The organism is Marinobacterium sp. YM272 (genome assembly GCF_050908845.1).
Taxonomy (GTDB): Bacteria; Pseudomonadota; Gammaproteobacteria; order Pseudomonadales; family Balneatricaceae; genus Marinobacterium_D.
The window spans coordinates 783,681-837,500 of the sequence record NZ_CP194171.1 but is presented as its reverse complement, the minus strand read 5'-3'; the positions used below and the strand labels follow the sequence as shown (position 1 = coordinate 837,500).

The 53,820-nt window shown below is 59.3% G+C and carries 47 protein-coding genes and 2 tRNA genes (1 of these 49 cut by a window edge); 23 read left to right on the top strand and 26 right to left on the bottom strand.

Features of this window, described 5'->3' with window-relative positions:
* Positions 1-224 precede the first annotated feature (224 nt).
* Positions 225-1,517, bottom strand: coding sequence for a tyrosine--tRNA ligase (gene tyrS, locus ACQUQP_RS03935; RefSeq protein ID WP_432697512.1), 1,293 nt, complete (start codon positions 1,515-1,517; stop codon positions 225-227).
* A gap of 204 nt (positions 1,518-1,721) precedes the next feature.
* Between tyrS and ACQUQP_RS03930 the strand changes: the two genes are divergently transcribed.
* Both ACQUQP_RS03930 and ACQUQP_RS03925 read left to right on the top strand, forming a co-directional pair.
* Complete coding sequence (locus ACQUQP_RS03930) at positions 1,722-3,131, top strand: OapA family protein (RefSeq protein ID WP_432697511.1); 1,410 nt, start codon at positions 1,722-1,724, stop codon at positions 3,129-3,131.
* Position 3,132: 1 nt separating this feature from the next.
* Complete coding sequence (locus ACQUQP_RS03925; RefSeq protein WP_432697510.1) at positions 3,133-4,233, top strand: anhydro-N-acetylmuramic acid kinase; 1,101 nt, start codon at positions 3,133-3,135, stop codon at positions 4,231-4,233.
* A 91-nt stretch (positions 4,234-4,324) separates the two neighbouring features.
* Here the strand turns inward: ACQUQP_RS03925 and erpA are convergent, their stop codons facing one another.
* Positions 4,325-4,672 (bottom strand): iron-sulfur cluster insertion protein ErpA, encoded by a 348-nt coding sequence (gene erpA / locus ACQUQP_RS03920; RefSeq protein ID WP_432697509.1) that lies wholly within the window; start codon positions 4,670-4,672, stop codon positions 4,325-4,327.
* Between the two features lie 62 nt (positions 4,673-4,734).
* The gene (gene argC / locus ACQUQP_RS03915; protein WP_432697508.1) at positions 4,735-5,769 is read right to left on the bottom strand and encodes an N-acetyl-gamma-glutamyl-phosphate reductase; all 1,035 of its coding nucleotides are present in this window, start codon (positions 5,767-5,769) and stop codon (positions 4,735-4,737) included.
* A 136-nt stretch (positions 5,770-5,905) separates the two neighbouring features.
* Between argC and ACQUQP_RS03910 the strand changes: the two genes are divergently transcribed.
* From ACQUQP_RS03910 to ACQUQP_RS03895, 4 genes are read left to right on the top strand one after another with little or no spacing between them, the layout of a single operon-like run.
* A complete protein-coding gene (locus ACQUQP_RS03910) occupies positions 5,906-7,621 on the top strand; it encodes a chloride channel protein (protein WP_432697507.1) in 1,716 nt (571 codons plus the stop codon).
* On the top strand, positions 7,618-8,247 hold the full coding sequence (gene thiE, locus ACQUQP_RS03905) for a thiamine phosphate synthase (protein WP_432697506.1): 630 nt from the start codon (positions 7,618-7,620) through the stop codon (positions 8,245-8,247). The genes ACQUQP_RS03910 and thiE overlap by 4 nt, the downstream gene beginning before the upstream one ends.
* Before the next feature lie 40 nt (positions 8,248-8,287).
* Positions 8,288-9,568: a glutamate-1-semialdehyde 2,1-aminomutase gene (gene hemL / locus ACQUQP_RS03900; protein ID WP_432697505.1), complete on the top strand. Its 1,281-nt coding sequence runs from the start codon at positions 8,288-8,290 to the stop codon at positions 9,566-9,568.
* Positions 9,565-10,185 carry a hypothetical protein gene (locus ACQUQP_RS03895; RefSeq protein ID WP_432697504.1) on the top strand — a complete coding sequence of 207 codons (621 nt, stop codon included), beginning with the start codon at positions 9,565-9,567 and terminating at the stop codon, positions 10,183-10,185. Before hemL ends, ACQUQP_RS03895 begins: the two co-directional genes overlap by 4 nt.
* Here ACQUQP_RS03895 and ACQUQP_RS03890 read toward each other — a convergent pair.
* Together ACQUQP_RS03890 and mrcB are read right to left on the bottom strand one after the other, a co-directional pair.
* Positions 10,179-10,760, bottom strand: a complete 582-nt coding sequence (locus tag ACQUQP_RS03890) for a tetratricopeptide repeat protein (protein ID WP_432697503.1) — start codon at positions 10,758-10,760, stop codon at positions 10,179-10,181. The genes ACQUQP_RS03895 and ACQUQP_RS03890 overlap by 7 nt on opposite strands.
* 25 nt (positions 10,761-10,785) lie before the next feature.
* Positions 10,786-13,113: a penicillin-binding protein 1B gene (mrcB, locus tag ACQUQP_RS03885; RefSeq protein ID WP_432697502.1), complete on the bottom strand. Its 2,328-nt coding sequence runs from the start codon at positions 13,111-13,113 to the stop codon at positions 10,786-10,788.
* Positions 13,114-13,155: 42 nt separating this feature from the next.
* Between mrcB and ACQUQP_RS03880 the strand changes: the two genes are divergently transcribed.
* Complete coding sequence (locus tag ACQUQP_RS03880; RefSeq protein WP_432697501.1) at positions 13,156-14,682, top strand: AAA family ATPase; 1,527 nt, start codon at positions 13,156-13,158, stop codon at positions 14,680-14,682.
* Between the two features lie 13 nt (positions 14,683-14,695).
* Here the strand turns inward: ACQUQP_RS03880 and ACQUQP_RS03875 are convergent, their stop codons facing one another.
* A complete protein-coding gene (locus ACQUQP_RS03875) occupies positions 14,696-15,463 on the bottom strand; it encodes a heme ABC transporter ATP-binding protein (RefSeq protein WP_432697500.1) in 768 nt (255 codons plus the stop codon).
* The gene (locus ACQUQP_RS03870) at positions 15,456-16,472 is read right to left on the bottom strand and encodes a FecCD family ABC transporter permease (RefSeq protein ID WP_432697499.1); all 1,017 of its coding nucleotides are present in this window, start codon (positions 16,470-16,472) and stop codon (positions 15,456-15,458) included. The genes ACQUQP_RS03875 and ACQUQP_RS03870 overlap by 8 nt, the downstream gene beginning before the upstream one ends.
* Positions 16,473-16,545: 73 nt before the next feature.
* Here ACQUQP_RS03870 and ACQUQP_RS03865 point away from each other — a divergent pair, with 73 nt between their 5' ends.
* Entirely contained in the window at positions 16,546-16,863 is a 318-nt protein-coding gene (locus ACQUQP_RS03865; RefSeq protein WP_432697498.1) for a Rieske (2Fe-2S) protein, read from the top strand.
* A 195-nt stretch (positions 16,864-17,058) separates the two neighbouring features.
* Here the strand turns inward: ACQUQP_RS03865 and ACQUQP_RS03860 are convergent, their stop codons facing one another.
* Positions 17,059-18,225, bottom strand: coding sequence for a pyridoxal phosphate-dependent aminotransferase (locus tag ACQUQP_RS03860; protein ID WP_432697497.1), 1,167 nt, complete (start codon positions 18,223-18,225; stop codon positions 17,059-17,061).
* 267 nt (positions 18,226-18,492) lie between these two features.
* On the opposite strand from ACQUQP_RS03860, the gene dksA reads away from it, so the two are divergent.
* The 11 genes from dksA to ACQUQP_RS03805 all read left to right on the top strand — a co-directional run bounded on the left by dksA (position 18,493) and on the right by ACQUQP_RS03805 (position 32,298).
* Positions 18,493-18,924, top strand: coding sequence for an RNA polymerase-binding protein DksA (gene dksA / locus ACQUQP_RS03855; protein WP_432697496.1), 432 nt, complete (start codon positions 18,493-18,495; stop codon positions 18,922-18,924).
* 60 nt (positions 18,925-18,984) lie between these two features.
* Entirely contained in the window at positions 18,985-19,875 is an 891-nt protein-coding gene (gene gluQRS / locus ACQUQP_RS03850; RefSeq protein WP_432697495.1) for a tRNA glutamyl-Q(34) synthetase GluQRS, read from the top strand.
* Positions 19,876-20,049, top strand: coding sequence for a hypothetical protein (locus ACQUQP_RS03845; protein WP_432697494.1), 174 nt, complete (start codon positions 19,876-19,878; stop codon positions 20,047-20,049).
* Entirely contained in the window at positions 20,039-22,951 is a 2,913-nt protein-coding gene (locus tag ACQUQP_RS03840) for an ATP-binding protein (RefSeq protein ID WP_432697493.1), read from the top strand. Before ACQUQP_RS03845 ends, ACQUQP_RS03840 begins: the two co-directional genes overlap by 11 nt.
* A 36-nt stretch (positions 22,952-22,987) precedes the next feature.
* Positions 22,988-24,382: a sigma-54-dependent transcriptional regulator gene (locus tag ACQUQP_RS03835; protein WP_432697492.1), complete on the top strand. Its 1,395-nt coding sequence runs from the start codon at positions 22,988-22,990 to the stop codon at positions 24,380-24,382.
* A 568-nt stretch (positions 24,383-24,950) separates the two neighbouring features.
* Positions 24,951-26,429 (top strand): polynucleotide adenylyltransferase PcnB, encoded by a 1,479-nt coding sequence (gene pcnB, locus ACQUQP_RS03830; protein ID WP_432697491.1) that lies wholly within the window; start codon positions 24,951-24,953, stop codon positions 26,427-26,429.
* Complete coding sequence (gene folK, locus ACQUQP_RS03825; RefSeq protein ID WP_432697490.1) at positions 26,422-26,913, top strand: 2-amino-4-hydroxy-6-hydroxymethyldihydropteridine diphosphokinase; 492 nt, start codon at positions 26,422-26,424, stop codon at positions 26,911-26,913. Before pcnB ends, folK begins: the two co-directional genes overlap by 8 nt.
* A 46-nt stretch (positions 26,914-26,959) precedes the next feature.
* The gene (gene panB / locus ACQUQP_RS03820; RefSeq protein ID WP_432697489.1) at positions 26,960-27,754 is read left to right on the top strand and encodes a 3-methyl-2-oxobutanoate hydroxymethyltransferase; all 795 of its coding nucleotides are present in this window, start codon (positions 26,960-26,962) and stop codon (positions 27,752-27,754) included.
* A gap of 1 nt (position 27,755) precedes the next feature.
* The gene (gene panC / locus ACQUQP_RS03815; RefSeq protein WP_432697488.1) at positions 27,756-28,604 is read left to right on the top strand and encodes a pantoate--beta-alanine ligase; all 849 of its coding nucleotides are present in this window, start codon (positions 27,756-27,758) and stop codon (positions 28,602-28,604) included.
* 240 nt (positions 28,605-28,844) lie between these two features.
* Positions 28,845-30,026: an acetyl-CoA C-acetyltransferase gene (locus ACQUQP_RS03810; RefSeq protein ID WP_432697487.1), complete on the top strand. Its 1,182-nt coding sequence runs from the start codon at positions 28,845-28,847 to the stop codon at positions 30,024-30,026.
* Positions 30,027-30,144: 118 nt separating this feature from the next.
* Positions 30,145-32,298: a DUF6351 family protein gene (locus tag ACQUQP_RS03805; protein ID WP_432697486.1), complete on the top strand. Its 2,154-nt coding sequence runs from the start codon at positions 30,145-30,147 to the stop codon at positions 32,296-32,298.
* An 11-nt stretch (positions 32,299-32,309) separates the two neighbouring features.
* On the opposite strand, the gene ACQUQP_RS03800 is transcribed toward ACQUQP_RS03805, so the two are convergent.
* The gene (locus ACQUQP_RS03800; RefSeq protein ID WP_432697485.1) at positions 32,310-33,143 is read right to left on the bottom strand and encodes a 6-carboxytetrahydropterin synthase; all 834 of its coding nucleotides are present in this window, start codon (positions 33,141-33,143) and stop codon (positions 32,310-32,312) included.
* 112 nt (positions 33,144-33,255) lie between these two features.
* Here ACQUQP_RS03800 and rsuA point away from each other — a divergent pair, with 112 nt between their 5' ends.
* The 3 genes from rsuA to ACQUQP_RS03785 all read left to right on the top strand — a co-directional run bounded on the left by rsuA (position 33,256) and on the right by ACQUQP_RS03785 (position 35,743).
* The gene (rsuA, locus tag ACQUQP_RS03795; RefSeq protein WP_432697484.1) at positions 33,256-33,945 is read left to right on the top strand and encodes a 16S rRNA pseudouridine(516) synthase RsuA; all 690 of its coding nucleotides are present in this window, start codon (positions 33,256-33,258) and stop codon (positions 33,943-33,945) included.
* Positions 33,946-33,947: 2 nt separating this feature from the next.
* Entirely contained in the window at positions 33,948-35,000 is a 1,053-nt protein-coding gene (locus tag ACQUQP_RS03790) for a methyltransferase (protein ID WP_432697483.1), read from the top strand.
* A gap of 65 nt (positions 35,001-35,065) precedes the next feature.
* Positions 35,066-35,743, top strand: coding sequence for a YciC family protein (locus ACQUQP_RS03785; protein WP_432697482.1), 678 nt, complete (start codon positions 35,066-35,068; stop codon positions 35,741-35,743).
* A 106-nt stretch (positions 35,744-35,849) separates the two neighbouring features.
* On the opposite strand, the gene pnp is transcribed toward ACQUQP_RS03785, so the two are convergent.
* The 15 genes from pnp to rlmE form a co-directional block, all read right to left on the bottom strand.
* Entirely contained in the window at positions 35,850-37,949 is a 2,100-nt protein-coding gene (gene pnp, locus ACQUQP_RS03780) for a polyribonucleotide nucleotidyltransferase (protein ID WP_432697481.1), read from the bottom strand.
* Between the two features lie 237 nt (positions 37,950-38,186).
* A complete protein-coding gene (gene rpsO / locus ACQUQP_RS03775) occupies positions 38,187-38,456 on the bottom strand; it encodes a 30S ribosomal protein S15 (protein ID WP_432697480.1) in 270 nt (89 codons plus the stop codon).
* A gap of 114 nt (positions 38,457-38,570) precedes the next feature.
* Entirely contained in the window at positions 38,571-39,527 is a 957-nt protein-coding gene (gene truB, locus ACQUQP_RS03770) for a tRNA pseudouridine(55) synthase TruB (protein ID WP_432697479.1), read from the bottom strand.
* A gap of 3 nt (positions 39,528-39,530) precedes the next feature.
* Positions 39,531-39,932: a 30S ribosome-binding factor RbfA gene (rbfA, locus tag ACQUQP_RS03765; protein WP_432697478.1), complete on the bottom strand. Its 402-nt coding sequence runs from the start codon at positions 39,930-39,932 to the stop codon at positions 39,531-39,533.
* Between the two features lie 33 nt (positions 39,933-39,965).
* Positions 39,966-42,515, bottom strand: coding sequence for a translation initiation factor IF-2 (infB, locus tag ACQUQP_RS03760; RefSeq protein ID WP_432697477.1), 2,550 nt, complete (start codon positions 42,513-42,515; stop codon positions 39,966-39,968).
* A 24-nt stretch (positions 42,516-42,539) separates the two neighbouring features.
* A complete protein-coding gene (gene nusA, locus ACQUQP_RS03755; RefSeq protein ID WP_432697476.1) occupies positions 42,540-44,030 on the bottom strand; it encodes a transcription termination factor NusA in 1,491 nt (496 codons plus the stop codon).
* Between the two features lie 33 nt (positions 44,031-44,063).
* A complete protein-coding gene (rimP, locus tag ACQUQP_RS03750; protein WP_432697475.1) occupies positions 44,064-44,519 on the bottom strand; it encodes a ribosome maturation factor RimP in 456 nt (151 codons plus the stop codon).
* A gap of 212 nt (positions 44,520-44,731) precedes the next feature.
* Positions 44,732-44,808 (bottom strand) — tRNA-Met (locus ACQUQP_RS03745).
* A 48-nt stretch (positions 44,809-44,856) separates the two neighbouring features.
* Positions 44,857-44,942, bottom strand: a tRNA-Leu gene (locus ACQUQP_RS03740).
* A gap of 18 nt (positions 44,943-44,960) precedes the next feature.
* Positions 44,961-45,335 carry a preprotein translocase subunit SecG gene (gene secG / locus ACQUQP_RS03735; RefSeq protein ID WP_432697474.1) on the bottom strand — a complete coding sequence of 125 codons (375 nt, stop codon included), beginning with the start codon at positions 45,333-45,335 and terminating at the stop codon, positions 44,961-44,963.
* 13 nt (positions 45,336-45,348) lie between these two features.
* Positions 45,349-46,113, bottom strand: a complete 765-nt coding sequence (gene tpiA / locus ACQUQP_RS03730; RefSeq protein ID WP_432697473.1) for a triose-phosphate isomerase — start codon at positions 46,111-46,113, stop codon at positions 45,349-45,351.
* A gap of 45 nt (positions 46,114-46,158) precedes the next feature.
* A complete protein-coding gene (gene glmM, locus ACQUQP_RS03725) occupies positions 46,159-47,508 on the bottom strand; it encodes a phosphoglucosamine mutase (protein ID WP_432697472.1) in 1,350 nt (449 codons plus the stop codon).
* On the bottom strand, positions 47,505-48,371 hold the full coding sequence (folP, locus tag ACQUQP_RS03720; protein WP_432698671.1) for a dihydropteroate synthase: 867 nt from the start codon (positions 48,369-48,371) through the stop codon (positions 47,505-47,507). The genes glmM and folP overlap by 4 nt, the downstream gene beginning before the upstream one ends.
* A 114-nt stretch (positions 48,372-48,485) precedes the next feature.
* On the bottom strand, positions 48,486-50,495 hold the full coding sequence (gene ftsH, locus ACQUQP_RS03715) for an ATP-dependent zinc metalloprotease FtsH (RefSeq protein WP_432698670.1): 2,010 nt from the start codon (positions 50,493-50,495) through the stop codon (positions 48,486-48,488).
* A 122-nt stretch (positions 50,496-50,617) separates the two neighbouring features.
* Positions 50,618-51,244 carry a 23S rRNA (uridine(2552)-2'-O)-methyltransferase RlmE gene (gene rlmE / locus ACQUQP_RS03710; protein WP_432697471.1) on the bottom strand — a complete coding sequence of 209 codons (627 nt, stop codon included), beginning with the start codon at positions 51,242-51,244 and terminating at the stop codon, positions 50,618-50,620.
* Between the two features lie 111 nt (positions 51,245-51,355).
* Between rlmE and ACQUQP_RS03705 the strand changes: the two genes are divergently transcribed.
* Entirely contained in the window at positions 51,356-51,664 is a 309-nt protein-coding gene (locus ACQUQP_RS03705) for a YhbY family RNA-binding protein (RefSeq protein WP_432697470.1), read from the top strand.
* Positions 51,665-51,735: 71 nt separating this feature from the next.
* Here ACQUQP_RS03705 and greA read toward each other — a convergent pair whose 3' ends face one another.
* Together greA and carB are read right to left on the bottom strand one after the other, a co-directional pair.
* Positions 51,736-52,212 carry a transcription elongation factor GreA gene (gene greA / locus ACQUQP_RS03700; protein ID WP_432697469.1) on the bottom strand — a complete coding sequence of 159 codons (477 nt, stop codon included), beginning with the start codon at positions 52,210-52,212 and terminating at the stop codon, positions 51,736-51,738.
* Positions 52,212-53,820 carry the final stretch of a carbamoyl-phosphate synthase large subunit gene (carB, locus tag ACQUQP_RS03695; RefSeq protein WP_432697468.1) on the bottom strand. The gene runs 1,613 nt beyond the window's last position, so the window shows 1,609 of its 3,222 coding nt (coding positions 1,614-3,222); its start codon lies beyond the right edge, outside the window; it ends in the stop codon at positions 52,212-52,214. The genes greA and carB overlap by 1 nt, the downstream gene beginning before the upstream one ends.

The following is a 53,820-nucleotide window of genomic DNA, read 5'->3' as shown; positions in this document are numbered from 1 at the left end:
TCAAGCGTTTATTTTCGCTTTTCACTGCGATTTTCGAACCGGCGAATTTCTGAAAACAGATAAGAAATTCAAGTGGTTGGAAAACCGCCTCGCTTGGTCGTCCTCAACCCCGAAGGGCGTGTCGTCTCAAGCGAGGTGGCGTATTCTACTGAGATCTGAGGCGCCGTCAACAGCCTTTTTGAAAAATATTTCAAAAAGGCCTGGGCGCCATTTCACACCGCCTTTCAGATATAGAAAAGGTGATGTTTCTTCTTACCCAGTTTCACCAGGAAGTAACGACCAAAGCGGGCATTGCCCTCACTGAACAGTGACGCGGTGTCCATGTTCTGTTCCTTGGAGCAGCTCTGTTCGTTGATCAGAACCGCGCTACGCTGCAGCGCATCCTTCACCTGCTTGCCGTTGGTCGCAACACCCGCTTCTACCAGCAGGGAGGTCAGCGGCAGTTCAGCCAGAGACTCCGGCAGCTGCGAAGCAGGCAGACCGTCCAGCTGCAACTGGGCGTAATCGTTTGCATCCAGCGCCGAATGATCCCCGGAGAACAGTGCTTCAGTGATACGGCGCGCAGCTTCCAGTGCATCCTCACCGTGTACCAGACGTGTTGCCTCTTCCGCCAGGATACGCTGAGCCTCGGGACGGCCTTCACGCGCTTTATCTGCCGCTTCGATCTCATCAACGCGTTCCACATCCAGGAAGGTGAAGAACTTGAGGAAACGGTACACATCCGCATCCGGCGTCTGCAGCCAGAACTGATAGAAGGCGTACGGCGAGGTTTTCTTCGGATCCAGCCATACCGCACCACCTTCGGTCTTACCGAACTTGGTGCCGTCAGACTTGGTGATCAGCGGCAACGTCAGCGCGTGCACCGATTTACCGTTCATGCGACGGACCAGCTCGATACCGCCGGTGATATTACCCCACTGGTCGGAGCCACCGATCTGGAGTGAGCAGCCGTACTGCTCGTTGAGCTTCTGGTAGTCGTAGGATTGCAGGATCTGGTAGGTGAACTCGGTGAACGAGATCCCCTCGCCGTCACGATCAACACGCTGCTTGACCGATTCTTTGGCGATCATCTTGTTGACGGTGAAGTGCTTGCCGATATCACGCAGGAAGCTGAGCACATCCACATTGGAGGTCCAGTCAAAGTTGTTCGCCAGAATCGCGCCGCCGTCTTCATCGAACTCGATAAACTGACTGATCTGACGTTTCAGACAGTCACTCCACTGCTGAACCACTTCAGCGGAGTTCAGTTGACGCTCCTGCGCCTTGAAACTCGGATCCCCAATCAGCCCCGTGGCGCCACCGACGAGTGCGATCGGGCGGTGGCCGTAGTCCTGGAAACGCTTGAGCATCAACAGCGGCACAAGATGGCCGAGGTGCAGGCTGTCAGCAGTCGGATCGAAACCACAATAAAGCGTCACGGGTCCTGATTCGAGATGCTCCACCAGCTCCTCTTCGCTGGTAGTCTGCGCGATCAAACCACGCGCCTTGAGGTCTTCAATCAGATTCCGCTTACTCATATCTGCCTTCTATCGCAAGTTTCGGTTTCGAAAAACAAGTCGCGCATTTTAGCGCTGCCCCTTGACCCAGACAAATAAACTGCACTGAAAATGTTCAAGAAATCACCAGAGAGGCAGATAAAACTAAAAGGAACTTATATATAATCGCCAGACTCTCTGTTTCAGTTTTAAGTATCTGTACCTATTTTTACCTCAGGTGACATCGTGATCCGTAAAGCCTCAAGATTTGTTCTAACCCTGCCCAAAGTTCACCTCGCCGCTGCCAGCATCTGTACCGCCATTATCACCACCACGTTCTCGCTGCTTCCTTCTGAAGATGTGGAGGCGACTCGCAGCACGCTGACACTGGTCTCGCCGGAACAGAAAGCCGACACCGGCACCCCAGCCGATGAGCCACTGCAGCTTGCCAACATCAGCACGACCGGCAGCACAAGCCAGGATCAGATCGATACAAGCCAGGCCGTGGAAGCAGCCATCGCTCAACCCGCTCCCAAGATCGAAAACTGGATCGATTACGAGGTACGCAGCGGTGACAGCCTAACCTCCCTGTTCAAACGCGCAGGCCTCTCCGCCCGCGATGTTTACCAGATCAGCGAAGCAACCAAGGAGTCCGGCGTACTTTCCCGCCTGTTTCCCGGCCAGACCCTCTCTTTCCTGATCGAGGGCGGCGAACTGCAGAAGCTGCGCCTGGTGCAGGACCGTCTGAACAGCGTCGAGTTGCACAGGACCGCCGAGGGCTACGAAACCGTACAGATCAGCCTGGAGCCCGAGATCGAAAGCCGGATTGTCAGCGGCACGATCAACAACTCCCTGTTTGTCGACGCCGAGCGCGCTGGGCTTTCCAGCAGCACGATCATGCAGATGGCACAGATTCTCGGCTGGGATGTGGATTTCGCCCTCGACATTCGTAAAGGCGATCACTTCCGGGTGCTGTTTGAAGAGAAGTTTCTCGATAACGAGAAGATTGGCGAAGGTGACATCCTCGCCGTTGAATTCATCAACGACGGTCGTACCGTCCAGGCGGTCCGCTACACCGACAGCAACGGCGACAGCAATTACTACACCCCTGACGGCATGAGCATGCGTAAAGCCTTTCTCCGCTCACCGGTGGATTTCCGTCGCATCAGCTCCAATTTCAACCCGGAGCGCTTCCACCCGGTGCTGGGTAAGAAGCGTCCTCATCGCGGTACCGACTATGCGGCAAAGACAGGTACACCGATCAAGGCGGCCGGCGACGGCAAAATCATCTGGCGCGGCACCAAGGGTGGCTACGGAAGAACCATCATCGTCCAGCATGGCGGCAACATTACTACCCTCTATGCTCACATGAATGGTTATAAATCAGGGCTGTCCAACGGCTCCCGTGTCAAACAGGGCCAGGTCATCGGCTACGTCGGCATGTCCGGCACCGCAACCGGCCCGCACCTGCACTACGAATTCCGTCTCAACGGTGTGCACAAAAACCCGGTTACCGTGGACCTTCCCCACGCCAACCCGGTTGCCAATTCCGAGCTGGCCAGATTCACCCAAGAGGCCGGTCAGCTGATGGCGATGCTGAACAACGGTGAAACCGAACTGGCTTTAGCCGAACCTTCACAGACAGCAGCCAACTAAGATGGCTTTTTATCTCGGCCTGATGTCCGGCACCAGCGTCGACGCTGTCGATGCGGTGCTGGCCCGCTTCGATCCGGGGTTCGAACTCATCGCCACCCAAAGCACGCCGATTCCCGACGCGCTCAAACAGCTGATTCTTGAATTGGCAGGCGGTGCTGAGGACTCAATAGATCGGCTGGGCAGGCTCGATATCGCACTGGCTGACCTGTTTGCCGACGCCGCCAACCAACTGATCGACAGACAGGGCATCGCGCGCAGTGAAATCGCCGCCATTGGCAGTCACGGCCAGACCATCCGTCATCGCCCGGAACTGGGATTCACCCTGCAGATCGGCGATCCGAGCCGTATCGCCGAGCGCACCGGAATAAAGACGATCGCCGACTTCCGGCGCCGGGATATGGCGGCCGGTGGCCAGGGGGCTCCCCTGGTACCCGCTTTTCACCGCTCGCTGTTCCACTCGCCCGATAAAGATCGCGTCATCATCAATATCGGCGGCATGGCCAACCTGACAAGCCTCCCTCGCGACTCACAAAAAGCGACTCTGGGCTTCGACACGGGCCCCGGCAATGTACTGATGGATGAGTGGATCAATCTGCACCACTCCCTGCCTTACGATGCGGATGGTCAATGGAGCGCCAGCGGCCAGGCTATCGAGCCACTATTGGAAAAGCTGCTCGACGAACCCTTTTTCCGGCAGCCTGCGCCAAAAAGCACCGGCCGTGAGCTATTCAGCCTGCAGTGGCTCAGGCAGCATCTGCAGACCCGCACGGAAAAAACCCGCCCCGAAGACGTGCAGACAACGCTGGCTGAGCTGACGGCCCGTTCGATCTGCGACGCGGTGAACTCGCTGAAACTCGACAGCCCCGAGCTCTACATCTGCGGCGGCGGAGCACACAACCGGGATCTGATGCAACGCATCTGCACTCATGCAAATAGCCCAATGGTCAGTTCAACCAGTGTTCTGGGTCTGGATCCGGACTGGGTCGAGGCGGTCGCCTTCGCCTGGCTGGCCTGGCGCACGGACAGCGGACTCAACGGCAACCTGCCATCCGTCACCGGCGCCAGCGGAGAGAGAATCCTGGGTGCGATCTATCCTGCCTGAGCAGCATCTATCGGAACATTAAGGGAAGATATTCGGTGCCGGAAGAGACAGCCGGCACCGACAGGGCAAAGACGCCTGGATCGACGCAGAGTCAGATCGAGAAGGAAGATCCGCAACCGCAGGTTGTGGTCGCGTTGGGGTTGTTGACCACAAACTGAGAGCCCTGCAGCCCTTCCTTGTAGTCAACGACGGAGCCCGCCAGATACTGGAAGCTCATCGGATCAACCAGCAGCGTCACGCCATTCTTGACGATCTCGGTATCGTCATCCGCCTTTTCTTCATCAAAGGTGAAGCCGTAGGAAAAGCCCGCACAGCCCCCGCCGGTGATATAAACACGCAGCTTGAGGTTATCGTTCTGTTCCTCGTCGATAAGCCCTTTGACTTTGGCCGCTGCGGCTTCAGTAAAATCCAACAGCGTATCCTGTACGTTTTCGCTCATATGACTCAAAGCCCTCCGGTTGAGGCTGAATTCTCCCTTATACCGACTGTTTTAGTCAAGTATTAAGGCATCAGCCCAACCAGCTTGAGTCCTTTGTCCTCCTCCAGCCCGAACATGATGTTCATGACCTGGATCGCCTGACCGGAAGCGCCCTTGACCAGGTTGTCGATCACCGACAGCACGACCACGGTATCGTCGTCCTGCGGACGATGAACACTGATACGACAGAAGTTGGAGCCTTTGACACTGCGTGTTTCCGGATGGCTGCCGGCCGGCATCACATCGACAAACGGCTCGTTGGCGTAGCGCTCCTCAAACAGCTCCTGCAGACCCGGGTCGACCGGATCTTTCAGCACCGAGTAGAGCGTGGAGTGAATACCCCGGATCATCGGCGTCAGGTGCGGCACAAATGTAAGCCCAACCGGACGGCCTGCGGCATTGCTGAGCCCCTGACGGATCTCCGGCAGATGGCGGTGACCTGAGGCACCATAGGCCTTCATACTCTCGCTGGTTTCGCACAGCAGCGTACCTACGTTGGCACCGCGGCCAGCACCGCTGACACCGGATTTGCAGTCGGCAATCAGGCGGCGGTGATCCACCAGCCCCTGCTCCAGCAGCGGCAGGTAACCCAGCTGTGTAGCTGTCGGGTAACAGCCGGCACAGGCCACCAACTGCGCGTCTGCGATGGCGCTGCGGTTTACTTCCGGCAGGCCGTAGACGGCTTTTTCAACCAGGTCCGGGCAGGTATGCTCCAGCTTGTACCATTTTTCCCAGAGTGGCACATCCTTGATGCGGAAGTCGGCGCCGAGATCGATAATGCGAACGCCGCGATCGATCAGCTCCGGAGCCATCGACATGGCGACCCCGTGCGGGGTGGCGAAAAACACCACATCACAGGCAGCCAAACGCTCCACGTCCGGTACGGTAAATGCCAGGTCATAGTGACCTCGCAGGTTAGGGAACATGTCAGCGACGCGCACGCCCTCTTCAGAACGCGATGTAATAACCTCGACCCGGACTTCCGGGTGGTTCGCCAGAAGACGCAGCAGTTCAACACCTGTGTATCCTGTGCCGCCAACAATGCCTACCTTGACCACACTAACCTCTCAATAGTTTTTCAGACCTGTTAATCTTAGCTTCTGCCCCCGACATCAAGGATAGATCGGCGCAGAGAATCTATCATACTGACACAGCAGTTCATTGACTATCGAATGCGCATAGAGACCCAGCCATATGCCGTGGCTTGATCGTTTCCGGCAACGCCTGTCCCACTTCGACGCCCTGCCCCAGCTGGTTGTGCTGGGCATTCTCTCAGGCCTGTGTACCGGTCTGGTTATCCTGCTGTTCCGGCTTGCCATCGAGCTGCCCCAGCATTGGCTCCTGCCGTCGGGCATCAGCGAACAGTTCGAGTCCCTGAGCCTGTGGCAGCGTTTCTGCTATCCGCTGGCCGGCAGCCTGATACTGGTTGCCCTGTTCCTGAGCCTGCCGCCCGCGGCCCGCTCCGTTGGCATACCGCACCTGCTCGTGCGGCTTAACTACCACCAGGGCAAGTTGTCCTTCACCAACCTGCTGACCCAATTTATTGGCGGTACGGTTGCGTTGGGGAGCGGCCATAGCGTGGGACGTGAGGGACCGGCCGTCTACCTGGGCGCCAGCTGCAGCAGCCTGATCGGCCAATGGATGAAGCTGCCCAACAACACCCTGCGCATCCTGATCGGCTGCGGCAGCGCCGCTTCCATCGCCGCCGTTTTCAACACGCCACTGGCCGGTGTCATTTTCGCGATGGAAGTGATCCTGCTCGAATACAGCATCCTCGGTTTCATACCGGTCATCGTTGCCGCTGTGGTGGCCGACGTACTGATTCAGATCACCCTGGGACGTGTGGATGACCTGCGCCTGCCCATTCTGCCCCATGACACCCTGCATGACCTGCCGATGCTGTTACTGCTGGGCCTCGGCATAGGCCTGGTGGCTGCGGCGTTTATCGCCACCCTGCAGCAGACGCAGCGGCTGCGCCGTGTTCCCCTGCCGGTCAGGCTGATGTTTGCCGGCGCGCTGGCCGGCGTCATCTCGATGGCGGTTCCGCAGGTCATGGGCACCGGTTATGACAGTATCGAAGGTGTGTTCGATAACCCCAACAACCTGGAGTTCCTGCTTCTGCTGCTGGTGTGCAAAACACTGCTGACCCCTTTCGCCATCAGCATGGGTGTCCCGGGCGGGATCATCGGGCCCTCACTAGTGATAGGCGCCATCGCCGGCGCCCTGCTGGCAGGAACGGCACGCCACCTGGGACTGGATATATCCACGGACCTGTTTGCCATTATCGGCATGGGGTCAATGATGGGCGCCATCCTGAACGCCCCGCTGGCGGCGCTGATCGCTCTACTGGAGCTGACCGACAACTCTGCCATCATCCTGCCGGGGATGCTGGCTATCGTTGTCAGCAACCTGACCCTGCGCTCGCTGTTCAAACGCCCCTCCGCTTTTCAGGCGATGCTGCAGGCTCAGGGGCTCGACATCAGCCAGGCGCCGTTGGCCCAGGCGCTTTCACGCGCAGCCGTGGGCAGCCTGATGGATCGCAACCTGCTGGCAACCCCGGCCCGGGCATCTGTCGACTCCATCAACAGGCTGCTTGAAGAATCACCGCATTGGCTTTTGGTTGAACAGGAGGAGGATAAAGCCCTGCTGCCACCGGGCGATGCACGGCGCTGGCTGGAGAAAAATGCCAACGCAGAAGCCGCAGCAAGCGAGCTGGATCTGATGCAGATTCCGGCCAGCCGCCAGGAGGCGGTGAGCATCTATTCGCGCTCGACCCTGCTCGAAGCCTGGGAGCTGATGGCCTCCCGCGGTGTTTCGGCCCTGCTGGTAGTCAGCAACCAGGAGCGCCCCCTCGGCGTTATCAGCCGCGGCCAGATCGAAGAATTCTACAACCACAAACAAGCACTATGACAACACTATCCCAAGGCCTGTACGGCATTACCGACTCTACCCTGATGCCCGATGACCAAAGCCTGCTGCAGTACGTCGAAAAAGCGCTGCAGGGTGGCACCCGCCTGATCCAGTATCGCGACAAATCCGATGATGCCGGCAAACGGCTGCGCCAGGCCAAAGCGCTGGCTGCACTTTGCCGGCAGTACCAGGTCCCGCTGCTGATCAACGATGATATCCAGCTGGCCCTGACATCAGGGGCAGATGGCGTACACCTGGGCCAGGAAGATGGCTCTCTGGCCGACGCCCGGGCAACACTCGGACCTGAAGCGATTATCGGCATCACCTGCCACGACCGCCTGGATCTGGCCCTGGCCGCAGACAGAGCGGGCGCGGACTACGTTGCTTTCGGCGCCTTTTTCCCCTCCAAAACCAAGCCCGGTGCAACGCCTGCACCGCTGAGTCTGCTACAGGAAGCCCGGCAACAGCTGAACTGCCCGATAGTGGCGATTGGCGGTCTCAGTGTGGATAATGCCAGCCAGGTAATTTCCGCGGGTGCTGACCTTGTGGCCGTGGTCCATGCGCTATTTGCCCAGGACGATATCCAGGCCCGCGCACAGGCGTTTTCAGGCCTGTTTGCTCACTGAATTCAAGTTTCACCCATTCAAGATTTAAGGAAGGCAGTTCATGTCAGGTTCCGAAGCTCTGTTCAAGGCCGCCCAGGCCCATATCCCCGGTGGTGTTAACTCTCCGGTCCGTGCGTTCAAGGGCGTTGGCGGCACCCCGGTTTTCTTTAAAAAGGGCGAAGGCGCCTACCTGATCGACGAGGACGACAAGCAATATATCGACTACGTCGGCTCCTGGGGCCCGATGATCCTGGGTCACAACTTCCCGCCGGTGATGGACGCGGTGCGTTCTGCGCTGGACAACGGTCTGGGCTTTGGCGCGCCCACCGCCATCGAGACCGAGATGGCCGACAAGGTCTGCGAGATCATGCCCTCGATCGAGATGGTGCGTATGGTCAGCTCCGGTACCGAAGCCACCATGAGCGCTATCCGTCTTGCCCGCGGCTACACCGGCCGTGACAAGATCGTCAAATTCGAAGGCTGCTACCACGGCCACTCTGATTCGTTGCTGGTCAAGGCAGGTTCCGGCGCGCTGACGCTGGGCGAGCCTAACTCTCCGGGAGTGCCCGCCTCCCTGGCCGAACACACGCTGACGCTGGAATTCAACAACCTGGACAACGTGCGTGAAGCCTTTGCCGCGGTCGGCGAGCAGGTCGCCTGTATTATCGTCGAGCCGGTGGCCGGCAACATGAACTGCATCCCGCCGCAGCCCGGTTTCCTCGAAGGCCTGCGCGAGATCTGTGACGAGTACGGCACCGTACTGATTTTCGACGAGGTGATGACCGGCTTCCGCGTCGCCCTCGGCGGCGCTCAGGCGCTCTATAACGTCAAGCCCGACCTTACCACCCTCGGCAAGGTGATCGGCGGCGGTCTGCCGGTGGGCGCTTTCGGTGGCAAGAAGGAGATCATGTCCCATATCGCGCCGCTGGGCCCTGTTTACCAGGCCGGTACCCTGTCCGGTAACCCGCTGGCCATGGCCGCCGGCCTTGCCATGCTCAACGCCCTGTGCGAAGGCGATGTGCACGAATCACTGAGCGCCAAGGCGGAGTACCTGACCCAGGGGCTGGAAGTGATTGCGGCACGCCATGACGTCCCGTTCACCACCAACTGCGTCGGCGGCATGTTTGGCCTGTTCTTCACCGACAAGTCCGAAGTGACCGACTTCAAGGGCGCCACCGCCTGCAATACCGAAGCCTTCGGCCGCTTCTTCCACGCCATGCTGGATCAGGGCATTTACCTGGCGCCTTCCGCATTTGAAGCGGGCTTCATCTCCGATGCCCTCACCGAAGCGGACCTGGATGCCACGCTGGCCGCCGCCGACAAGGCGTTCGCCGCACTGTGAGCATCACAACTCTGGTAGCGGACGCAGCACTGCTGGCTGCAGCAGCCGGCAGCGCCCTGTGGTCCAACAACGCGCGCCAGCAGGATGCTCCCCACAGCGTTCTGCTGGGTGCCTGGTCCCTGAGCTCACTGTTTGTTCTGCTCGCGGTCGTTGCCACCTGGCTGCCCGGTGAAAGTACAGACATGGATACCCTGCGCCGGCTTGGCGTGAACCTGGGTATCTATGCGGGGATGCCGATGCTGGCAACGGCTGTCTATGCGCTGGGCAAGCGGCTGTTCTGGAGCGCTGCCGGCTGGGGCCGGCTGCTGCTGGGCTTTTTTGCCCTGTTCGAGCTGAACCGCCAGCTGGGCTATGGCCAGGAGTACACCAATGTACTCGGTGCGGCGACAGCCATCGGCGTGTTCTCCGGCGCGCTGTTCCTTGGCAACACCAGGGCCCGGTTGTTCTGTGCGGCCTCTGCCCTGCTCCTGGCCGCAGCCATGGCATTCACCGGCAACCTGCCGCTGCCGCTGGCACCCCAGCCGACACTGTTCAGCCTGCTCGCGGCCCTGGGGCTTGGTCTGCTGACGCTTGCTGCCCGATTGGAACTGGTAACGCTGAACCAGCCGTCTCAGTAACGGCTGGCCTTCTGCTGCGCTTCGCGGGCGCCGGCACTGTCGCCGGCGTCACTGCGGATCAGTGCGATCAGACTCCACAGACGACGCAGCTCAGCGGGCTGGCCGCCGGCCACGTTCACCCCTTTCAACGCCACCTGTTCTGCCTGCAGAAACTGCCCCAGCCGGCGCTGCACATCGGCCAGCTGGTAGTACACCTGCGGGTCCCGCGGCGAAATCCGCAGCGCCCGTTCAAGCTGGTTCTGTGCCGAACGCAGATCACCGCCACTGGTATTCTGCTGGGCGGAGTCCAGCAGGGCGACCACCGCGGCATTGCGCGGCTGCTGGGTCGGTGCCTGAATCGCCTCGCTGCCTGCATCCGGCAGTTCTTCACGCTGCTGGCGGAACACCGGCACCTCATCGATAGGCTGCACGGTCACACCCGGACTGGGATCAACCGGCTGCACGCTGCCCGGCGGTGGCGGTGTGCTGACTGAACGGGAGTCACTGCGATCCTCCACCGGCGTGCGGTAGGGGTTGGGGCCGGCACAACCGGCCAGCACAACAGAGACAGCCAACGCCGATGCGATCTTTTTCATATCCTCGCCCTTAATTCATCCTGTTTCATTGGAACCAGCCGCGGAACCAGTCCAGCGGGTTGCCTGCTCCCCTTCTCTGGCCGCAGTCTACGCTCTGTTGCGGCTCAGTCCCAGCCAGGAACGGCAACTGCCGGGAGCCTTCGCAGCGCTGGTCAGACAGCAAGCCGGTTGCCTCATCCACCCAGGCATACTCCACACCCTCCGGACGGGAGGCGTAGAACGGCTCCGGTCTCTCGCGGCGCATATAGTCGGTCCAGACCCGCAGCGCACCGCCGGAGCCGGTAAACGGCAGGCTGGCATTGTCATCACGCCCCACCCAGACAACCGCCAGACGGTTGCCGGTAAAGCCTGCAAACCAGCTGTCACGCTGACCATTGGAGGTCCCGGTTTTGCCGGCGATATTAAGGTTCTGCGGCAGCACGGAATAGGCGTAACGGGCGGTACCCTCACGGGCGACCTCCTGCATCGCATACTGGATCAGGTGCACCAGACCGGGATCCACCTCCTGGCGCAGCTTAAACGGGTAACGTGACAACTCCTCGCCCTCGGCATTAGTCACAGAGCGGATCGCCCTCAGTGGCACCCGGAAACCGTTGGCCGCCAGCGTCTGGTACACACCAGCCACCTCCAGCGCGGACAGCCCCTGGGCGCCGAGCAGCAGCGACGGATAGGGCTTGAGCTCTTTCTCTACCCCCAGGCGCTCGAGCATATCCACCACCTTCTCGACACCGACATTCAACCCCAGCTGGGCCGTAGCCTGGTTGTAGGAGCGCGACAGGGCATAGTGCAGCGGTACCTGGCCATGGCTTTTGTTATCGAAGTTATCCGGCGCCCAGACATCCCCATTGGGTAACTCCAGCTTGAACGCCTCGTCGTCAATCTGGGAGGCCAGGGTATAGCCCTGCTCCAGCGCGGTCAGGTAGACCGCCGGTTTGACCAGGGAGCCGATGGGACGATCCGCATCCAGCGCGCGGTTGAAGCCCTCGTAACGGCTCTGACGCCCGCCGATCACCGACAGGATCTCGCCGGTCTGCGGGTCGGCGACGACCATGCTGCTTTCCAGCTCGTCTGCCGGCAGTCCATAGCGGTTTTCCAGTGTGGTCAGCGTCTCCTGCTGAGAGCGCTCTGCCCGCGCCTGCACCAGCGGGTCCAGCGCCGTGAACACCCGCAACCCCTCGGAGCTCAGGTCCTCATCGCGGTATTCCTGCTGCAGCTGTCGCTTCACCAGATCCAGGTAGGCCGGGTAGGCCCCTTTGCGCAGGCCGCCCTTTTTCACCACGCCCAGCGGTTCATTGATCGCCGCCTGGTAATCCACCTCTGCCAGCTGGCCCTGATCACGCAGCAGACGCAGCACCAGGTTGCGCCGCTCCAACGCGCGTTCCGGATGACGCCGCGGGTCAAAATAGGAGGGTCCCTTCACCAGCCCAGCCAGCAGCGCCGACTGAGCCAGGCTCAACTCGCCCACCGGACGTCCGAAATAGTACTGGCTGCCCATGCCGAAACCGTGAATGGCGCGGGCGCCTGACTGACCCAGGTAGACCTCGTTAAGATAGGCCTCGAGAATCTCATCCTTGCTGTAGTGCAGGTCGAGCAGCATCGCCATCGGCATCTCGAGGAGCTTGCGCGCCAGGGTGCGATCGGCGGTGAGATAGAAGTTCTTGATCAGCTGCTGCGTCAGGGTACTGCCGCCCTGCACAAAGCGCCCGGCGCGCGCATTGACCCACATTGCACGGGCAATGCCGCGCAGCGAGATACCGTGGTGGCTGTAATAATCCCTGTCCTCAACCGCGATCAGGGCAGCAGGCAACATGGGCGGCACATCCTCCAGGCGCACCAGGTCCCTGTCCTCATTATCCTTGGGATAGATACCGCCGATCAGGATCGGCTCCAGTCGCACCAGTGACAGGGAGCGCCCGCTTTCATTGCGGATGCGGCTCAAACCACCCGAGTTGAAATCCAGCTGCAGCGTTTTCGAGGTTTCAAAACCGTCGGGAAAAGGAAATCCGCGTGTAACCAGCTGCACCGAATTGCCGGACCACTGCAGCGTTCCCGGTCGATTCGGGTTGGCCTGCGACTGGTAGCCCAGTCCCTGGAGTTCGATGCGAAAGTCCTCGGCGCTCAACGCCTGTCCCGGATAAAGCTCCAGCGGCCTCGCATAGACCTTGGCCGGCAACGCCCAGCGCTTGCCTTCAAACTTGGCCCGGACCTGAGCATCGAGATAGATCAACCCCGCCGCGGCAACCACCGTCAGCACGAGCATCAGCTTGAGCAGCGGGCCGAGCAGCTTTCTCAACCAGGAACGGGAGGCCTTGCGACTGCGGGGGGACTTGCGGCTATTTCTCTTTTTACTCATCGTGTCAGTATAATCCTGAGCTTTATCGACTGAATGCGCGCCATGGTACCAGAACTGATCGAACGCTTGCGCCTGCCGGAGCAGTACCCCCACCCGGTCTCGGAGATCGAGGTGATAGAGACCCATATCTCCTGGCTGCTGCTCACCGGCGACTACGCATACAAGATCAAGAAGCCGGTCAATTTCGGTTTTCTCGATTTCACCACCCTCGAGCAGAGACGCTACTGCTGCGAGGAAGAGCTGCGTCTGAACCAGCGCCTGGCGCCCGATATCTACGAAGCGGTGATCCCGATCAGCGGCAGCGAATCGGCCCCTCTGCTGGGCGACGCTTCCGCGCCGATCGAGTACGCCGTACGCATGCGCCAGTTCGAGTCCGGCCAGCGCCTGGACCAGCTACTGCAGCGTCACCAGTTCCAGGCGGAATGGATCGATGTGCTCGCGGCCCAGATTGCCGACTTCCACCAGCGGATACCGATCGTCGGCCAGGACAGTCCCTGGGGTGAGGCGGATGCGATCGCCGGTGCCGTCTTTGACAACTATGCCCATCTGGACAAATCCCGGCTTTCCGCCGAGGACATCGCCCTGCTGGAGAAGCTGGAAAACTTCACCCGGCAGCGCTTTGAAGCCCTCAAGGACACCCTTGCCGCACGCAAACGCCAGGGTCACATCCGCGAGTGCCACGGCGACCTGCATCTGGGCAACATTACGCTCTATCACAATCACCTGCGCCTGTTCGATTGCATCGAGTTCAATCTGCAGTTCCGCTGGATAGACACCATCTGCGACCTGGCGTTCCTGCTGATGGACCTGGAAGCGAACGGTCAGTTCCGCTGGGCCAACCGTTGTCTGAACCGCTACCTTGAGCTGAGCGGTGATTATGACGGCCTGGTACTGCTTAATTTTTACAAGGCGTACCGGTCGATGGTGCGCGCCAAGGTGGCGATGCTAGGGGATAACCCGGATATAGACACCTTCCGGCATTACCTGCATCTGACCGAGTGCTACTGCACCCCCAAGCCACCGATTCTGCTGCTGATGTACGGCGTCAGCGGCAGCGGCAAAAGCTACCTCAGCAAGCGCCTATTTGAGGCGATGGGTGCTATCCGGATCCGCTCAGACGTGGAGCGCAAGCGGATCTATCGCGAAGCCTCCCGCAGCGAGAGGCTGGACCTGTACGGGTCGGACATGAACCTGCGCACCTTCAACCATCTGCTCGACAGCACCCGCTGCATGTTGCGGGCCGGTATCAGCGTAGTGGTCGATGCCACATTTATTCGTCTGCGCGCACGCACCCTGTTCCGCCAGATGGCCGAAAAGGAGCAGGTGGATCTAAGAATCATCAGCTGCCATTGTGACCAGAACCTGATCGAGGCGCGGTTGAAACGACGTGCAGAAGAGGGCTCAGACCCGTCCGATGCCGATGTGGAGATAATGCTGCGCCAGCAGGAACTGCTGCACCCGATCACCGCCGAAGAGAGCCTGGTCACGCTGGATGTGGACACCCGCGATGACGAGGCGATCGAGCAGCTGCTGGCCCAGCTGCGCGGCCAGAAACTGCTCGCCGACTGAAGCACTTAAAGCGCTAAAGCCTGCCGGTGCTGCTGAACAGCACCTGTCCGCCGGATGTTTCGTAGCGCTCGATACGCACGTCGTAAAGCGCGGACAGGGTCTCGGTGCTCATCACCCCTGCGCAGCTTCCCTGGGCCACCAGCGCGCCCTCGCGCATCAGGATCACCCGGTCGGCATAGGCGGCGGCCAGATTCAGGTCATGCAGCACGATAAAGATCGCATAGCCCTCTGCGGCCAGCTCCCTGAGCAGCGTCAGCGCCTGATGCTGGTGTTTGAGATCCAGCGCGGTCAACGGCTCATCCAGCAGAATCACCGACGGCTCACAACCACGCTGGGTCAGCACCCGCGCCAGCTGGACTCTCTGCGCCTCACCGCCGGACAGGCTCAGGTAACTGCGTTCCAGCAGATGGTCAATATCCAGTGCCACAGCCAGCTGCTCAATGCGCCGCCCGAGCTCCGGCCGGGAAAGATCCAGCGGGTAACCACCCATGGCGATCACCTCCCGCACCTGAAAGGCGAAATCCAGCGGCTGACTCTGCAGCATCACCGCAAGATGCCGGGCACGCTCTGCCAGGCTGTAGCTGTTCAGCGCACGTCCCTGAAGTTGTATCTCGCCCAGGTGCGGATTCAGCAGGCCACTGAGCAGCGCCATTAACGTAGATTTGCCGGACCCATTGGGACCGAGCACCACATGGATAGACCCCGACTCCAGCCTGAGATCAAGCTTTTCTATGCGCCGCGAGCCACCTGCATCGAACGCCAGGGAACGGGCCTCAAGCATGGCCGCCTCCCCGCTTCATGCGGTACAGCAATACAAACAGGAAGAACGGACCACCGACCAGGGCGGTAAGAATCCCCACCGGCAACTCGGCGGGGCTGGCCAGCATCCGCGACAGCAGATCGGCAAGGCCGAGGAAAAACGCACCGAGCAGCGCCGAGTGCGGCAGCAGGTGACGGTTATCGGGTCCACAAAGCAGGCGGACCAGGTGCGGCACGATCAGGCCAACAAAGCTGATCAGGCCGCCGAAGGCCACCACGGCCCCAACCCCCAGCGCACAGAGCACAACCAGGCGCCGCTGCAACTGGGCCACATTCACCCCCAGAAGCTGGGCCTGGGAGACGCCGAGCAGCAGCAGGTTCAGCTCCCGCCCTTCCCGCGCCAGCAACATCAACACCGGAAAGGCCACCAGCATCAGCACAATCACCGGCATCCAGCCCTGAACACCGAAATTGCCCATCAACCAGAAACTGGCCTGACGCAGGGTCAACTCGTCCGAGAGATACTTGAGAGCCCCTATCCCCGCCAGCGCAATGGCGTTGATTGCCATGCCGGTCAGCAGCAACGTGGTCACCGAGACACCGGCCAGGGAACGGGACAGGCGCACCACCAGCCAGGTGCTGGCCAAACCGCCAATAAACGCAGACAGGGGCATCGCCAGCGATGCCAGCCGGTGCTGCAGCAGCCAGCCACCGGCAAACACCATCAGCGTCACCACCGCCAGCGCAGCGCCGGCAGAGACGCCGATCAACGAGGGATCAGCCAGCGGGTTGCGAAACAGTGCCTGGGCGGCCGCGCCGGTGGCAGCCAGCAGAGCCCCGGCCAGCAGGGTCAACAGAAGACGCGGCAAACGCAGTTGATAAAGCACCCTTCCCTGATCACTGTCGGGCGCCAGCCAGGCGCGACTGTCGATCTCCAGGGCACCGTAGTTGAGCGTTGTCAGAGCAAGCAGGACCAGCGCCAGAAGCAAAAGCAGCCTGAACAACACCGGTGACTGGCTAATACTGGGCAAATGAAACTCTCCGGCCGTAAAATCAGGAGGTTAGTATACGACAGACCAATAACCGCAACGAACGGGAAAGCCAATGCTGGAGATCTGCGCGCTGAATGACCTGCCCGATGGCGAGGGCCGGGGCTTCGATATCGAACTTGAGGCCCTGCTTCTGATCCGCCGCGGCGAGCAGGTCTTTGCCTATCGCAACAACTGCCCCCACCGCGGCATCCGCCTGGAGTGGCAGCCGGATCAGTTTCTCGATTATGAGAAGCAGTATATCCAGTGCTCCACCCATGGCGCCCTGTTCACTATTGACGAGGGCGAGTGTATCGCTGGCCCCTGCCCCGGCGAGAAGCTGGATGCGCTGCGCTGCCGGGTCGAGGACGGCCGAGTCTTCGTCGCCCTTTAACAGGATCTAGAAAAGCGTTTTCGAGGCAGTCGAGGCAAGGCAAAACAGGCGAAAAAGCGGAGTTTAGTACACTAAATGAGCATATTACTCGCTCCGCTCGCCCCTGTGGGGCCGCACTAAAGTGCGTTCAGGCAAAGCCTGTGAGCCTGTATTTAACGCAGCATTCGGCAACGCAGATAGCTTTTCAACATCCTGTTAGCGCGCGCCGCGCTTCGCCAGCCTCTCCAGCGCCAGCTCGATACGACCAAGCCCGGTGGTATAGGAGAAGCGCACGTATCGCTCGGCATCGAAGCGGGAAAAATCCGCCCCTGGCGTGGCCGCTACCCTGTCCTCTTCCAGCAGCGACCAGCACCAGTCGAAGCTGTTATCGGTCAGGTGACTGGCATCGGCATACACATAAAACGCCCCTTCCGGCGGGCGGGCGATACCAAAGCCAAGATCACGCAGACCGGAAACCAGCAGGTCCCGGCGTTTGCCAAACTCGGCCCGGCGCTGCTCGAACAGCGCGATCGACTCCGGCTCGAAGCAGGCCTGCGCGGCATGCTGAGAGAGGGTCGGCGGCGAGATAAACAGATTCTGCGCCATCTTCTCCATCTCGGCCACGGCATCGGCCGGACCCACCAGCCAGCCCAGGCGCCAGCCGGTCATACCGAAGTATTTGGAAAAGCTGTTCATGACGATGACATCGTCATCCAGCGCCAGCGCGGTCTGGGCATCGAAGCCGTAGGTCAGGCCGTGATACAGCTCATCGACAATCAGCTCACCACCCAGCTCGCGCACCACGGCGGCGATTTTGGCCAGTTCATCCGGCGGCACCACGGCGCCGGTAGGATTAGCCGGCGAGGCCAGCAGTACCCCGGCGGTATCAGACTGCCAGTGCTCACGCACCAGTTCCGCCGTGAGCTGGAAATTGGTCGACTCATCCACGCGAACGCGCTGCGCCCTCGCTTCCACCAACCGCAAAAACTGCGGGTTACATGGGTAACCGGGATCGGCCATCATGAAGCTTTTGTGTTTTTCCGCCAGCAACGCAAACGCCAGTAGCAACCCGCCCGAGGCGCCGGCCGTCACCAGCACACGTTCGGGGCCGATCTCCACGCCATAGCGCTCGGCGTAAAAGCGGGCGATGCGTTCGCGCAGCGGTGCGATGCCGCCCGCCGGGGTGTACTGGATTGAGCCATGATCAAGCAGCCGGTGTGCCGCTTCCTTCACCGCCGGGGCGGCGCCGAAGTCCGGCTCACCCACCTCCATATGCACCACGTCGAGTCCCTGCTCATCCAGCTCCCGGGCCCGCTTGAGCAGATCCATCACCTTGAACGAGTCGATCGCCCGCGCTCTAGCACTCCAGTTGTCGCCACTCACCATACACCTCCAGTCAATCAGGCACGGAGTATAACCCGCCACAACAGCGACCGAGGAACCACGAAGGTCGAATTCACTTTTAACCGGGATTGATGAAGCCGGTCAGTAAAGTGCGCAAAACGGCTGATCAGGTCTAGCCTAAAGGGAAGGCTTCTGGTAATTTCACCGGCTTTTGAGACGCCGCGCAATGCGGTTTCCCTTATCAGGATCAAGGCCCGGCACCGGGAATGCCCCGTAGATACCGGCCCTAGATGTGAGGCTGCGCCAATGCCAAATACAACCGAATCACAGTTCACGCACTTCGAACCTTATCCGCTTGATACCGGTGAGGAGTACATGAACGAAGCGCAGAAAGATCACTTCCGCGCCATTCTGCAAAACTGGAAACACCAGTTGATGGAGGAAGTCGACAGCACCATTACGCATCTCAAGGAAGAAGCTTCGAACTTTGCTGACCCGAGCGACCGCGCCAGTCAGGAAGAAGAGTTCAGTCTCGAATTGAGAACGCGTGACCGCGAGCGCAAACTGATCCGCAAGATCGACGAAGCGATGGAACGGATCGACGAAGACGACTACGGCTTCTGCGACGCCTGTGGCGTCGAGATCGGCATCCGTCGCCTGGAGGCGCGCCCGACCGCTACTCTCTGCATCGACTGCAAGACGCTGGCCGAGATCAAAGAGAAACAGCTCGGCGGCTGATCCCAGGCGGGGATCGAAGTTCGCTTCGGTCCCCGTATCTATCAGGAGGAAACGGCAACCTTGAGCTGCACAGGTCGTTTCGCGCCCTCACCCACAGGTCCCCTCCATTTCGGCTCTCTGCTGGCCGCGCTGGCCAGTTATCTGGATATCCGCGCCCAGGGCGGTCGCTGGCTGGTACGTATCGAAGACCTGGACCCGCCCCGCGAAATGCCCGGCGCCAGCAAACTGATCCTCGAAACCCTTGAACAGTTCCAGCTGCACTGGGACGGCAGCGTCGTCTACCAGAGCCAGCGCCACGCACTCTATCAACAGGCTATTGACGCACTGCTCGACAAACAGCTCGCCTACCCTTGTCAGTGCAGCCGCAAACAGATGCAGCAGCGCGGGGCCCTGCAAGCTTATGATGGCTACTGCCGTTTCCATCCGCCGGCAGCCGGCGCTCAAACCTCGGTGCGGGCGATCTACCCCGACCGCACGCTGAGCTTTAATGACCGCATTCAGGGTGAGAGGATCTATCCCGCCGATCCCGGACGGGGCGACTTCGTTATTTTCCGCCGCGACGGTTTCTTCGCCTATCAACTGGCAGTGATCGTGGACGACGAGGAACAGGGTGTCGACCAGGTGGTCCGCGGTGCCGACCTGATCGACGAAACGCCGCGCCAGCAGGTTCTGCAGCAACACCTGGGCTACCACACGCCGAGCTATGCCCATATCCCGGTACTCACCAACCACGAGGGCCAGAAGCTCAGCAAACAGACCTTCGCCGAGCCGCTGTCGCTCGAGCCTCTGCAGATCCGTCAGCAACTGCACCGTGCCCTGGCACTGCTTGGCCAGCGCCCGCCGGCTGATGCTTTCGAGCTGTCACCCGAGGCACTGCTAAGCTGGGCGGTCAGGCACTGGTCTCTGGACCGGGTGCCCCGGGGTCTGACATTCGTACAGGAGACAGGCTGAATGTATACGCACCGGTTGCTGCTTCTGCTGACACTGATTACAGCCCTGCTGGCACCGGGGCTGCTGGATCTCTGGCTGTTCAGCCAGGGCCCCTGGTATCAGCCCTTCCTGATCTGGGCGGGCCTGTGTATTCTGACCCTTCTGATTGAACAGTGGCATCGACATGAACTTTGAACTGCCACAACTTCTGCTGCTCTGCTTCGGCTACCTGCTCTGCCTCTTCGGCGCAGCCTACCTGGCCGAACGCAGACGGCTGCCACAGCGACTGATTCATCACCCCCTGGTCCACGCCCTGTCGTTCGGCGTCTATACCAGCGCCTGGACCTTTTACGGCAACTTCACCCTGGCCGCCAATTCCGGCTATGTGTATCTGGCGCCCTACCTGGGGGCAGCAGCCACGTTCATGCTGACGCCGGTCATCCTCATGCCCATTTTGAGGATCACCAGCACCTATCAACTCTCCTCCCTGGCTGACCTGTTCGCCTTCCGCTTCCGCAGTGGGCGGGTCGGTGTATTGACCACCCTGGCCCTGATTTTTGCCAGCATGCCGCTGATCTCGATCCAGATTCAGGCGGTATCGGACTCGCTCTATCACCTCAATGACAATATCAGCCGCCATCAGATCGCTGCGGTGTTCTGTGCCCTCATCGCTATCTTCGCGATTCTGTTTGGTGCCCGTCGCGCCTCGCTGCGAAACAGCCACAGCGGACTGGTCGCTGCCCTCGCCATTCAATCGCTGATTAAACTGGCCGCCCTGCTGACCCTGGCCGCGTTCGCGTTCTTTGGTGTCTTCGACGGCCCCTGGGGGCTGGCCGCCTGGCTGCAGGCGGTGCCATCAGTCACCGAAGCGATGCAGCACCCGGAGAACAGAGATAACTGGCAGGTGATGGTGCTGGCTTTTGCCGGCGCCGCGGTGGTCATGCCGCACATGTTCCACCTGGCCTTCACGGAAAACGTCTCCTCGGAAAGCCTGTACAAGGCGACCTGGGTGATGCCCCTGCTATTGCTTCTGTTCGCCATCTGCGTACCGCCGATTCTCTGGGCCAACCTGGCCACCGGCGGGCTGGGCGGCGATGCCAAGTTTTCGGTCCTGCTGCTTGGCGAGGCGCTGAATCAGCCCTGGCTGACACTGGTTGCGCTGCTTGGCGGTCTGTCCGCCGCCAGCGGGCTGATGATTGTCGCGGCGGTCGCGCTCGCCTCGATGATGCAGAACCACCTGGTGCTGCCATTACTCAAACGTCCCGAGCAGACCCGCTTCTACACCTGGCTGCTTTGGCTGCGCCGCTTCCTGATCGTCTTTCTGATCTTCAGCTGCTACCTGTTCTACGTTGCGTTCGGGGAGCGTTTTTCCCTGCACCAGCTCGGTTTCCTGGGCCTGATCGCCTTTGTCCAGTTCCTGCCGGGGCTGCTGGCGACGCTGTACTGGCCGGGGGCGAGCCGAAACGGTTTCCTGATGGGACTGGCCGGCGGCCTGGGAGTCTGGCTGTTTGCCCTGACACTGCCGCTGCACCGCGACCTGTTCCTGCTCGATCTCCCAGGCGGCAGTGACGAGGACTGGAACCTGGTCACGCTGTTTTCCCTGCTGCTGAACCTGGGACTGATGCTTCTCGGTTCGGTGCTGTTTCCCGGCAAGGAGGCTGAGCGCCAGAGCGCCAACGCCTGCGTACTCAACGGTCTGAAGCGTCCCCTCGGCGCCAGTGCCGCAGCGGGCCAGCCAGAAGACCTGCAGTCACAGATCGAGCCCCGCGTGGGCCCGGAAACCGCCCGACGGGAGATCAACCGCGCCCGTGCCGAGCTGAACCTGCCGACCGGTGATCTGCGCCCCCTCGATATGCTGCGCCTGCGCAGCCAGCTGGAATACAACCTCTCCGGCCTGCTCGGCCCGGTGGAAGCCTCGTCGATACTGAACACCCAGACGCAGCAGTCCGCCAGCGGTTTCCGCGCCCGCGAGATCCACCTGATGGAGAAACAGCTGGAGCGCTATGACGCCAGGCTGTCCGGGCTTGCCGCCGAGCTGGACCAGCTGCGACGCTACCACCGCCTGACGCTGCAGCGCCTGCCCATCGGCGCCTGTACCCTGGACAGTGAACTGCGGATCCAGTTCTGGAACAGCGAACTGGCCGAATATACCGGGGTCGATGACGAAAGCTGTATCGGTGCCCGCCTGGCCACTCTGCCCCCGCCCTGGGGCGAGTTACTCTGTGACTTTGCGATTGGTGAGAGTCATCACAAAGCCGCGCTGCAGGTAGAGCTGGACGGTATCCCTCGCTGGTTCACTCTGCACAAGGCGTCTCTGGACAACCCGACCACCGGCGGCATGGTCCTGCTGGTCGAGGACGAAACCGAGCACCAGATGATCGCGAAAAACCTGGCACATCAGGAACGCCTGGCATCGATCGGGCAATTTGCCGCCGGCGTCGCCCATGAAATCGGCAACCCGGTCACCGGTATCGCCTGTCTGGCGCAAAACCTGAAGCTCGAAACGGACAACCGCGAGATCCTCACGACAGGGAATCAGATCGTCGAGCAGACCGAGCGGATCAGCCGGATCGTTCAGTCCCTGGTGCGCTTTGCCCATACCGGTCAACACCAGAGCAGCGGGGAGCACCTGCCGACTGTTCTGCACGATATTGCCGCCGATGCGATCCGTCTGGTACAACTCGACAGCCGAACCCGACAGCAGCGTTTCAGCCTCCGGGTGCCCAGTGACCTGGTCATCCTCGCCGATCCGCAACAGATACTGCAGGTGTTTATCAACCTGCTCAACAACGCCAGCGACGCGTCCCCGGACGATGGCGAGATTGTTATCGAAGCGGCGGCCGAGACCAACCGTGTGCGGCTGACGGTGACCGACAACGGCAGCGGTATCGCCGACGCGGATATGAGCCGGCTGTTCGAACCGTTTTTCACCACCAAGGACCCTGGCCGGGGCACCGGGCTCGGTTTATCTTTGGTCTACAATATTATTACCGAGCACTATGGTAGTATCGAACTCTTCAGCCCCGCCAATAAGAAACAGAACAATGGCACTCAGGTAGTGATAACCTTACCCCGGTACACTGGGAGCCTTTCCTGACCCGTACCGCAAGAGAGAAGCAAGGGTCCAAGCCACATGAGCCGAATTCTGATTGTTGAGGATGAATCGATCATCCGCTCAGCACTCAAGCGCTTACTCGAAAAAAATAACTACAACGTGAGTGACGCTGCATCCGTCGCCGAAGCGACCGAACAATTCCAGCTGTCCGATTTTGACCTGATCATCAGCGACCTGCGTCTGCCCGGCGCCAGCGGCACGGATATGATCGAACTGGCCCGTCCTGTGCCGGTGCTGATCATGACCAGCTATGCCAGCCTGCGCTCCGCTGTGGATGCCATGAAACTGGGCGCCGTGGACTATATCGCCAAGCCGTTCGACCACGATGATATGCTGGCCACGGTGCACGAAGTGCTTAGCCGTGGCGGTACCGCCCAGGTGGAGCCTGGCAACGACAATGACGCCGAGGCCGAGCAGCAGACCGAGATCATCGGTCAGTGCCAGCCGATGCAGGAACTCTTCAAACGGATCAGCAAGGTCGCGCGCACCGATGCCACCGTATTGATTCTCGGCGAGTCCGGCACCGGTAAAGAGCTGGCCGCTCGCGCCATCCACGAGCAGAGCGATCGTGCCGGCAAAGCGATGATCTGCGTAAACTGCGCGGCGATCCCGGACACCCTGATCGAATCGGAGCTGTTTGGTCATGAGAAAGGCGCCTTTACCGGCGCTAACGCCAGCCGCAGCGGCCTGATCGAATCCGCCGACGGCGGTACGCTGTTTCTCGATGAGATAGGCGAGCTGCCGTTGGAAGCCCAGGCGCGCCTGCTGCGTTTCCTGCAGGAGGGTGAGATCCGCCGCGTCGGCGCGGTGCAGCCACGCCAGGTCAATGTCAGACTGATCGCCGCGACCCATCGCGACCTTAAAAACCTGGCCAAGGTTGGCGAGTTTCGTGAAGACCTTTACTACCGGCTTTACGTCATGGAGCTGCGCATGCCGCCGCTGCGCGAGCGTGGCGAGGATATTATCGAGCTGGCGGAGCGCTTCCTGCAGAGCCAGGCACGCAAACTGGATGCCGGTTCGCTGTCGCTGAGCCCCGCCGCCCGGGACGTAATGCTGAGTTATCACTGGCCCGGCAACGTGCGTGAGCTTGAGAACGCCATCGAGCGCGCGGTCATCCTGGCCGATGGCGCACAGATCACACCGGAGCTCCTGGGCCTGGATACGGACCACCTGTCCTTGAGTGCACTGGAAAGTAACTATGAACAGCGCATCCCCGAGACCGTAACCTCCGACAGCAGCAGTAACCGCCGTGCCCGCACCGACCTGTCACTGGACGATTACTTTCAGCGCTTCGTACTGGAAAACCAGGACCAGATGAGCGAAACCGAACTGGCGCGAACGCTGGGTGTGAGCCGCAAATGTCTGTGGGAACGTCGACAGAAACTGGGTATCCCACGCCGACCAAAGAAGTAACACTTATGGAGGCCAGGGTAACACTTGAGTAGTGTTACCCTTCTACACATACCGCACTGCAACAAACGTGATTCACGGTAACACATGCAGGTAACACATCCGGGTAACACTGCGTCACCCAACCAATAAAAAATAATAAATCTTTTTAGTTCAATAACTTACAAAAACTGGCACAGCATCTGCTTTGTATAAGAGCAGAACAACAACAACGACGACCAGTGACGGTTCGACAGCAATAAAAATAAAAACAGTCGTTCCAGAATGGTTACCCGCCTCGAATAAAAATAAAAATGAGGCTTGGCTGGTCACAGAGACGAGCGCCAGGTACGCATACACGGTAATAAAAATAACAACCCGTACATGCAGCCAAGAGCGTTACGCTTTGTGATCAGCACCCCCCACATCTCCCCAGCTTCAATCCGTATCACTCCTACGCACCAAACCAACTTAGCTCTATCATCCGCGAACCAGCTTTAATACGTCAGCCTCGGGCTACAGATACCCCCCCTTAAATGCTATGATGCGGCACCTTTGATTTTATCTTGATCTATACAGCGACCCTGCACTGATGCTCACTTCGTTTCTGATTCTGTTGCTGGTAGTGGCCATACCGCTGCTGGGTTTTATCTACGTGCAATACACGATTGCGCGCGCACCCGCCTCCGCACCCGACAAAGCCGGGCAACCGACGCAGACCTCTGCTGCTGGAGGGGGGGTAAGCCAGGAGGAACTACCTCTGGGTAAACGCCAGACCATCGCCGAGTCGGAACACCGTATCCCGCGGCAGAAACTCGACGACAACGCCATGAAGGTGGTCTACCGACTACTCGACGAGGGTTACGAGGCCTACCTGGTGGGCGGCTGCATCCGCGACCTGCTGCTCAATAAGAGTCCTAAGGATTTCGACGTCGCAACCTCCGCCCACCCTGAACAGGGGGAGGAGCTGTTCCGCCGCTCGCGTCTGATTGGCCGCCGTTTCAAACTGCTGCACGTACGCTTCGGCCGCGAGCTGATCGAGGTCGCCACTTTCCGCGCAGGCCATGACAGCGAGGAGAACAACGGCGAACATGGCCGCCAGGCCGAGTCCGGCATGATCCTCAGGGATAACGTCTACGGCAACATCGAAGAGGATGCCCTGCGCCGTGACTTCACCATCAACGCGCTTTACTACAGCGTGGCGGATCACAGCATTCTCGACTTCGCCAACGGCTACCGGGATATCAAGAATCGTCAGATCCGCATGATCGGCGACCCGGAAACCCGCTACCGCGAAGATCCTGTACGCATGCTGCGTGCTGCCCGCTTTGCCGCCAAGCTCGGCTTCGAAATCGAACCCGGCACCGCCGAACCGATCCACAAGCTCGGCCCCATGCTGACCCGCATCGCACCGGCACGCCTGTTCGACGAAGCGCTGAAACTGCTGCAGAGTGGACATGGTGAAGCCTCCCTGCGCCAGCTGAAGCGCTTTGACCTGTTCCGGACCCTGTTCCCGCAGACCGACGCGATGCTCGATTCCGAAGAGTATCCGGTAGAAACTCTGGTGGAGAACGCCCTCAGCAACACCGATCGCCGCCTGGCCCAGGGCAAGAGTGTGACACCGGCGTTCCTGTTTGCCGCCCTGCTCTGGTACCCGATGCAGCGCCGCCTGGCAGAACTGCTGGATGAGCGTGACCAGCCCGCCCTGCAGTGTCTGCACCAGGCAGCCAACGAGGTGCTGGGCGAACAGGTCCGCTCCACCGCCATCCCGCGTCGCTTCTCTACGCCGGTGCGCGAGATCTGGGAACTGCAGCAGCGCTTGCCACGCAAACGTCGCGCAGACCAGCTGGTTACCCACCCCCGCTTCCGTGCCGCCTACGACCTGCTGCTGCTGCGTGAGACCAGCGGTGAAGACCTGGGAGGCCTCAGCCAGTGGTGGACCGATTACCAGAACGCCGATGAAAACCAGCGCACTCAGCTGCAACAGAAACCCGCTGGCAGCGAGGGAGAAAGCGCACCTCGCAAGCGCCGTCGTCGCCGCAAACCTCGCAAGCCGCAAAGCGATGACTGAGACTATCCGCTGCTACATAGGCCTGGGCAGCAATTTGAACGATCCCCAGGCACAGGTCAGAGAGGCATTGGAGCAGCTGGCTGCCCTGGCGGATTGCGAGCTGGTGGCCGCCTCCTCCCTGTACCGTTCCGATCCGGTCGGCCCCCAGGACCAGCCCGACTTCATCAACGCCGTCGCTGAGCTGCACACCACCCTGGATGCCGAGACTCTGCTGGACCAGCTGCAGGCGCTTGAGCAGTCGCATCACCGGGTGCGGGAGCGCTACTGGGGACCGCGCACTCTGGACCTGGACATCCTTCTGTATGGCAACGAGCAGATCGACACCGAGCGTCTGTGCGTGCCCCATCGTTTCATGCGTGAGCGCGGTTTCGTGCTCTGGCCCCTTGCCGAGATCGCCCCGGAGCTGATTCTGCCGGACGGTACCGCACTGTCAGCACTCTTAGCCCTTTGCCCCATGGGCACTCTCGAGCAGATACAGCTATAATCCGCCCTTCGCGACGCTAACAGACAACAAAAGGTCGAGATGCGCTATGAGTAACATCACCCTGCACACCCTGACCGCACGCAAGAATGCGGGCGAGAAGTTCGCCGTGCTGACCGCCTACGATGCCACCTTTGCGCATCAGGTCAGCGCTGCCGGCATCGAAATGATTCTGGTCGGCGACTCACTGGGAATGGTTCTTCAGGGGCGGGACAGCACCTTGCCGGTTACACTCGAGGAGATGACCTACCACACCCGGGCGGTCTCCAGCGGCAACCAGGGCGCCATGATCATGGCTGACCTGCCGTTCATGAGTTATGCAACGCCGGAACAGGCGATGCAGAGCGGTGCCGAGCTGATGCGCGCCGGTGCCCACATTCTCAAGCTCGAAGGCGGTCGCTGGCTCTGTGAGACCACCAGTCTGCTGGCAGAGCGTGGCGTCCCGGTCTGTGCTCACCTCGGCCTGACGCCCCAGACAGTCAACAAGCTCGGCGGTTACCGGGTTCAGGGACGCACACGAGAGTCCGCTCTGGAAATGATTGAAGACGCCCGCAAGCTGGAAGAAGCCGGCGCCAGTATGCTGCTGCTCGAATGCGTTCCGTCCGTGCTGGCCCAGGAAATCACACTGAACGCCGGCATTCCCGTGATCGGCATCGGTGCCGGTCCGCATACCGACGCCCAGGTGCTGGTGATGCATGACATGCTTGGCATCACACCGGGCCGTAAAGCCCGATTCGTGAAAAATTTCCTTGCCGAAAGCGAGAGCATCCAGGATGCGTTCAAACGCTACGCAGAACAAGTAAGAAACGGGGAGTTCCCCGCCAGCGAACACGGATTCGAGTAAAATGCAGACAGTCAGTACCGTCAAAGAGCTGCGTGAGCGCCTGCGTACAGAACGCGCCGAAGGCAAACGCATCGCCCTGGTGCCCACGATGGGCAATCTGCATCAGGGGCACCTGCGCCTGGTGGAAAAGGCCGTAGCCAACGCCGATTTTGTCGTTGCCTCCATCTTCGTTAACCCCCTGCAGTTCGGTCCGCAGGAGGACCTGGAGCGCTACCCGCGCACCCTGGCACAGGACCAGGCACAGTTGCGCGCCTTCGGTTGCGATCTGCTGTTTGCCCCGTCAGAGCAGGAGATTTATCCCCAGGGCCGCGATGGGCAGACCTTCGTTGAGGTCCCCGCTATCTCCGATCTTTACTGCGGCGCCACCCGGCCCGGACATTTCCGCGGCGTGACCACCATCGTCAACAAGCTGTTTAACCTGATTCAGCCCGATGTCGCTGTTTTTGGCCGCAAGGACTACCAGCAGCTGCATGTGATCACCCGGATGGTGGAAGACCTGTCGATGCCGGTGCAGCTGATTGGCGTCGGCACAGAGCGCGCCGAGAACGGGCTGGCACTGAGCTCTCGCAACGGTTACCTCACCGATGCAGAGCTGGCGGTTGCACCGCGGCTCTATGCCACCATATCCGACATGGCCAGCACGCTGAAAAGCGGCGGACAGAGCCATGCAAACCTGATAGAAAAAGCCCAGCAGTCGCTGGAGCGGGCCGGATTTCTGCGCGATTACATCCACATCCTGCGCCGTTCAGACATGCTGACCGCCGGACCTGAAGACCGCAACCTGGTCATCATCGCTGCCGCCTACCTGGGTGCGGCACGCCTTATCGACAATATTGAAGTCGACCTCTGAGCACACTCGGCCTCCCCACCCGGGGAGGCCTCTCTGCGCGATAATCTCAACGCCCCTAGCTTGACAGTTCGCTGAGCCTTACCTCAGTATCGGAGAGGTCCGGTCCGTTACCTTTTCCCTGTAAACGGACCGCTCGTGGCTCCATCCTGCAGCTCATGCAATCATGCGGTCATCTGGCACAGCTAGCATTGATCGCTGGATATAGAACTAAAATAGAACGACACAGAGAGGCACACACCTATGCGCGACGTTGTTATCGTGGCCGCCGGCCGCACGGCTGTTGGCACCTTCAATGGTTCACTGGCATCCGTCAAGGCATCTGACCTGGGCGCCACCGTAATCAAGGGTTTGCTGGAAAAAACAGGTATCGCCCCTACTGCGATCGATGAAGTAATTCTCGGCCAGGTACTGACCGCCGGTTGCGGCCAGAACCCCGCCCGCCAGTCCAGCCTCAATGCTGGTCTGAGCCAGGAAACACCCGCCCTGACAATCAACAAGGTCTGCGGCTCCGGCCTCAAGGCTTTGCAGCTCGCCACCCAGGCGATCCGCTGCGGTGATGCCGACGTGATCATCGCCGGCGGCCAGGAAAACATGTCCCAGTCTCCGCACCTGCTGCCGAACTCCCGTAACGGCGCCCGCATGGGTGACTGGAAGATGATCGACTCGATGATCACCGACGGCCTGTGGGACGCGTTCAACAACTACCACATGGGTATCACCACCGAGAACATTGTCGAGAAATACGGCTTCACCCGCGAAGAGCAGGACGCCTTTGCTACTGCCTCCCAGAACAAGGCGGAAGCAGCGGTAACCTCCGGCCGCTTCAAGGACGAGATCATCCCGGTCAGCATTCCGCAGCGCAAAGGCGACCCGGTTGTCTTCGATACCGATGAACAGCCGCGCTTTGGCTGCACCGCAGAAGCACTGGGCAAACTGCGCCCGGCCTTCAAAAAAGACGGCACCGTCACTGCCGGTAACAGCTCAACCATCAACGATGGCGCCGCAGCGGTAATCCTCTGCTCCGCAGAAAAAGCTGCAGAACTGGGTCTGCCGGTACTGGCCCGCATCAAGGGCTACGCATCTGCCGGTGTTGATCCGGCGATCATGGGTACAGGTCCGATCTGTGCGACCACCAAGGCGCTTGAGAAAGCGGAATGGTCCATTGACGATCTGGAACTGGTCGAAGCCAACGAGGCGTTCGCGGCACAGGCGATGTCTGTGAACAAGGACCTGGGCTGGAACACCGATATCGTTAACGTAAATGGTGGCGCCATCGCCCTGGGTCACCCGATCGGCGCGTCCGGCTGCCGTATCCTCGTCTCCCTGGTGCACGAGATGATCAAGCGCGACGCCAAGAAAGGTCTCGCCACTCTCTGCATCGGCGGCGGCATGGGCACAGCCCTGGCGATCGAGCGCGACTGATCGCTCTTAACCGCTAAACCTTGCAACAGGGCAGCTCTCGGGCTGCCCTGTCTGTTTTTCTGCGCGGCAATTTTCGCATCACCTACAATGGAAAGTAGATGCCATTCAGGGAGATGCGATGAAATTTCTCCGCGCGCTTATTCTCTGCGTCATTGCGCTGCTGACTCTGTCGGCACTCTGGCTGTTCCTGCACCAGGAAAACGCGCAACTGGAGCGCTACGGTGACCGACCGGTCGTTCAGGCCATGCCACCGTCCCCCTCGACAGCCGCACGCCCCTATGCGTCGACTCATCCCTCCCGCTGGACACGTCCCGATGACCCCTTTGAATACCCGATTCCCATTGGCGCCGTCGGCCCCCATGAACCGCTTTACAGCAGCCCCTTAGGCTATCCCTTTGCCTGCGATGGCGACGCTTCCGGCTATGGCCAGCCCCGCATCGATAACCGGCAGGGCTGGGGTATACCTGTCTATGCTGCGGATAATCCTGAGTCCCGGGAACCCGCCGGATACAGCAAGGATTGCCTCTACCCCACCCGGGTCGACTACCTCTATAACCGCCAGGGTACCGACCGCTTCTATCCGCTCAGCGAAGCCAACGGCGATATCGCCCAGCTGAGTATCGGTGGGGCAACGCTGGATTTCATCGTTCGCGTCGAAACCGGCACGATTAACCGTTTCTTCTACAGCATCACCGCGCTGCGTGGCCCGGAGGACCAACCGGAACAACCCGACATGCGCTACTGGAACGGGGATCTGATTTATCAGTTTAAGGGCGGCGTGGGGATCGGCCATCGCCAGGGACGGCTAAAGCCCCACGACGTGGCAAACAGGCGTCTGGAGCAGCTACGCCAGGGCTACGCGATCGCCAGCTCCAGCGGTAACCAGACCTCCTACCACTACGATCTGCTGCGGGCTGAAGAAACCGCACTGAGGGTCAAACGCCAGTTCAGCGCGCGCTATGGCGAACCCCGCTTCACCCTCGGTATTGGCGGCTCGGGCGGCGCTATTCAGCAATACCTGATCGGCCAGAACGGCAGCGGTGTGCTCGATGCCGGCGTTGCCCTGTACGCCTATCCCGACATGCTGACGCAAACGATCCACATCTTCGACTGCGAGCTGCTGGAGTATTATTTCGACCAGCTCGCTCCGGAAGTCTGGCCCTGGCCGAAGCGCTCTCTGATAGAGGGGCTTAATGCCCTCAATGGCATCGAGCCGGAATATGGCTGGACCTATGAACTGGCCCAGCTGATCCATGGCCGCGTACCACCCAGGCCTAAGGGCAGCAGTGAATGCGTCAATGGCTGGCGCGGACTGACATCGCTGGTGAACAACCCCAGCTTCGTGCATTTCGCGCCTCGCTTTTCAGAGACACTGCAGCAGCAGGTGCACTGGACCTACTGGGAGGACCTGCGCCATATTTTCGGCAGCCGCGCCGACGGCTATGCCCGCCAGACCTGGGATAACGTCGGTGTTCAGTATGGCCTGCGCGCACTGCGTAGTGGCGAGATCAGCCCGACCACCTTTCTGCATCTGAATGCCAGTATCGGTGGCTGGAAAGCCCCCGGTGAGATGCAGCCTGAGCATTTCTGGCGGGTCAACGGTAGTCGCCTGATCGATTTCAGCCCCTGGGGCCAACAGAACATGAACCTGTCACCGGACGGTGGCCTGACGCCAGCCAAGCGAACGGAAGCAGACCCGGGGGCCATCGACGCGGCGTTTCGTTCGGGCCAGGTTTTCACTGGCCAACTTGATATCCCCATCGTCGACCTGCGCCACTATCTCGAGCCGGAACTGGACATGCATCACCTGAGCGCCTCGTTCAGCACCCGTCTGCGGCTGCAGTCAGCGGGACGCGCCGACAACCAGCTGATCTGGGTAACCGAAAAACCACACTCCCCCATCGCTGAGGCCCTGGCCCTGCTGACCCAGTGGCTGGAACAGGGACAGCGTCCGCGGCAGGCCAGCGACCGCTGCTATAACCGCGATGGCAGCCTGATCGCCTCTGGCCCCGATGTCTGGAACGGGCAATGGAACGGGCGTGAAAATGGCCTCTGCAGCCAGCGTTATCCCAGTTTCGGCACCTCGCGCAGTCAGGCGGGCGAAGGATTGCGTGGCGACCTGTTCAAGTGCCAGCGCATTCCGGTGGACAGGGCATTGGCAACAGGCGTTTACTCACCCATCGATATGCAGCCCTATCGTCAGCGGCTGCAACAGATCTTTGCCGATGGGGTGTGTGATTACAGCCGCCCCGGGGTGGAGCGGCCCGATTAGACCGGATAGCCTCAGGCTGTGGCGATTGCGCCCTTGCCGATTCCCTCAAAGGCCCGCACCTCGATCGCATCCTGCGGATAGGCCGCCTTGATCTGCCCCGCCAGATGCTGGGCGATCTGCTCTACCGTGGATTCGGTATCGATGTCGTAGCAGCAGCGTGCGGGCAGACTGAGCTCGAAATGTCCCTGGGGGGCATCATACACATAGTGATGGGTGTCACCGCCGGCTTTCAGATGTGCCCGGGTGCCGATATAGATATCGCGAAACGTCTCTGCCCACCGGGCTTCCAGAGCGCTGTCACGGGCGCCGTTACGCAGCACCTGAATCCTTGAGCGGTGACCGTGGGCGATGCGCTGACAGTTACCCTCGTGCTGCTGCAGGCCATGACTGTAGTGGTAGTAAGCGCCTTCGATAACCTCCGGCACAAACTCCAGCTGCACCCCTTTTACCTGCTCGGGGAAAAGCGCCAGCAGCTGCTCACGGCACCAGAGTGCCAGCGCTTCAGGCGTAATCGTTTCACCGGGCACCAGGGTGATCGCCCCGGCGGGAGAACTGCAGTGCAGCTGCCCACCCTCCGGATAGGTCCAGGTGATTGCTGTGCGCTCTTGTGTTTGCTCGGACTCAAGCCCCGCCATCTCGCGGGCAACCACGAGACAGTGGTCCAGATGTGCATCCAGCCACTGCTTGACCCGTTTTTTGACCACACCGAAGTCGCAGATCATCCCCTGGTTATCCAGCGATCCGTCGAGTATCAGGTTGGCCGCCCAGGATTCACCCAGCAGACCGCGCTGGGCATCAAGGTAGGAAAAGTCGACATGGGTCAGGTTTTCAACAAACAGCTTCACGATGGGCCTCACAGAATTAGCAGGCCGGTATTTTAACCTATCAATCCGGTCAGGATCTAAGAAAGCTTCACTCTCTTGTTATACTAGGCGTTTTTCAAACTGCCGGATCCCTATGCGACTCGATAAATACCTGGCCAAGTCCACCGGACTCTCCCGCAAGGAGGTGAAACGCCTGCTCCATGCCGACGAAGTGCGCGTCAATGGTGAACCGGAACGCAATCCGGCGCGGCATGTTCAGGACGGCGACGAGGTAACCCTCGACGACAGGCCGATGGAGCGTCCCGAACCCCGTTACCTGATGATGAACAAGCCGGACGGCGTGGTCTGTGCCAACGACGACCCCACGCATCCGACCGTACTGGCCCTGCTTGAGCTGCCAAGAGCGGAAGAGATGACCATTGCCGGTCGCCTGGATATCGATGCCACCGGACTGGTGCTGATCACCGATGATGGCAAATGGGCCCACCGCGTCACATCGCCGCGCCACAAGACCCACAAGGTGTACCTGGTCACCACGGCCGACCCGATCCCGCCGGAGGCTGTGGATAAGTTCGCCAAAGGACTCAAGCTCGACAGCGAGCGCTTCCCCACCAAACCGGCGGAGTTGACGCTGCTGAGTGAAACCCGGGCCCGCGTGGTTATCCACGAAGGCCGCTATCACCAGGTGAAGCGGATGTTTGCAGCCCTCGGTAACCGGGTGGTCGAACTGCACCGGGAGAGTATCGGTGCCATCGTCCTGGATGAGGACCTGTTCCCCGGTGAATACCGCCCCCTTAGCGAAGACGAGATCAATAGCATCTGACCATGGCCGATACCGCGCTCAATCTGCTCGTTGAAGAGCTACGCCAACCGGATGGGCGGCGCCTGTGGATTGTTGATGAGAACATTCCGCCGCAACTCCTCCCGCCACAGCCCAATACCCAGGTGATCGGTAACCGTTTCGACCTGATCAGGGCGATGCGGCAACAGGGCTGGAATGCCGAACTGTCTGACTTTGATCTCAGCCAGTGGCCGGCAAGCAGCCTGGAAAAGCTAATCTACCGGGTTTCAAAGGAAAAGGCGGTAGTGCACCACCTGATCAACGAAGCCGCCCGGGTACTGCGCCCCGACGGCGAGCTGATCCTGATCGGGGACAAGGGCGAAGGGATAAAGACTTACGCGCGCAAGGCGCAGCAGCGTCTCGGCGGCAGCAAAGAGGAGCAGAAACAGGGCAGTGTCTGGCGCGTCACTGTTAGCCTGGGAGAGGCAGACAGCGCCCTCCTGGACGACCAGGATTATCCGCTGCTACGTGACTTTCAGCCCGCTGACGCAGAGCTCTATCTGACCAAGCCCGGGCTGTTCGGCTGGAACAAGATCGATCGCGGCAGCGCATTCCTGGTGGAAAACCTGGCGGCAATGACAGGCCAGGCGCTGCCGCTTGAGGGACGGATTCTGGATCTTGGCTGCGGTTTCGGCTACCTGGCTCTGAACGCCTGTGCAACCTCTGCAGCGCTCACCTGCACCGACAACAACGCGGCGGCGCTTATCGCCTGCCGCGCCAACCTGAATGCGCGTCAGTTTACACAGGCCGAGGTCATCGCCAGCGACGCCGGCGACAGCCTGGAGGGGACCTTCGATATCATTCTGTGCAATCCGCCGTTCCACGCCGGATTTGGTGTCGAAGGTGATCTGACCGACCGTTTTCTACGCCAGGCACGTCGATTACTCGACAGCAACGGAACCGCCTGCTTCGTGGTGAATCAACATATTCCGCTGGAACGTAAAGCCAGGGGTTTGTTTGCGCGTATTCACTGCCACGCAGATAATGGTCACTTCAAACTGGTACAACTAAAGGAACCTGTGAACAAGCCACAATGAGCACCTGGCTTGGAGCTTATTTACAGATTCCCAAACCGCTTTAGGACTTCTTAACCGGGAGAGTTATGGCCTTCGATTACTTGCGTCAGACGCTATTTTTCTTTCGTCAGCATCTTCTGACGCTGGCAGCCATTCAGCTGCCTTTTCTACTGCTGCTTGCACTGCTCAACTATGCGCTTATCGGCAATCTGGTTGATACCGGCGACCCGGAAATCCAGATGAATGCAGCGCTGGCCTCGCTGGCCCGCCTGGTGTTCCTGCCCTTCTACCTGGGCGGCACAATCATCTATCTGCAATCGGTGATTGATAACCAGCCGGTTCATCCGTTGACCGCAATACTGAGCGCCGCGGGCAGCTGGGGACGTCTGTTGCTGACCTATATTCTCAACGCTATAGCGATCTCGGTGGGCTTTATGCTGCTGATTGTGCCCGGTGTCTATGTCGGCGTCCGCTTTGCCGTCGCCGATTACGCCTGTGTCCTGGAGCGCAAAGGCCCCATCGAAGCGCTGCGCGGCAGCTGGAACGGCACCTCCGAGCACTTCTGGCTGCTGCTGCAGGGTCTTGCGCTGCTGATGGGCCTGCTGTTCCTGACCAATGTTCTGATCAGCCAGGCGTTTGGCGCCCAGCCGCTGCTGAGCACCCTGTTCAGCGTGATCATCGACTTCCTTGGCGTGCTGGTGACCATCTACGGCTTCCGCATCTACTGCGTGATCCGCGAAGAGCAGCGAAACGGCGAAATATAGGGGCCAACCGCCCAGGCAGATCACTGCCACCACACCGACCGATAAATTAATCTCAGATACGAAAAAGCCCTCACTAGGAGGGCTTTCTTATGTCCGAGGATCAGTCTTAGTTGGAGACTGACTCGTCCTCTTCCATGTCCTTCATGGAAAGCTTGATACGGCCACGAACGTCCACGTCCAGTACCTTCACTTTAACCACGTCGTCCATGTTCACATAGTCGGTGACCTTGTTGACGCGCTCTTTGGCGATCTGGGAGATGTGAACCAGACCATCTTTGCCCGGCAGGATGTTAACAAACGCACCGAAGTCTTCGATACGGACAACCTTGCCTTCATAGATCTTGCCAACTTCCGCTTCAGCGGTGATCGCCATAACGCGATCGTAGGCAGCCTTGCCCTTGGCCTTGTCGTCAGCGTAGATGCGTACGGTGCCGTCATCTTCGATGTCGATCATGGCGCCGGTTTCTTCGGTCAGCGCACGGATGGTGGCGCCGCCCTTACCGATCAGGTCACGGATCTTCTCCGGATTGATCTTAACCAGCTGCATTGCAGGAGCGTTATCCGGCAGTTCCGGACGTGCGTAACCGATAACCAGAGCCATCTCTTTGAGGATGTGCTTACGGGCTTCGTGCGCCTGCTCCAGGGCGATCTCCATGATCTCTTCGGTGATACCGGTGATCTTGATATCCATCTGCAGGGCGGTAACGCCCGCTTCGGTACCGGCTACCTTGAAGTCCATGTCGCCGAGGTGATCTTCATCACCAAGGATGTCGGTCAGAACGGCAAAACGATCATTCTCTTTCACCAGACCCATGGCGATACCGGCAACCGGCGCCTTCAGCGGAACACCCGCGTCCATCATCGACAGGGAAGCGCCACAGACAGAAGCCATGGAGCTGGAACCGTTGGATTCGGTGATCTCGGACACGATGCGGATGGTGTACGGGAACTCTTCCTGGGTCGGCAGTACGGCAGCAACACCGCGACGTGCCAGACGACCGTGACCGATCTCACGACGGCCTGCGCCACCCATACGGCCAGCTTCACCTACGGAGTACGGAGGGAAGTTGTAGTGCAGCATGAACGGATCTTTACGCTCGCCTTCCAGGGCGTCGATGATCTGCTGATCGCGGCTGGTACCCAGGGTACAGGTAGCGATCGCCTGAGTTTCACCACGGGTGAACAGGGCAGAACCGTGAACGCCCTTGAGCAGATCGATCTCGACGTTGATCGGACGAACAGTCTTGGTGTCACGACCGTCGATACGCGGCTGACCGTCGATGATACGGTTACGTACGATCTCTTTTTCCAGTGAGCTGAAGATACCGGCCACTTCTTTGCTGCTCGGACCTTCTTCGCCGGACAGGGCTTCAACTACCTGGCCGCGCAGGTCGCTCAGCGCGTTCTGACGCTGCATCTTGTCAGCCACCTGGTAGGCCGCTTCGATACCGGCAGCAGCCTGCTCGCGAACCTGGGCGATCAGTGCTTCGTTCTTCTCAGCCGGGGCCCATTCCCACTTCGGCTTGCCAGCTTCGGCAACCAGCTCGTTGATCGCGTTGACGACAACCTGCATCTCCTGGTGCGCGAACAGAACGGCACCCAGCATCTCGTCTTCGGTCAGTTCCTGGGCTTCGGATTCAACCATCAGCACCGCGTCAGACGTACCGGCAACAACCATGTCCAGTTCGGAACCAGCCAGCTCTTCGAAGGTCGGGTTGAGGATGTAGCCTTCAGCTTCGGTAAAGCCGACACGGGCGCCACCGATCGGGCCGAGGAACGGCAGACCGGAGATAGCTAGAGCAGCGGAGGTACCGATCATCGCAGCGATATCCGGATCGTTGACCTTGTCCGCGGACATGACGGTACAAACGACCTGGACTTCGTTCATGAAGCCTTTCGGGAACAGCGGACGGATCGGACGGTCGATCAGACGTGAGGTCAGCGTTTCCTTCTCGGAAGGACGCGCTTCACGCTTGAAGAAACCACCGGGGATACGGCCGACGGAGTAGTATTTTTCCTGGTAATGCACGGACAGAGGGAAGAAGTCCTGACCCTCTTTCATCGTTTTTGCACCGACAACGGTACAAAGAACCTGAACACCACCCATGGTAACCATGACCGCACCGGTCGCCTGACGGGCAACTTTGCCGGTTTCCAGGGTTACTGTGTGCTTGCCATACTGGAAAGTCTTGGTAGTCGCTTGCACGGTTTACTCCTAAGTTATTGTTGAGGAGGGCAACCGCAGGTGATCAATCATGCCATCTTTGAAGCCTGTACTCAGTTGTACACCCCTGGTTTAAAACGCCAAGGATAAACAATTGAGTACGGGCTTGATGATTGAGCTCACTGCCTGGTCTGCCCTTTTTTGCAGCGCTGCCGGCACAGAGACCGAACAGCAGATAAAACGAAGGCCATACAGATGTATGGCCTTCGAGTTTTGCTCTTAGCGACGCAGACCCAGACGCCCGATCAGCTCGAGGTAGCGGTCAGCATCTTTCTTCTTCAGGTAGTCCAGCAGCTTACGACGCTGGTTAACCATCCGAATCAGACCACGACGGGAGTGGTGGTCCTGCTTGTGAGACTTGAAGTGATCCTGCAGGCCAGCGATGTTGGCGGTCAGCAGTGCAACCTGCACTTCCGGAGAACCGGTATCGCCTTCGCCACGGCCGTAATCAGCAACGATCTGTGCTTTCTGTTCAACGCTCAGAGACATATTCAGCTCCTTAAAAATATGCACACGGCGAATGTTTCGCCGCTGGTTCAAAGACGCGCTGCACCGAGCATATTTTCAGTACAGCGTCGATAACTCCGGCAACCGGAGAAATACTTATTCGGTATCCGGTGCGGTACTCATCAGCCGCTTTGGCTTGAGAATACCGGTATCCGCTACCTCGCCCACACCGATAAAGGTTTCGGTGCCGGCAATAAACAGTCGGACCTCGCCGCGCTGCTCGAAATAATCCGCGCAGCCCTGTCCGCATTGCAGCCTTTTCGCCTGGGTTTCGCTCAGCTCAAGAGCCGGCAAAGAGGCGATGGCTGTCCAGGGCGGCAATAATAACTGATCGAGACGCCCTTGTATGCATTCGGGATCATCTGCTGCGTGCTTTTCCACCAATGCCTGCAGCTGATCCAGCGGCATCATCATCGACTCCCGGTAGGGGCCGGTTTCCAGGCGACGCAACACGCTTACATGGGCACCGCAACCGAGCATCAGACCGAGGTCTTCAACGATGCTGCGAATGTAGGTTCCCTTGGAGCAGTAAACCTCCAGGTCCAGCTCATCCTCGCGCAGATCAAGCAGCTTGATCTCGTGGATCCTAACCCGGCGGGGCTTGACCTCCACCTCTATGCCCTGGCGCGCCAGTTTATAGAGCGGCTGCCCCTTATGCTTGAGCGCCGAATACATCGACGGCACCTGCTCGATTTCGCCACTGAAGTGTTCCACCAGCAGCGTCTCGATCTGCTCCCGCGAGAGATTGTCCGGCACCGGCTTGGTCTCGATCACGGCACCGTCGGCATCGCTACTGTCGGTACGTACACCGAGTTTCGCCGTGGTGCGGTAACGCTTGTCCGATTCCAGCAGATACTGGGAGAACTTGGTCGCCTCGCCCAGGCAGATCGGCAGCATACCGGTCGCCAGCGGGTCCAGCGCCCCGGTATGCCCCGCCTTGGCGGCGCCATAAATCCGCTTCACCCGCTGCAGCACCGCGTTGGATGACAGACCACCGGGCTTATCAAGCAAAAAAACGCCGTCGATGCGGCGTCCTTTTGGTTTGCGCGCCATGCCTTACTCCTCGTTATCCGATTCGGGCTTGCGCGCGTTCTCCTTGCGATAGGCATCTTCGATCAGGCTGTGCAGACGACGACCACGCTCGATGCTTTCATCGAAATGAAAGCGGAGCTCGGGCATCACGCGCAGCTTGATACCGCGTGCCAGTTGAGCGCGCAGGAATCCGGCGGCGTTGCGCAGTACCTTCAAAGAGGCTGCGATCGCTTCCACCTCATCCTGATCGCCCAGCGCCAGAACGGTGATATAAATATCGGCATAGCTCAGGTCCTTGCTGACCTTCGCATGGCTGATGGTGACCATACCCAGGCGCGGATCCTTGATCTCGCGCTGGATCAGGACGGCCAGATCACGCTGGATCTGGTCGCCCACCCGGTCGGTGCGTTTGAACTCTCTTGCCATAGGGCTTTCTGTTCTACCTCTGGTAATAGAGTCTTACAGGCTGCGCTGTACTTCGACGGTGTCGTAGACTTCGATCTGGTCGCCGACCTTGACGTCATTGTAGTTCTTGACGCCGATACCGCACTCCATGCCCTGACGTACTTCCTGGACAGCGTCCTTGAAGCGGCGCAGAGACTCCAGCTCACCCTCGTAAATTACCACGTTGTCACGCAGTACGCGGATGCGCTTGTTACGGAAGACGGTACCTTCGGTGACCATACAGCCAGCGATCGCACCCAGCTTCGGCGAACGGAACACGTCACGGACTTCGGCAACACCCACGATCTCTTCGCGATACTCCGGCGACAGCAGACCTGTCATCGCCTGTTTCACATCGTCGATGATGTCGTAGATAACGCTGTAGTAGCGCAGTTCCAGCTCTTCACGTTCAACGATGGCGCGTGCCTGTGCATCCGCACGGACGTTGAAGCCGATCAGGATCGCGGACGATGCCAGCGCCAGGTTGGCGTCGGTTTCACCGATACCGCCCACACCGCTGGATACGATAGTGACCTTGACCTCGTCGGTGGAGAGCTCCTGCAGCGACTGGTTCAGCGCTTCCAGTGAACCGCGAACGTCGGCCTTGAGGACGATGTTCAGGCTCTTCACTTCGCCGGCCTGCATGTTGTCGAACAGGTTTTCCAGCTTGGCTTTCTGCTGACGCGCCAGTTTCACTTCGCGGAACTTGCCCTGACGGAACAGAGCGACTTCACGGGCTTTCTTCTCGCTGGACACCACGGTGAACTCGTCACCGGCATCCGGCGTACCGTCCAGACCCAGAATCTCAACCGGGATAGACGGACCAGCGCTATCGGTCTGCTTGCCAGACTCATCGAGCATGGCACGGACACGGCCGTAGTGCAGACCAGCCAGTACGATATCACCCTTGTTCAGGGTACCGTTCTGTACCAGCACGGTGGAAACCGGACCACGTCCCTTGTCGAGACGGGATTCCACGACGACACCCTGAGCCGGTGCATCGGCGACTGCCTTGAGCTCGAGGACCTCTGCCTGCAGCAGAACCTTGTCGAGCAGGTCATCGATACCTTCACCGGACTTGGCCGATACGTGTGCAAACTGCACATCGCCGCCCCAGTCCTCGGAGATAACGTCACGCTGAGCCAGCTCACCGCGTACGCGCTCCGGATCTGCTTCCGGCTTGTCGATCTTGTTGACCGCAACCACCAGCGGCACACCGGCCGCCTTGGCGTGCTGAATCGCTTCCTCGGTCTGCGGCATGACACCATCGTCAGCAGCGACTACCAGGATAACGATATCGGTCAGCTGGGCACCACGGGCACGCATGGCGGTAAACGCTGCGTGTCCGGGAGTATCCAGGAAGGTGACCATGCCGTTCTCGGTTTCCACGTGGTAGGCACCGATATGCTGGGTAATACCACCGGATTCGCCGGCCGCCACTCGGGTGCGACGGATATGGTCGAGCAGGGAGGTCTTACCGTGGTCGACGTGACCCATAACAGTCACCACCGGTGCACGGGGCAATTCATCGCCCTGAACCGACTCGAGGCTTTCGATCAGCTCGTCCTCGATGGCGTTCTCCTGCATCGGCTTGGCCACATGACCCATCTCTTCAACGACAAGAATTGCCGTATCCTGATCGATCACCTGGTTGATGGTTGCCATGGCACCCATCTTGAACATCACCTTGATCAGTTCCGCCGCTTTCACGGACATCTTCTTCGCCAGATCGGCGACAGTGATGCTCTCGGGAATGCTCACTTCATGGACCACAGGTGCTGTCGGCTTCTCGAAGCCGTGCTGATTCGGCTGAGTGCGACCGCGAGCCGCACCACGCTTGCCACCTTTGCCACCCTTGCCGCGACGTGCACCGCGGTTGTCGTCATCAAAGCGACCTTTGCCGCGACGCGGCTGCTCGTCCTTGTTGAAGGACTTGGCTTTCTTGTCCTTACGACGCGGATTGTCATCATGCTTGGGCGGTGCAGGCGGAGCCTCTGCCGCAGCAGCAGCCTTGGGCGCCTCTTTTACCGGCTCCGACTTAGGCGCTTCAGCCTGTTTAGGAGCGTCTGCCTGTGCAGTCTCAGCGACAGCAGCGGTCTGTTTTTCCGCTGCCTGCGGGGCCTCGGTGGTATCTGGCTTGGCTGCTTCAGCGACCGGTACTTCGACCGCCGCTTCTACTTCAGTTTTCTCAGCGGCAGCAGGCGCTGCTGCGACCGGTGCTTCAGTGACCGCCTCTTCCGGCGCGCTCTCTTCCAGTTCAGTCCGTTTGACGTAGGTGCGCTTCTTGCGTACCTCGATGTTCACGGTCTTGCGTTTGCCGGACGCACCGGACACTTTCAGCTGTGAGGTGGTCTTGCGCTTAAGAGTGATCTTTTTCGGCTCCCCAGCCTCGGCATCTTCGCCGTGGCTGCGCTTCAGGTAGGCCAGCAGTGTCTGGCGCTCATTTTCAGATACAACCGATCCATCTTTCTTGTTATCGATGCCCGCTTCCTGCATCTGCTTCAGCAAACGCTCAACGGATACACCAACCACATCGGCAAGCTGCTTAACTGTTACTTCTGCCATAAATGGGTTCTCCTCCCCGTTGGGTTACTGTTGCTCTGCGAACCAGGGGGCGCGCGCAGTCATAATCAATTCTGCCGCTTTGGCTTCATCCAGCCCCTCGATATCGAGCAGATCCTCAACGCCCTGTTCCGCCAGGTCTTCCATCGTAATGATGCCTTTAGCCGCAAACAGGTACGCCAGATGTTTCTCCATCCCATCCATGTTCAGCAGATCTTCTGCCGGGTCCGCATCACCGAGCTGCTCTTCGCTGGCAATTGCCAGGTTGAGCAGCGCGTCTTTAGCGCGAGTCCGCAGTGCCTCTACGATGTCCTCGTCAAAACCTTCGATTTCAAGCATTTCGTCGACAGGGACATAAGCCACCTCTTCCAGTGAGGTAAAGCCTTCTTCAACCAGAATCTCGGCCAGTTCTTCATCCGCATCGAGGTGCTTCATGAACAGTTCGAGAATTGAGCCGATTTCGGACTGTTGCTTGGCGGCTGCGTCCTCTTCGCTCATCACGTTCAGTTCCCAGCCGGTGAGCTCCGATGCCAGGCGCACGTTCTGGCCGCTGCGGCCGATCGCCATGGCGAGCGCTTCTTCGGCTACCGCAACATCCATGGCATGCGAATCTTCATCGATAACGATGGATGCCACTTCGGCCGGTGCCATGGCGTTGATCACCAACTGAGCCGGGTTATCGTCCCAGAGCACGATATCGACGCGCTCACCGCCCAGTTCATTGGAAACTGCCTGGACTCGGGAGCCGCGCATACCAACGCAGGCGCCGATCGGATCGATACGGCCGTCGTTGGTTTTAACAGCGATCTTTGCACGGGCACCGGGATCACGGGCTGCTGCACGGATCTCGATAACCTCTTCGGAGATTTCCGGTACTTCAATACGGAACAGCTCGATCAGCATCTCCGGCGAGGTACGGCTCAGGATCAGCTGAGGACCACGACCTTCGGCACGCACTTCCTGCAGTACGGCACGAACACGGTCACCCATACGGAAGCTTTCACGCGGAATCAGCTGTTCACGCGGCAACAGCGCTTCAGCGTTGTTACCCAGATCCACGATAATGTTGTCGCGTGTCACTTTTTTGACGGTACCGGCGATCAGTTCGCCCTGACGGTCACGGTAGAGCTCAACAACCTTGGCGCGCTCGGCTTCGCGCACTTTCTGCACGATAACCTGTTTAGCGGTCTGGGCAGCGATGCGGCCAAACTTGACCGATTCGACCTTCTCTTCCCAGGTATCACCCGGCTGGAGTTTCGGATCGATCTCGTGAGCCTCTTCCAGCGTCAGCTCGGTGCCGAGCGCCGGTACTTCGTCGTTGCTGACTACGAGCCAGCTGCGGAAAGTTTCGTAATCACCGGTCACACGGTCGATTACCACGCGGATATCCGCTTCTTCGTCGTAGCGTTTCTTGGTAGCCGTTGCCAGCGCCACTTCGATCGCCTCGAAAATGACAGCCTTGGAAACGTCTTTCTCATTAGAAACAGCTTCTGCAACCAGTAGAATCTCTTTGTTCATACCACTGCCTCGCCCAAATACATCAAACCGCTGTTAAACCTGGGGCACCACGTTGGCCCGATCGATATAGTCGACAGGCAACAGGTACTCTTCGTTGTCGACGATCAACAGCACCTCGTCGCCCTCAACCCCGTTAAGAAGTCCTTTAAAGTTGCGCCGTCCCTCGAACGGAACGCGCAGCTTGATCTGCACCCTGTGGCCTCTGTAAGCCTCAAACTGCTTTAATGTGTAGAGAGGGCGATCCATCCCCGGGGATGACACCTCGAGTGTATAGTGCTCGGCAATCGGATCTTCAACATCCAGAATGCCGCTTACCTGGTGACTCACACGCGCGCAATCATCGACATTGACCCCATCGGGCCCGTCTATATAGATCCGCAACAGACTATTCTGGCCTGCGGAATTATACTCCAGACCCCACAACTCAAGGCCCAGACCGACCACCGCCGGCTCAACCAATTCCTGCAGATGCTTCAGCTTCGCTGACACTGACAACCCCACCTTGACGGACACCTGAAACAAAAAATGGGTCACTAACGGACCCATTTCTGACGAGGCACCAACGCCTTGAATTACCTACGAAAAAGCCCCTTAAAAGGGGCTCATCGAGAGTTCCTTTGGCAGCAAGGATTCAGTTAACGATGAACCCTTACCCCATAAATAAAGAGATCGCGTCTAAAAACAGCCTATCTCTTCGAACGTGGTAGCGGGGGCTGGATTTGAACCAACGACCTTCGGGTTATGAGCCCGACGAGCTACCAGACTGCTCCACCCCGCATCAGAAACAGGTTGCGAATTATACTAGCTACCTGCTTGTTTTACAACTTGGTGCCCAAGGCCGGACTCGAACCGGCACGTCCGTAGGACACTACCCCCTCAAGATAGCGTGTCTACCAATTCCACCACTTGGGCTAAACTTTTCCTGCGCTCTTACTGCTGACCCGCTGTCGGAACATCGGAATCAGCCGGTACTGAGCTTTCTTCCAGCGCCGGCAGTTCTGGCTGAGCCGGCGTTTCGGCAGCAGATTCAATCACTTCTGCCGAAGGAATGCCAGCATCATTTACACTGCCGGCTTTTTCTTTGGCGTAAACCGCCAAAGCAAAACTCGTTACGAACAGTCCAGCTGCAAGCACCGCGGTCACGCGACCGAGAAAACTGCTTGTACCCTGGCTGCCAAAGACGGTCTGCGAGGCGCCACCACCAAAGGATGCACCTGCTTCAGCGCCTTTACCCTGCTGCAGCAGAACCAGCGTAATAATCGCCGCTGCCAACAACACATGCACTATCAGAACCAGTGATTCCATCGTCTCAACCGTCTTAGCGAGCGCCTGCCGCCTGGCAGATCGCTACAAAATCATTAGCTTTCAGCGAAGCACCACCGATCAGACCACCGTCGATATCTGCCTGAGCGAACAGCTCTGCCGCGTTCTTGGCATTGCAGCTACCGCCGTACAGGATCCGAACCTTTGCGGCCAACTCGGCTTCGACCTTGGCCAGCTCGCTGCGAAGGTGCGCATGAACTTCCTGCGCCTGCTCCGGAGTCGCGGTTCGGCCGGTGCCGATCGCCCAGACCGGCTCATAAGCGATTACCAGTCGAGCCATCTGCTCTTCGCCAAGGCCTTCGGTCGCTATGCGAAACTGCTCTGCTACAACTTCCAGGGCATCGCCACTGTCACGTTGCTCCAGCGATTCGCCAAGGCAAAGCACCGGTGTCAGATCAGCTGCCAGCGCAGCCTTAACTTTCGCCGCCACCCGTTCGTCAGTATCACCGAACATGGAACGGCGCTCGGAATGACCGATCAGAACAGCGTTACAGCCTGCGTCGACCAGCATTCCCGATGACAGCTCACCCGTGAAGGCACCATCACCGAATTCGCAAAGATTCTGAGCTCCGACCCCAATTTTATCACCCGCCAGGCCTTTAACCTGGTGAATAAAGATCGACGGCGGAAACACCATCACATCGACCGAATCAGAATCAACCTGAGCATCAAGCCCTGCCAGGACCTGGGTAACCAGCTCGCTGTTTGCTTCAGCGCGCCCGTTCATCTTCCAGTTTCCAGCTACCAGCGCTTTGCGCATCGGGACCCCCTTACGAAAGAGGCGCAAATCTTAACTGAGGCTTTTTCAACTTACAAGCGCAGATAGAATATTTTCTACCTTTTCAGCAAGTTCGCGACACATTGCATCAACGAGGGCATGATCCTCACCCTCAACCATTACCCGCACAACGGGCTCCGTACCGGAAGGACGTAGCAACACCCGACCGGCATCACCGAGGCGCTCTTCAGCCGCCGCGACCGCCTGTTCCAGGTCGACATTTCCCTGCAGGGAAACCTTGCGCGCAAGACGCACATTGATCATCACCTGGGGCAACTTGGTCATCCCCTGCTTGAGCTCATGCAGAGACTTGCCGCTATCCGCCATCGCCTTGAGCACCTGTACCGCCGATACAATGCCATCACCGGTTGAGGTCAAATGGCGGCACACAACGTGGCCGGAGTTCTCGCCACCCAGCATCCAGTCATTTTGAGCCAGGGCTTCCATGACATAGCGATCACCAACCGCAGCCCTCTGGAACGGGATATCCAGGCGCTTAAAGGCCTGCTCCAGGCCGAAATTAGACATCAGAGTACCGACCACCCCGCCCTCGAGCAGCCCCTGGTCACGCAGAGCGTTGGCGATAATAAACAGGATCTCATCCCCGTCGACCACTTCACCAACATGATCAACCAGAATCAGGCGATCACCATCGCCATCCAGCGCGATGCCGAGATCAGCCTTTTCCGCCTTGACGATCTTACGCAGGTTTTCAGGCGCCGTGGCACCACACCCCTCGTTGATATTCAGACCATCCGGGGACGAAGCGATCTCCACGACCTCGGCGCCAAGCTCCGAGAATACATTTGGCGCCACGTGATAGGTCGCACCGTTGGCGCAATCGATGACGATTTTCATCCCTTTCAGGGTGAGGTTGCCACCGCCGGTGGATTTACAGAATTCGATATAGCGACCGGCCGCATCGTTAATCCGGCGCGCCTTGCCGAGATTCTCAGAGCTGGCGGTAGACATCTGCAGATCCATCTGCGCTTCGATCGCCCGTTCCACTGCGTCGGGCAACTTGGTGCCTTTGGCGGAGAAGAACTTGATACCGTTATCATCAAAAGGATTGTGGGAGGCGCTGATCACGATACCGGCACTGGCCTGGAACGCCCGTGTCAGATAAGCCACCGCCGGCGTTGGCATCGGTCCGGTCAGCAGCACATCCACGCCGGCAGCGGAAAGCCCCGCTTCGAGCGCCGACTCAAACATGTAGCCGGAGATACGGGTGTCTTTGCCAATCACGATGCTGCTGCGACCGCTGCGGGCGAATACACAACCGGCGGCCCAGCCGAGCTTGATCATAAAATCCGGCGTTATCGGAAACTCTCCGACAGTCCCGCGGATCCCGTCGGTACCAAAATAGCGTCTGCTCATATCTTCTCCTGCCCAGCACCGTAAAGAACGGCCTCGGTCATGCGCACCACGTCCGTGGTGGCCGCAACATCATGGACGCGAATAATACGACCGCCACGCTCTACCGCCAAGGCAACGGTGGCCAAACTGCCGGCCAGACGGTCACCGACCTCCCGCCCCAGTGCCTGTCCCACCATGGTCTTGCGTGACGTACCCACCAGGAGCGGCAGCCCAAGCCGTTCCAGCTCGTCCATGCGGCGCAACAGGGTCAAATTGTGCTCCAGTGTTTTACCGAAACCAAAACCGGGATCCACGACTATGGACTCTCGAGGAATACCGGCCGCCACACACTGCTCCGCACGCTGTGAGAGAAAGTCATACACCTCAGCCAACACATCATCATAGTGCGGTGCCAGCTGCATGGTCGCGGGAGTCGCGCCCTGCATGTGCATGATACACACCGGAAGTCCTGTACCTGCCGCCGCTTCCAGCGCCCCCTCTTTGGCAAACGAGCGCACATCGTTGAGCAGTCCGGCACCCGCCCTGGCCGCCTCGACCATCACTTCAGGTGCGCTGGTATCCACCGAAATCACGGTATCGAGCTCAGCCTTGATACGCTCCACCACGGGGATAACCCGGTCCAGCTCTTCCTGCACACCGACAGGGCTTGCTCCCGGGCGGGTAGATTCACCACCCACATCGATCATCGATGCGCCATCGGCGATCATATTGGCAGCATGAACCAGCGCCTTATCCACCGACAGGCGCGATGCCTGGTAGAGATTACCCCCATCCGAAAATGAATCGGGAGTCACATTCAGGATGCCCATGACCTGTACCCGCTTAAGATCCAGAATGCGATCGGCGCACTTCAGTTCGGTTATCACTCGCCACTCCCAGAGTTCGACCTTGGCTAAAAAAAGAAGCCAGCATTAGGCTGGCTTCGACAGTTTATCAAAATGTACGGGACTATCCGTATGGACTATTCGCTAACCGCGTCAGTCCGCCTTTGGCTCATCAGGATCCGCGTCAGCATCACGGCCACGGCGCTGTGCACGCTCGCTATCGGCATCATCCGCTTCCGGAACATCCTGGTCACGCTCATCCTGCTCAGATGCCGTATCACGCTGGGTAGCCTTGGCTTCTTCGATATCACGCTCGGCGCGATCGGCACGTTCCTGAGCTTCGACCCAGCCTTCCGGCGGCGAAACCTGCTCGCGCGCCATCAGCTGATCCAGCTGATCGGAACCGATGGTCTCGTACTTCATCAGCGACTCGGCCATGGCGTCGAGAATATCGCGGTTCTCTTCGAGGATCTGCTTTGCCTTGGCGTAGCAGTCATCGATGATCTTGCGCACCTGAATATCGACCGCTTTCTGGGTCTCGTCAGACATCGCCTTGGCGGCCTGGCCCATTCCACGACCGAACGGATCGTCGTCTTCATCACCGTAGAGCAGCGGACCGAGCTCATCGGTCAGACCCCACTTGGTGACCATGTTGCGCGCCAGCATGGTGGCCTTCTGGATGTCGTTGGAGGCACCGGTGGTAACCCCCTCCTTACCCAGCGTCATCTCCTCCGCCAGACGGCCGCCATAGAGCGAGCAGATCTGCGAAATGATCGACTGACGGCTGTGGCTGTAGCGATCCTCTGCCGGCAGGAACATAGTCACACCGAGCGCACGACCACGCGGAATGATCGACACCTTGTACACAGGATCATGTTCCGGCATCACGCGACCGATAATGGCGTGACCGGCTTCATGGTAGGCGGTGTTCAGACGCTCCTTGTAGGACATGACCATGGACTTGCGCTCTGCGCCCATCATGATCTTGTCCTTGGCCTTCTCAAACTGATCCATACCGACTGTACGGCGGTTTTCACGCGCCGCAAACAGCGCCGCCTCGTTAACCAGGTTGGCCAGATCCGCACCGGAGAATCCCGGGGTACCGCGCGCAATCAGCTCCGGCTTGACATTATCGCCCAGCGGAACACGGCGCATATGCACCTTCAGAATCTGTTCCCGGCCGCGAATATCCGGCAGACCCACATGGACCTGGCGGTCAAAACGACCCGGGCGCAGCAGTGCCTGGTCGAGCACGTCCGGACGGTTGGTGGCGGCGATCACGATGATACCCTCGGTACCCTCGAAGCCATCCATCTCTACCAGCAGCTGGTTCAGTGTCTGCTCACGTTCGTCATTACCGCCGCCCATGCCGGCGCCACGGTGACGACCCACCGCATCGATCTCATCGATAAAGATGATGCAGGGTGCGTGTTTTTTGGCCTGTTCGAACATGTCACGGACACGGGATGCACCGACACCGACAAACATCTCGACAAAATCAGAGCCGGAGATGCTGAAGAACGGCACCTTGGCTTCACCGGCAATCGCCTTCGCCAGCAGCGTCTTACCGGTACCGGGGGAGCCCGCCATCAGCACACCGCGGGGAATATGACCGCCGAGGCGCTGGAACTTGCCGGGATCACGCAGGTAATCCACCAGTTCAGCGACCTCTTCCTTCGCCTCTTCAACGCCGGCCACATCATCGAAGGTGGTTTTCACCTGGTCTTCGCTCATCATGCGCGCCTTGGATTTACCAAAGGACATGGGGCCGCCTTTGCCGCCTCCGCCGCCCTGCATCTGGCGCATGAAGAACATGAAGATTGCGATAATGATCAGGATCGGGAAGGAGGCAACGAGCAGCTGGGTCCAGATACTCTGCCGCTCCGGCTGCTTACCTTCGATAATGACATTATGCTGCAGCAGATCATCGATCAGCTTTGGATCCTGCACAGCCGGGCGCACCGTTTCAAAACGTTCGCCGTTGGTCCGTTGGCCTACAATGGTATAGCCATCGATCGTAACCTTGGCGACGCGGTCCGCCTGAACCTCCTCGACAAAGTCGGAGTAATTCACGCGGCGGGAATCAGGTTCAGTACTGAAGTTGTTGAACACCGTCAATAACACGGCGGCGATCACCAACCAGAGCACCAGATTTTTTGCCATATCGTTCAATGAGCTACCCTCGGTTCTCTCAAAATACGCTGTGACTGCCATCAGGGGCGTTTCGGCAGCCCTTATTCGACCAGAGTTCAGCTGAGCATGCAGCCCCCCGGTCGGTCAATATTCTATTCTACGTGCACGAAGCCTTTTCCGAGCAGGTAGACTTCTCTTGATCGCGCCCTGGATGCATCGGGCTTGCGAGTTACCACCGATGTAAAGCTCGACCTCATATCCGCCAGATAGGCATCAAACCCTTCGCCCTGAAACACCTTGACCAGGAAGTTGCCGCCAGGCTTAAGCACCTGTCGGGCAAGATCAAGCGCCAGTTCGACCAGGTACATGGCCGCCGGCTGATCGATAGAGGCGTTACCACTCATATTGGGGGCCATATCGGAGATTACAAGGTCAGCACGATCACCACCGAGCGCCTGGAGAATCTTTTCAAGAACCTCCTCCTCGGTAAAGTCGCCCTGAATGAATTCGACACCCGCCAGAGGATCCATCGGCAGAATATCCGACGCCACCACGCGACCGCGCTCGCCAACCAGTTCTGCCGCCACCTGGGACCAACCTCCGGGCGCCGCACCCAGATCTACCACCGTACAACCAGACTTGAACAGCTTGTCCTTGGCGTTTATCTCCTGCAGCTTGAAACTGGCACGAGAGCGCAGTCCTGCCTCTTTCGAGCGTTTGACGTACTGGTCGTCGAAATGTTCCTTCAGCCAGCGCCCGCTACTTTTCGATTTTGCCACGTGAAACTCGTCTCTGAGACCGAGTTGCTACTCTAATTTCAGCAACTCGGTTAAAATTACAGTTCAACCCGCCTGGGAAACTCCCCTTTCAACGAGGCACCATATTCTAGTATGAGCTTGACCCCCGAGCAAAAGAAGCAGTTCCGCACCCTGGGACACAACCTGAATCCGATCGTCACCGTTGCCGGCAACGGTCTGACCGAAAACATCCAGTTGGAAGTCGATCGCGCGCTTGAGGATCATGAACTGATCAAGGTGAAGTTCGTCGTCGGCGACCGCAGCGTCAAGAAAGAGATGATTCGCGAACTCTGCGCTGTCGTGGAAGCAACACTGGTGCAGGAGATCGGCAATATCGCGCTGATCTACCGCGCCGCTCGCCAGCCCAATCCGAAGCTGTCCAACCTGCTTCGCCCGCAGTAAGCGACAATCCTCTGCCATAAAAAAGCCGCCCTCGGTTAACCGGGGCGGCTTTTTTGCGTCCTGACGCCAGATCAGATGTGGTGCACTTCAGCGATCTCGTACTCGGTGGCACCGGCCGGCGTTTCCACGCAGGCGATATCACCCTCTTCCTTGCCGATCAGTGCACGTGCGATCGGAGAGTTGACCGAAATTTTACCTGCCTTGATATCCGCCTCGTCGTCACCGACGATCTGGTAGCGAACCGTCGCATCGGTATCCAGGTTGATCAGCTCAACGGTGGTACCGAAAAACACCTTGCCGGTATGATCGATAGCGGTCACATCCACCACCTGAGCCAGGGACAGCTTGTGCTCTAGCTCACGGATACGGCCTTCGATGAATCCCTGCTGCTCTCGCGCAGCATGGTATTCGGCGTTCTCTTTCAGGTCACCATGCTCGCGGGCCTCGGCGATCGCACCGATCACCTTGGGCCGCTCTACCGACTTGAGATGCGTCAGCTCTTCACGAAGACGTTTCTCGCCTTCGACAGTCATGGGTACTCGATTCATTATGCGACTCCTGAATGCAGATCCTGCAGACGACGTACGGTCTTCTCTTCACCATACTTCAGCGCTTCCGCGGTGGCTGCAGCGCCTGCCAGCGTGGTGGTGTAAGGCACCTTGTGCTGCAGCGCAGAGCGGCGGATTTCAGCAGAATCGGCAATTGCCTTGCGCCCTTCCGTCGTGTTGATGACGTAGGCGATCTCTCCATTTTTCAGCATGTCGACGATATTCGGTCGACCTTCAGCCACCTTGTTGATTCGCTCGACAGCGATACCGTTCTCGCTCAACAGCGCGGCGGTGCCTGCGGTTGCAACAAGCTTGTAACCCAGTTCTACCAGATCCTGAGCCACGGCGACAACGCCCGCTTTATCCACATCACGCACTGAGATAAAGGCCGTACCCTTGCGCGGCAGACGCTCACCGGCACCGAGCTGCGCCTTCATGAACGCTTCACCGAAGGTTTCGCCGGTACCCATCACCTCACCGGTGGACTTCATTTCCGGGCCGAGAATCGGGTCAACGCCCTGGAACTTGTTGAACGGGAATACCGCTTCCTTGACATTGAAGTGCTTGGGCACAATCTCTTCGGTAAAACCGAGCTCTTCCAGGGTTTTGCCGGTCATGACCCGTGCTGCGATAGCCGCCAGGGAGACGCCGATACACTTGGAAACAAACGGCACGGTACGGGACGCACGCGGGTTAACCTCGATGACGTAGATCTCGCCATCCTGGTAAGCCAACTGCACGTTCATCAGACCGATAACGCCCAGTTCCAGCGCCATCTTGCGCACCATCTCGCGCATCGCGTCCTGGACGTCAGCCGCCAGATTGTACGGCGGCAGCGAGCACGCGGAGTCACCGGAGTGAACACCGGCCTGCTCGATATGCTGCATGATGGCGCCGATAACTACGGTTTTGCCATCGCTGACCGCGTCAATATCGACCTCGATCGCCGCATTCAGGAAGTGATCCAGCAATACCGGCGCGTCGTTGGAGACCTGAACCGCAGTGTTCATGTAGCGACGCAGCTCGTCTTCCTTGTAGACGATTTCCATGGCACGGCCGCCCAGCACGTAGGAGGGGCGCACCACCAGCGGATAACCGATAGTCTTCGCCTGGATGATCGCCTCTTCCAGCGAACGCACGGTGGCGTTTTCCGGCTGCTTCAGTCCCAGACGCTTGAGCATCTGCAGGAACTGTTCACGGTCTTCGGCGCGATCGATCGCTTCCGGGCTGGTGCCGATGATCGGCACTCCGGCCTGCTCCAGGGCAACCGCCAGTTTCAGCGGGGTCTGACCGCCGTACTGAACGATGACACCCTTGGGCTTCTCGACGTTAACGATCTCGAGCACGTCTTCCAGGGTGATCGGTTCAAAGTAGAGACGATCGGAAGTGTCGTAATCGGTAGAAACGGTTTCCGGGTTACAGTTGACCATAATGGTCTCGTAACCGTCTTCTCGGGCTGCCAGCGCCGCATGTACGCAGCAGTAATCGAACTCGATACCCTGACCGATACGGTTCGGACCACCGCCGATAACCATGATCTTTTCACGCTCGGACGGCGCCGCTTCGCACTCCTCTTCATAGCTGGAGTACATATAGGCAGTATCTGTC

Excerpts from the sequence above, each read along its gene's own strand:
- tyrS (WP_432697512.1), bottom strand. The coding sequence starts at position 1,517 with ATGAGTAAGCGGAATCTGATTGAAGACCTCAAGGCGCGTGGTTTGATC.
- ACQUQP_RS03925 (WP_432697510.1), top strand. The coding sequence starts at position 3,133 with ATGGCTTTTTATCTCGGCCTGATGTCCGGCACCAGCGTCGACGCTGTC.
- erpA (WP_432697509.1), bottom strand. The coding sequence starts at position 4,672 with ATGAGCGAAAACGTACAGGATACGCTGTTGGATTTTACTGAAGCCGCA.
- ACQUQP_RS03910 (WP_432697507.1), top strand. The coding sequence starts at position 5,906 with ATGCCGTGGCTTGATCGTTTCCGGCAACGCCTGTCCCACTTCGACGCC.
- thiE (WP_432697506.1), top strand. The coding sequence starts at position 7,618 with ATGACAACACTATCCCAAGGCCTGTACGGCATTACCGACTCTACCCTG.
- hemL (WP_432697505.1), top strand. The coding sequence starts at position 8,288 with ATGTCAGGTTCCGAAGCTCTGTTCAAGGCCGCCCAGGCCCATATCCCC.
- ACQUQP_RS03890 (WP_432697503.1), bottom strand. The coding sequence starts at position 10,760 with ATGAAAAAGATCGCATCGGCGTTGGCTGTCTCTGTTGTGCTGGCCGGT.
- mrcB (WP_432697502.1), bottom strand. The coding sequence starts at position 13,113 with ATGAGTAAAAAGAGAAATAGCCGCAAGTCCCCCCGCAGTCGCAAGGCC.
- ACQUQP_RS03880 (WP_432697501.1), top strand. The coding sequence starts at position 13,156 with ATGGTACCAGAACTGATCGAACGCTTGCGCCTGCCGGAGCAGTACCCC.
- ACQUQP_RS03875 (WP_432697500.1), bottom strand. The coding sequence starts at position 15,463 with ATGCTTGAGGCCCGTTCCCTGGCGTTCGATGCAGGTGGCTCGCGGCGC.
- ACQUQP_RS03865 (WP_432697498.1), top strand. The coding sequence starts at position 16,546 with ATGCTGGAGATCTGCGCGCTGAATGACCTGCCCGATGGCGAGGGCCGG.
- dksA (WP_432697496.1), top strand. The coding sequence starts at position 18,493 with ATGCCAAATACAACCGAATCACAGTTCACGCACTTCGAACCTTATCCG.
- ACQUQP_RS03845 (WP_432697494.1), top strand. The coding sequence starts at position 19,876 with ATGTATACGCACCGGTTGCTGCTTCTGCTGACACTGATTACAGCCCTG.
- ACQUQP_RS03840 (WP_432697493.1), top strand. The coding sequence starts at position 20,039 with ATGAACTTTGAACTGCCACAACTTCTGCTGCTCTGCTTCGGCTACCTG.
- ACQUQP_RS03835 (WP_432697492.1), top strand. The coding sequence starts at position 22,988 with ATGAGCCGAATTCTGATTGTTGAGGATGAATCGATCATCCGCTCAGCA.
- pcnB (WP_432697491.1), top strand. The coding sequence starts at position 24,951 with ATGCTCACTTCGTTTCTGATTCTGTTGCTGGTAGTGGCCATACCGCTG.
- folK (WP_432697490.1), top strand. The coding sequence starts at position 26,422 with ATGACTGAGACTATCCGCTGCTACATAGGCCTGGGCAGCAATTTGAAC.
- panB (WP_432697489.1), top strand. The coding sequence starts at position 26,960 with ATGAGTAACATCACCCTGCACACCCTGACCGCACGCAAGAATGCGGGC.
- panC (WP_432697488.1), top strand. The coding sequence starts at position 27,756 with ATGCAGACAGTCAGTACCGTCAAAGAGCTGCGTGAGCGCCTGCGTACA.
- ACQUQP_RS03810 (WP_432697487.1), top strand. The coding sequence starts at position 28,845 with ATGCGCGACGTTGTTATCGTGGCCGCCGGCCGCACGGCTGTTGGCACC.
- ACQUQP_RS03805 (WP_432697486.1), top strand. The coding sequence starts at position 30,145 with ATGAAATTTCTCCGCGCGCTTATTCTCTGCGTCATTGCGCTGCTGACT.
- rsuA (WP_432697484.1), top strand. The coding sequence starts at position 33,256 with ATGCGACTCGATAAATACCTGGCCAAGTCCACCGGACTCTCCCGCAAG.
- ACQUQP_RS03790 (WP_432697483.1), top strand. The coding sequence starts at position 33,948 with ATGGCCGATACCGCGCTCAATCTGCTCGTTGAAGAGCTACGCCAACCG.
- ACQUQP_RS03785 (WP_432697482.1), top strand. The coding sequence starts at position 35,066 with ATGGCCTTCGATTACTTGCGTCAGACGCTATTTTTCTTTCGTCAGCAT.
- rpsO (WP_432697480.1), bottom strand. The coding sequence starts at position 38,456 with ATGTCTCTGAGCGTTGAACAGAAAGCACAGATCGTTGCTGATTACGGC.
- truB (WP_432697479.1), bottom strand. The coding sequence starts at position 39,527 with ATGGCGCGCAAACCAAAAGGACGCCGCATCGACGGCGTTTTTTTGCTT.
- rbfA (WP_432697478.1), bottom strand. The coding sequence starts at position 39,932 with ATGGCAAGAGAGTTCAAACGCACCGACCGGGTGGGCGACCAGATCCAG.
- infB (WP_432697477.1), bottom strand. The coding sequence starts at position 42,515 with ATGGCAGAAGTAACAGTTAAGCAGCTTGCCGATGTGGTTGGTGTATCC.
- nusA (WP_432697476.1), bottom strand. The coding sequence starts at position 44,030 with ATGAACAAAGAGATTCTACTGGTTGCAGAAGCTGTTTCTAATGAGAAA.
- secG (WP_432697474.1), bottom strand. The coding sequence starts at position 45,335 with ATGGAATCACTGGTTCTGATAGTGCATGTGTTGTTGGCAGCGGCGATT.
- tpiA (WP_432697473.1), bottom strand. The coding sequence starts at position 46,113 with ATGCGCAAAGCGCTGGTAGCTGGAAACTGGAAGATGAACGGGCGCGCT.
- glmM (WP_432697472.1), bottom strand. The coding sequence starts at position 47,508 with ATGAGCAGACGCTATTTTGGTACCGACGGGATCCGCGGGACTGTCGGA.
- ftsH (WP_432698670.1), bottom strand. The coding sequence starts at position 50,495 with ATGGCAAAAAATCTGGTGCTCTGGTTGGTGATCGCCGCCGTGTTATTG.
- ACQUQP_RS03705 (WP_432697470.1), top strand. The coding sequence starts at position 51,356 with ATGAGCTTGACCCCCGAGCAAAAGAAGCAGTTCCGCACCCTGGGACAC.
- greA (WP_432697469.1), bottom strand. The coding sequence starts at position 52,212 with ATGAATCGAGTACCCATGACTGTCGAAGGCGAGAAACGTCTTCGTGAA.